Genomic DNA, 56,072 nt, shown 5'->3' on the forward strand with positions numbered 1-56,072 from the left:
CCCAGCGGGATTCGAACCCGCGTTACCGCCGTGAGAGGGCGGCGTACTAGGCCGCTATACGATGGGGCCAGTCACGCTGCTCGGTGCGATCAGACCGCGACCGGAGCAGTATCTATTCTCGCACACTCGGCCAGGTGCTCGTGACCACCGGGACCTCGGCACCGCATCCACCCACGAACAACGAAAGCCCCACCCGAGGGTGAGGCTTTCGGATCTGGTGACCCCAGCGGGATTCGAACCCGCGTTACCGCCGTGAGAGGGCGGCGTACTAGGCCGCTATACGATGGGGCCAGATCAGTACTGTCTTCGGCGCTTTGTTTCCTCCGCGCTGGCGACTCATAAAGTATGACACGAGAATTTCGCTCCGGCCAAATCGAGGCCCTTGTTCCTGCTTCCCGGGCACGTCGCCACGTTCCCGTAGTTGCCGTAGAGGTCGGCACGCGCTTGACTCTGCATATGCGCGTTACGAAGCACGAACATGCCGCCCTCCGCATCGACCAGGCCGGAGAGAGCCTCCTCATCGATCCCGGCTCTTTCACGGGTCCCCTGGAAGACCTCAGCAATGTCGTCGGCCTGGTCATCACGCATGAGCACGCCGACCACTGGACCCCGGAGCACTTCGACCGGATCCTGCGCCAGGTGCCCGGGCTGCCCATCTACGCCCCCGCTGGCGTCGCCGCCGCTGCCTCGGGATACGACATAACCGTGGTCCACCCTGGCGATACCGTGACGGTCGGCGCGTTCACACTGCGATTCTTCGGCGGCGATCACGCCGTCATCCACGAATCGCTCCCACTTGTTCAGAATGTCGGAGTTCTCGTGAACGAGCAGCTCTACTACCCGGGAGATTCCTATGCGGTCCCGGAGGGCGTCTCGGTCGACACGCTCGCAGCTCCCCTGGGCGCCCCGTGGCTGAAGATCGGCGACGCGATGGACTTCGTGCTCGCCGTGCAACCGAAGCGCGCCTTCGGAACGCACGACATGACCCTGTCGACGATCGGTCGCAATATGCACCGGCAACGCCTGCAGTGGGCCACCGAGCAGAACGGCGGCGAGTTCTTCGAGCTGGACCCGGGCGACACGCTCGATATCTGAGCGCGCCGCCCGGCGACGCGCCTACTGGGCCGCGCGCACCCGCAGATCGCGGGCGAGGTGGTCGCGCTGCTCGATCACGAGACGGCGCAGCGATCGTGGCGCATCGTCGTTCTCGGCCAGCCAGGTGTCGACGAGCGTCAGGTCGTCGGATGCCGGGAATAGCCCGACGACGAGGCGACGCGCGATCTCGATGCTCCGCTGCGCCCACGCGTCGCGGATGCGCTCGAAGTAGCCCGCGTCGAGGTCGGCGATGAGATCGCGGCGCCCTCCGGCGCGCACACCGCTCATCGTCGCGCTGAGGTGATCGTTCGTGAGGGTGAGGTCCTGCCACGCCGCGTGCCATCCGACGGTGCGGGACTCGACCGTCGGCTTCGCCCAGAGCGCCGCGAGCGAGGCAGTGCGGCCGCTGGCGGTGTCGTCGCGCTCGAGCTCGGCGCTGATGTCGTCACCGGTCGCGTGCCCGGTGGTGCGCAGCGCGGTCAGCAGCGCCCAGCGCAGGTCGGGATCCAGCGGGAGGCCCGCAGGCGCGTCGCCTGCAAGAAGACCGCGAACGTCGTCGACGCGGGAGTCATCGTGAGCGGATGCCGCGGCGAAGGCGCGTGCCCAGGCGATCTGCGTGTCGCCACCGGCGGCAGCGGCCTGCAGAGCCGCCCAGGTCGTCTCCACCCATCTCCGCCGCTGCGCCGACCGAGCTTCACTCGGGACGTAGTGGCCGATCGTATAGGCGGCATTGGCGATCACGCCGGTCAGCAGACCCACGTTGGCTTCGGCCGGCGCGTGAACCGCGACGATCGCGAGGTAGCGTTCGGACGGGAGCTCACCATCGCGGGTCGCATTCCACAGCGACGACCAGACGAGCGCACGCGGCAGCGGCTCCAATGTCGACAGCGCCTGCTCCGCGGCATCCACAGAACGGGCATCGAGGCGCGCCTTCGCGTACGTGAGGTCGTCGTCGTTGAGCAGCACGAGGTCCGCGTCGGCGAGGTCGACCGGAGTCTCGCCGTCGAGGATGTCGAGCTCGGCCTGATCCGTGCGCACCAGTCGTCCCTCGACGAGGCCGTAGAGTCCGACCCGCAACCGGTGCGGACGCGGATCGCTCTGCACCAGCATCCGCGCGCCGTCAGGCGCTGTCTCGAGAGACAGCGTCGACATGCCGCTCGTCTCGAGCCACGCGCGAGACCACGCGCGCAGGTCCCGCCCGGAGACCGCCTCGAGCTGCACGAGCAGGTCGTCGAGCGTCGTGTTGCCGTAGGCATGGGCTGCGAAGTAGCGGCGCGCACCCTCGAAGAAATGCTCCTCGCCGACGAACGCGACGAGCTGCTTGAGCACCGAGGCGCCCTTGGCATAGGTGATGCCGTCGAAGTTCAGCTTCGCCGCTTCGAGGTCGGCGATGTCGGCGACGATCGGATGCGTCGTCGGAAGCTGGTCCTGCTGATACGCCCAGGCTTTGCGATTCGCGGCGAAACGCTCCCACGCATCCGTGTACCGGGTCGCGGCGAACGACGCGTGCGAGCCCATGTAGTCGGCGAACGACTCCTTGAGCCACAGGTCGTCCCACCAGCGCATCGTCACGAGGTCGCCGAACCACATGTGGGCCATCTCATGCAGGATCGTGTTCGCCCTGCTCCCCCGCTGCGCGTCGGTCGCGGTGCCGCGCACGAGGTACGACTCGGTGAAGGTAACCAGGCCCGGGTTCTCCATCGCGCCGAGGTTGTACTCGGGCACAAAGATCTGGTCGTACTTGCCCCACGGGTAGGGGAACGCGTACGCGTCGCTGAAGAAGTCCAGCCCCTGCTTCGTGACCTCGATCACGTCATCGGCCTCGAGGAACGCCGACAGCGATGGGCGGCAGAGCAAACCGAGCGCGATCGTCTGCTCCCCGCGCGTCCATTCCGCATCGACCCGGTGATAGGGACCGGCGGCCACGGAGGTGATGTAGCTCGACAGCGGGAGCGTGGGCGCGAACTCCACGGTCTGCGCCTCTCCGAGCAGGGCGACGTCGACAGGGCTCTGATTCGACAGGACGTGCCATCCGGCCGGCGCGTGCACGACGAATGTGTACGACGCCTTCATATCCGGCTGCTCGAAGCACGCCATGACGCGCCGCGAGTCGGCGGGCTCGTACTGCGTGTAGAGATAGGTCTCACCATCGACCGGGTCGACGAATCGGTGCAGGCCCTCGCCCGAGCGGCTGTATGCGCCCACCGCGTCGATCACGACGGTGTTCGACGCGGTGAGACCGGACACGCGCACGCGGGCTCCGTCCCAGTCGACGGGGCGCGCCGCGCCGTTGACCGTGACCGATTCCACGGCCTCACCGATGAAGTCGATCCACGTGGTATCCGTCGTCGCATCGAAGGCGAGCGTCGTCGTGCTGCGGAACCCGGTCCGCTCGGGGTCACGCGCCGAACGGAGGTCCAGTTCGACCCGGATGCTGTGAACGGTGACCGACGCGGATCGCGCGGCGGTCTCTTCGCGAGAGAGATTGGCAGAGCTCATGACCCCATCGTTTCATGAGCGGATGCCGTCTCCAGGGAACCATTCACCCTCGGATCGGTTAGGCTGAACCCGTTACACGATGACGGCCGGGCTCTCCGGACGTTCATCGGCCCGAATGCCGTCGAGGCATGGTGGCCGCTTTCCATTCCTCCCTCATCTACCTCACCTTCTCCGGGCTCGATACGCCGCACATATTGCCGCTCCCCGAAGAACCCCCAAGCTGCCGTGGCGCGATGTCGTCACGGCGAACCGGATCGACGATCGATCCACGAACACCGAAGGAAACACAGCATGGCCACTGGCACTGTCAAATGGTTCAACTCCGACAAGGGCTACGGCTTCATCGCTCCCGATGACGGCTCCGCAGATGTCTTCGCGCACTTCAGCGCGATCCAGGGCAGCGGACACCGCAACCTCGAGGAAGCGCAGAAGGTCGAGTTCGACACGGAGCAGGGACCCAAGGGCCCCCAGGCGACGAACATCCGTTCGCTCTGATCTGAGCTTCGAGGCCCGGTTCCGCATCATGCGGAGCCGGGCCTTCGCTTTCCCCCTCAGCGCTGTCGAAGCAGCCGCAGCACGCACTGCTCCTCGACGCTGAGATAGGCCTTCGGCGTCATCCGGCTCATAGCGTGCCGCAGGCGCGCAATCGTGCTGCTGTCCTCGAAGGCGGCGAGAACGCGCGGATCGATATATGACTCCTGCGTGACCGCGGGAGTGTTCCCCAGTCGCTCCGCCACACCCGTCACGATATCGCGGAGATTCGTCTGGTCGTCGCCGCTTTCAGCCGCCAGCATCGCGGATGCCGTCAGCAGGGTCCCGCCCCACGTGCGGAAGTCTTTCGCCGAGAACTCTTCGCCCATGTGTCTCTTCACATATGCGTTGACGCGCCTGCTGTCGATGTCGTGGAGGTTCCCGTCGTCGTCGAAGAACCGGAAGAGCTCGTATCCCGGCATCTCCTGGAGCTGTTCGACGACGCGTACGATGCGCGGGTCCCGCACGCTCTTGATATGGCGCCTCCCGTTCTTACCGATGAAATCGAACGTCACCGTGCCCGCAGCGATCCGCGTGTGCTTGCGACGGAGCGTGGTGACGCCGTAATGCCGGTGCTTCCGGGCGTATTCGGCGCCTCCGACGCGGAAGAACTCCTGATCGATCAGCGCGACGATGCAGGCGATGACCCTGTCCTCTCCCAGCCGGCGCCGTCGAAGATCGTGGTCGACCTGTTTGCGCAGCCGCGGCAGGCGTTGCGCGAACCGCAGCACCCGGGCGTACTTCGCCTTCTCCTGCTTCCGCCAATGCGCCGGGCTGTAGATCGCCTGGGTCCGTCCCGCTGCGTCCACACCGCGCGCCAACACCGCGGAGCGGGAAGTCCGCGCTATCTCGACGTCGGTCCACGCAGGAGGGATGGCGAGGGCGTTCAACCGCGCGATTTCGCGAGCCCGCGTGATCTTCCGCCGACCATCCCAGTAGACCGGCGAGCCGTCGACCATGTGCCGTGACAGAGGCAGCCGGCGCGGCGCGCTCATCGCGTCGCTTCCAGACGCTGAGACCCCCGCCCACCGGACGGGTTCCCGTCACGACAGATCACTGCCGCAGCGGCGACTTTCTCCCGCAGTTCGATTGCGTCGGCCACCACACTCATCTCCGACAGATCTGCTCCTCGCCGCTTGTCCTCTGAAAGCGTCGAGATCGCCGAGTTCCAGCGCATGTGCTCGAAGCGGGCCTCCATGGATGCCGCATCACTGACGTCCGTGATCGAGCCGGTGCTGGTCGCGGCCCGGGTGGTCTCTCCGCTCACCTCGGTTGGAGGGAGAGGAACGCCACGTCCGGATACGACAAAACCCCCGGATGAACCGGGGGTTTTCTCTGCTGGGGTACCTGGACTCGAACCAAGAATGGCGGTACCAGAAACCGCTGTGTTGCCAATTACACCATACCCCATGGGCGGGAACTGCGCCCCGCACCGAGATATAACTTTACCTGACATCCGCCATCCCTCCAAAACGTGGCGCACCTCCCGGGCGAGTCGAGGTCTCAGACCTCGACTCGACGCCCGGACTGCCCCGCTTCGATCCAGGAATCCAGGGCATATCCCTGCTCCTGGGCGGTCGCCAGATAATCCGTCTTCCGGGCGGCATCCATGTGAGGCTCACGGCTGAGCAGCCACAGATACTTGTGATCCGGCGTGCCCACGAGCGCGTGACGATACTCGGGATCGATGCGGAGCACCCAGTAGTCGGCCTTCGTGAAGGGGATCCACCGCAGACCCTCGGGGAGGAATGTCACCTGAAGGCGGCCCGGATGCTCCTCATCGGGAACCGCGTGACCCAGCGCCTGGGTCGGCTTGCCGTCTTCATCATGACAGCGGTTGTCGACGGTGACAGTGCCGTCGTCGTTCAACGAATATTCGGCTGTCACATTGGTGGCCGCGTCGTCCTCATAGCGCAACGGCAGACGGCCGATCTCGTACCAGAGACCGAGATAGCGCTCCAGATCGAGACTCTCTACCGATCGAACGTTGTTGTCCTCAGACATTGATCCTCCTCGCCTTGTCCGCCCCACGATAAACGGGACGGACAAGAACGCGAAGGGGGTTGCTTACGCGGCGAGATGCTGCGACAGCGCACGCAGGCGGCGCAACGACTCTTCCTTGCCGAGCAGCTCCATCGACTCGAACAGCGGGGGCGAAACGCGCCGACCGGTGATCGCAACCCGCGGCGGGCCGTAGGCCACACGCGGCTTCAGCTCGAGGTTCTCGATGAGAGCCGCAGAGAGCGCGTTCTGGATGTTCTCCGTCGTGAAGGCCTCAACCGGCTCGAGGGCCGCCACACAGGCATCCAGCACCTCGGCGCCGTTCGCGGGAACGCCCTTCAGAGCATCCGCGTCGTAGGAGACCTCATCGACGAACAGGAAACCGAGCATGCCGGGCACGTCACCGAGCAACTGAACGCGCTCCTGAACCAGCGGCGCAGCACGGAAGGCGAGCACGAGCTGCTCGTGCGTGGGCTCGTCGAACAGACCGGCTGCTGCGAGGTAGGGCAGGATCCGCTCCGCGAAGTCCTTCTCCCCCAGCATCCGGATGTGGTCGCCGTTGATCGACTCGGCCTTCTTCTGATCGAAGCGGGCCGGGTTCGGGTTGACGTTCTCGATGTCGAACGCCGCGATGAACTCGTCGAGGGAGAACACGTCCTGATCGGCCGAGAGCGACCACCCCAGGAGCGCGAGGTAGTTGAGCAGACCCTCGTGGATGAAACCGCGCTCGCGGTGCAGGAACAGGTCGGCCTGCGGATCGCGCTTCGACAGCTTCTTGTTGCCGGTCTCGCCCAGCACCAGCGGCATGTGCGCGAAGCGGGGCACGAACGTCGTGACGCCGGCCTCGATCAGTGCCGCGTACAGCGCGAGCTGGCGCGCCGTCGACGGCATGAGGTCCTCGCCGCGCAGCACGTGGGTGATGCCCATCAGTGCATCGTCGACGGGGTTCACGAACGTGTACAGCGGGATGCCGTTGGGGCGCACGACCACGAAGTCCGGGAAGGAGCCCGCGGGGAAGGTGACCTCGCCGCGGACCAGGTCGACGTAGGTGAGGTCCTCGTCGGGCACGCGCAGGCGCAGCGCCGGCTGACGCCCCTCGGCCCGGAACGCGGCCTTCTGCTCATCGGTCAGATCGCGGTCGTAGTTGTCGTAGCCGAGCTGCTTGGCGCGGCCGGCGGCCTCGTTGCGCGCGTCGATCTCCTCAGCGGTCGAGTAGCTCTCGTACAGAGCTCCCGTCGTTATGAGCTTGTCGATGACGCCGCGGTAGATGTCGTGACGCTCGGACTGGCGGTACGGCGCGTGCGGGCCGCCCACCTCAACGCCCTCGTCCCAGTCGATCTTCAGCCAGGTGAGCGCGTCGACGAGCTGCCGGAAGCTCTCCTCGCTGTCGCGTGCGGCATCGGTGTCCTCGATGCGGAACACGAGCTTGCCGCCGTTGTGCCGGGCGTAGGCCCAGTTGAACAGCGCCGTGCGGACCATGCCGACGTGCGGCAGACCGGTCGGAGACGGGCAGAAGCGGACGCGGACATCGGATCCCGACGCGGTCGTGGTGAGGGGGTGCGGAGTAGCCATATCCCCTCAATCCTACGCGGAGCTCCTCCGCTGCACAGCGATTGCCGCCACGTGCTCGAGTGCGATCGTCCCGGCGTCGTCGTAACGAGCGGAGACGGTGTCAAACGCAGCGCGGAAACGGATACGCGCCGAGCCGTCGAGGAGCTGGTAGAACCCGCCCGCCGAAGCCACACCGCCCTCCACGGACGCCCATAGCATCTCGGGGGACGCGCGCCAAATCCGTTCCTCTTCCGTCACGGAGACGGTGGCCCACCCGGCGGCCCGCAGCATCGATGCGAACCCCTCGGCTGTGCGTTCGAAATCCTTTTCCGGCGGCAGTCGTCCGCCCGTTGCACGAGGCAGCGCCGACTCCTCGACCACCTCGCCCCAGAACCAGGACGGGGAGCGGGTCCAAATACTCGCAGCAACGACGCCGGCGGGCGCCGCGACCCGCAGCAACTCCGCAGCGGAACGCCGCGGGTCATCGACATGGTTCAGCACGAAGTTCGCCGTCACCGCTGCGAACGACGCATCCGCGAACGGGAGGCCCGGCAGTGCTGCGTCGACGAGGGAGAGACGCGGATGCCGATGCCCCGCGACCACGCGCATCGACGACTCCGGCTCCGCGGCCGTCGCAGACCACCCGTGCGCGGACAGCCGTGCGGCGAGTTCCCCGATCCCCGCCCCGACATCCAGCGCCGGACGGCCACGACCCGCACCGAGCTCCTCGACGATGGACTCAATCGTGCCGGCGCAAAGCTCCGCATAGGACGCCGCATAGGCGCGACCCGTCCCCTCCCAGGCGGTCATGCCCGCGGCATCCGTCCGAGCGGGGCGAGAACGAGTGCCGCGACCACGACGACGGCGGCGATCGCCGCCAGCCCGCCGTACTCGAAGCGCGCCATGATGATGCCCGCGAGCACCGCACCGCCGGCACCGCAGAAGCTCATCAGCGAGTCGCTGCGACCCTGGCGGCGCGTGCGCAACGACGGAGCCGATGCCTCCGTGAGCAGGGCCGCACCGGCCACGGTCGATGCGCTCCAGCCCAGCCCGAGCAGGATCAGGGCGATAACGACGCCCCATTCGATCTCTCCGGCGAAGAACGCGAAGGCGAGGGATGCGGCGAGCACGATCTGGCCGAGGACGATGACCCGCGTGCGACCCCACCGGTCGGCGAGGACGCCGAAGACGGGAGAAAGCGCGTACATGCCGGCCACGTGGAAGGCGATCGTGAACCCGACGAGCGCCGTGACATCCGCAGCATCCGCGTGCCCACCATGAGCGGCGTGCGCCATGTGCGAAAGGTGGATCGGTGTCATCGCCATCACCGAGACCATCACGATGTGCGCGCCCGCGATCGAGAACATCGCGTAACGCGCGACTCGAGGACGGTCGACGCGTTCCACAACCCTCATCACCCCTGCGTTCTCGGCGACGAGGCGCTGAGCGACACGAAGCGGATCGGGCCGGAGCGCAATCAGATACAGAACCAGAGCCGCGAGCTGGGCGACCAGCGAGAAGAGGTACGAACCGGTCTGCGGCGGCATCCCCACCAGCTGACCGAGGCTCTCCCCCGGCCCGAGCAGCAACGGGCCGGAGACGGCACCGGCCGTCGTCGCCCACACCACGATCGACAGGTCACGCCCGCGGTGCTGCGGCTGAGCAATATCGGTCGCCGCGAATCGGGACTGCAGGTTTCCTGCGTTACCGGCGCCGATCAGGATGATGCCGGCCAGCAGGAGGGGGAAGATCCGCAGCGCCGCGGCCAGGATCACGATGCCGATGCCGATGAGCGCGAACAGATTCCCGAGGGTCAGCGACGGCCGACGGCCGAAGCGTTGAGCGAAGCGCGCAAGCGGGATCGCGCAGATCGCGGCTCCGAGCGTCACGGATGCTGTGGCCAGACCGGAGAGTGCATCGTCACCCGAGATGTCAGCGGCCAGCAACGCACCGAGCGACACGGTCGCACCGAACGCGATGCCGCCGAGCACCTGGCCGATAGACAGCACGATGACCGTGCGGCGTTGAATCGTCCGCTGATCGGCGACAGTCGTCATTCGGCGACGATCAGCCGACAGGCAGCGCGTCGCGCACGCCGTTGCGCAGGATGCCGATTCCCGAGACTTCGACCTCGACGGTGTCGCCGGCTGCGAACGCGCCGACACCGGCCGGTGTTCCGGTGAGGATCACATCGCCCGGAAGCAGCGTGAAAACCGCCGAGGCGTATTCGATGATCGCCTCGACCGAGTGGATCATGTCGCTCAGCGGCGCGCTCTGGCGCACCTCGCCGTTCACCCGTGTCTGGATCGTGGCGTCCGCGCGATCGAACTCGGTCTCGATGACCGGTCCGAGCGGGCAGAAGGTGTCGAATCCCTTGCCGCGGGTCCACTGTCCGTCCTTCTTCTGAAGGTCGCGCGCCGTGACATCATTCGCGACGGTGAAACCGAAGACGTAGTCCATCGCCTTGTCAGCAGAAACATTCTTCGCGATGCGACCGATCACAACGGCGAGCTCGCCCTCGTGCTCGGTGCGCTCCGAGATCGTCGGACGCACGATCGTGTCGCCGGGACCGATCACCGACGTGTTCGGCTTCAGGAAAAGTAGCGGCTCCTCCGGCGCGACGCCGCCCATCTCAGCCGCATGATCGTGGTAATTCTTGCCGACGCAGACGACCTTCGAACGCGGGATGACGGGCGCGAGGATCGCCGCATCCGCCAGGGGAACACGCTCACCCGTCGTCTCATAACCCGCGAACATCGGGTCGCCGGCGAGGACGACGAGCTCCTGCTCGTCGACGATGCCGTAGCGGATGGCGTCATTGTGGCTGAAACGAGCGATCTTCACGCTCTCAGCCTAGTCGCGGCATCCCGTCTTTCGCCCGCCGAGCCCCCGCCCTGCAGCAGGACGGGGGCTCGGCGAAGTGAGAGGAATCAGATCAGGCGTCGAGCCGGACCAACCAGCCGTGCTTGTCGTCACGGCGACCGTACTGGATGTCGGTGAGCTCCTCGCGCAGCGACAGCGCCAGCCCGCCCGCGGGCTGCGTCTCGTCACCGTCGCGGGTCACGAGCGCACCGATCGGCGTCACCACGGCGGCGGTGCCGCACGCGAAGACCTCGACGATCTCACCCGAGGCGACGCCATCGCGCCACTCCTGCAGCGAGACCGCACGGCGCTCGATCGTGTGGCCACGGTCCTCGGCGAGCTGCAGCAGCGAATCGCGCGTGATGCCCTCGAGGATGCTGTCGGACTGCGGGGTGACAACGCGGCCATCCTTGAAGACGAAGACGACGTTCATGCCGCCGAGCTCTTCGACGTTGCCGTCCTGGTCGAGGAAGACGACCTGGTCGCAACCCTGCTCATAGGCCTCCGCCTGCGGCAGAAGGCTGGAGGCATAGTTGCCGCCGGTCTTGGCCTGCCCGGTTCCGCCTCGTCCGGCGCGGGCATAGGTCTCGCTCAACCAGATCCGCACGGGCTTGACGCCGCCCGTGAAGTACGAGCCCGCTGGGCTCGCGATCAGGTAGTAGGCGACCTTCGCGGCGGGGCGCACACCGAGGAACGCCTCCTTCGCGAACTCGAACGGTCGCAGGTACAGGCTCTGGTCCTCCCCCGACGGCACCCAGGCCCCGTCGACGGCGATCAGCTCGCGCAGCGACTGCATGAAGTACTCGACGGGCAGCTCGGGCAGAGCCATGCGCTGCGCACTGCGCTGCAGGCGCCGGGCGTTGTCCTCTGCCCGGAAGGTGTGGATCGAGCCGTCGGCGTGACGGTACGCCTTGATGCCCTCGAAGATCTCCTGGCCGTAGTGCAGTACTGCGGCGGCCGGGTCGAGAGGGATCGGGCCGTAGGGCTGCACACGCGGGCGGTGCCAGCCGCCGCGCTCCGACCAGCACACATCGACCATGTGGTCGGTGAACACCGAGCCGAAGCCGGGGTCCCGAAGGATCTGCTCGCGCTCTGCCGCGGACTTCGCGGCGAGATTGCGGGTCACGGAGAACTCGAGCGGTGCGAGTTCGGAGGGGGTGGTAGTCATGTCACATCCTGCGTTCGATGCGGGCGGCGCTCGCGTGGATTCCAGGTTACGCCTGGAGTCGCGCGATGATCGCGTCGCCCGTCTGGCTGGTGGTTCGCGAACCGTTCCGCTCGGCGATGTCGGCCTCGACCGCGCGGGTGACGCGGCCGGCCTCGTCCCGGAGGCCGAGGTGATCGAGCAGCAGGGCGATCGAGAGGATCGCCGCCGTCGGATCGGCCTTCTGCTGGCCGGCGATATCGGGGGCCGAGCCGTGGACCGGCTCGAACATCGAGGGGAACGTGCCGTCGGGGTTGATGTTGCCCGAAGCGGCCAGGCCGATGCCACCGGTGACGGCGCCTGCCAGATCCGTGAGGATGTCGCCGAAGAGGTTGTCGGTGACGATCACGTCGAAACGGGAGGGGTTCGTGACCAGGAAGATGGTTGCCGCGTCGACGTGCAGATAGTCTACGGCCACATCGGGGTGCTCTGCCGCGACCTGGTCGACGATGCGCTTCCAGATGCCGCCAGCGTGCACGAGCACGTTGGTCTTGTGAACGAGCGTGACCTTCTTGTCGCGGCGCTCGGCGAGGTCGAACGCATAGCGGACGACGCGCTCCACGCCGAAGGCGGTGTTCACGCTCGTCTCATTCGCGATCTCATGCGGGGTGCCGACGCGGATCGCGCCGCCGTTGCCGACATACGGGCCCTCGGTGCCCTCACGCACGACGACGAAGTCGATCTCGCCCGGGTCGGCGAGCGGGCCGGATGCTCCGGGGTACAGCTTCGACGGACGCAGATTCACGTAATGATCGAGGGTGAAGCGCAGCTTCAGCAGCAGCCCGCGCTCGATGTTGGCGTCCTTGAGCCGGGCGTCGCCCGGTACTCCGCCGACGGCACCGAGGATGATCGCATCGTTCGTCTTGATCGCGGCGAGGTCGTCATCGGTGAGCGTGTCGCCGGTCTCGAGGTACCGTGCGGCGCCGAGCGAGAAGTGCGTCTTGTCGAACGTGACGTCGCTGGAGGCGGTCACCGCGTCGAGGACCCTCTCGGCTTCGGCGACGACCTCGGGGCCGATTCCGTCTCCGGGGATGACGGCCAGCTTCACGACACGCGACATGGACTCTCCTTGCATCGGGATATCCGCGACGCCACTGCGAGGCGGGTATCCCCAGCGTACCGCTCAGCGTGTGCGCGGATTGCGCAGTGTGACGGCGCCGATGACCGCTGCCAGGACGACGAGCCCTGCACCGATGAGAGAGGTCACGGCGACTCCGGATTCGAAGGCCTCGGTCGCCGCCGCCCACAGGGCGGAGGCCCCGGGCTCGGTGAGATCCTGCACCGCCGAGTACGCTCCGGCGAGGGTCTCACGCGCTGCATCCGCCGTCTGCGATGCGATGCCGTCCGGGACGACGAGAACGGCACGGTAGATCGCCGTGATGACGCCGCCGAGCACGGCTGTGCCCAGCACCGCGCCCAGCTCGTACGCCGTCTCGGAGACCGCGCTTGCGGCGCCCGCCTTCGCGGACGGGGCGCTGGAGAGGATGAGCTCGTTCGAGATCGTCTCCGCCGCGCCGATGCCGAGCCCGACGAGCACGGAGGCAGCGATGAGCGGCGCGAGGTGCTGTTCTGGAGCGGCGACCGACACGAGCAGGTAGCCCACGACGGTGAAGACGAGAGCAGCGGGGATGATCACATGCGGCGGCACGCGACGCGCGATCGGCACCACGACGAGGCCTGAGATGATGATCGCCACCATCGCCGGCAGCAGCGCGAAGCCGGCGGCCATCGGCGCCATCCCCAGTACGAGCTGCAGATGCTGCGGCACGAAGTACATGAATCCGACGAGGGCGACGACACTGAACAGGTTCACCAGGATCGCCCCGGAGAACGACCCGCGACGGAACAGCGCCATGTCGAGCATGGGCGATGCCGAGCGCGTCTGGCGCCTGACGAAGAGGCATCCCATCAGGACGCCGACGACGATGAGCACGGCCGATACGGCACCGATTCCCTCGGTGGCGACCTCCTTGATCGCGTAGACGACGGGCACCATGGTCGCCATCGAGAGCACAATGCTCAGCGGGTCGATGCGGCCCGGATTCGGGTCGCGGCTCTCAGTGACGAGGAACGGCGCGCACACGAGCAGCGGAACAAGCACGGGCACGGCGAGCAGGAACACCGATCCCCACGCGAAGTGCTCCAGCAGGAAGCCGCCGACGATCGGACCCAGGGCGGATCCGGCGGAGAACGCCGTCGCCCAGATCGCGATCGCCAGACGGCGCTGGTCGCGGTTGAGGAAGGTCGAGCGCAGCAGCGCCAGCGTCGAGGGCATCAGCATCGCCCCGAAGAAGCCCAGCAGGGCGCGCGCCGCGATGAGCAGCGCCGCCGTCGGCGCGAATGCGGCGAGGGCGGAGACCGCCGCGAATCCGATGGAGCCGATCAGCAGCATCCTCTTGCGACCGAAGCGGTCCCCCATGGTCCCCATGGAGACGAGGAGCCCGGCGAGCACGAGCGGATAGACGTCGATCATCCACAGCTGCTGCGCGCCGGTCGGCGCGAGCGCCACCGCGATCTCGGGCAACGCGAAGCTCAGCACGGTGTTGTCGACCGAGACGAGGAGCACCGGCAGCATCAGCACGACCAGCGCGAGCCAACCCCGCAGTCCCGCACGCGGGGCGTGCACTCCCCCGGTGTCCGTGCGCACCTGATCCGTCACGATGCTTGTCCTTTCACGGGACGATTACTCAACCGTCCAGCCGGTATAGTAACAGACATGCCCAGACCTCCTCTCGCCCGCGAGAAAGTCCTCGACGCCTTCCAGACGATCCTCATCGAGGAGGGCGAGCGCGCCGCGACACTGGATGCCACAGCGAAGGCCGCGGGCGTGTCGAAGGGCGGCCTGCTGTATCACTTCGCCTCGAAGGACGAGCTCGTGGCCGGTCTTCTCGAGCGGCTCGACGCTCTCGCCGCTGACGACCTCGATCTCATGACCGCCGCGCAGAACGGCCCGGTGGACTATTACATCCGCAACTCGCTGCTCGAGGACTCGGCGTTCGACCGCGCGCTCATCGCCGCGGCACGAATCGCGCAGGGCGGTGATCTCGATGCATCTGCCGCGCTCCGGAGCATCCGCGAGTCTTGGGCGGACTGCCTGCGCCCCCACGTGCACGACGACGCCGCACTCGACCTCGTGATGCTCATCGGCGACGGCCTCTATTACAACAACGTGCTCGACGCCGTCCAGGGCGGACTGGCCGGGCCCACGCCGAGAGGCGCGCAGCTCGAGCAGCTCATCGCCCTCGCGCTGCGCGCCTCCCGGTGAATCGGATCGATCAGACCTCTGCGACGTCGATCGCGCGGACCACGGTCGCCTCGATCGCCTCGCCGACCTCGGCGAGCAGCTCGTCGGGAACACGCGAGTCGACCGTGAGAACCGTGAGCGCCTGGCCGCCGGCCTCGCGGCGCGCGACCTGCATGCCGGCGATGTTGATGCCGGCCTCGCCGAACTTCTGTCCGAACACCGCGACGATGCCGGGACGGTCGGTGTAGAGCAGCACGATGTGGTGCTGCTCGATCGGCACCTCGATGTCGTGGCCGTTGATGCCGACGATCTTCTGCACCATACGGGTGCCCGCCAGCGTTCCGGCGACCGTGAGGACGGTGCCGTCGGCCAGCGCACCGCGCAGCGTGGTGAGGTTGCGGTATTCGGGGCTCTCCTTCTCGACGATCAGACGCGCCTCGATGCCGCGCTGCTCGGCGAACAGCGGTGCGTTGACGTAGGAGACGTTCTCGCTGACGACGTTCGACAGGATGCCCTTGAGCGCTGCCAGACGGTAGACGCTGACGTCGTAGTCGGCGAGCTCGCCGCGCACCTCGATGTCGAGGCTGGTGAGGGCCGAGGAGCTCAGGCCGCTGAAGATCTGACCGAGCTTCTCGACCAGGGCGATGCCCGGGCGGACGAACGGATCGATGATGCCGCCGGCGACGTTGACAGCGTCCGGGACCAGGTCGCCCTCGAGTGCGAGCTTGACGGACTTCGCGACCGAGATGCCCGCCTTCTCCTGCGCCTCATCGGTGGAGGCGCCCAGGTGCGGGGTGACGACGACGTTGGGGAGGTCGAGGAGCGCGTGCGCGGAGCCGCCTTCGACCGGGGGCTCGGAGGTGAAGACGTCAAGGCCGGCACCGGCGATCTCACCGGCGACGAGCGCTTCGCGGAGCGCGACCTCGTCGATCAGGCCGCCGCGGGCGACGTTGATGACGTAGGCGCTCTTCTTCATCGCGGCGAACTGCGCCGTGCTGATCATGCCCGTCGTCTCGGGCGTCTTGGGCATGTGGATCGTGAGGAAGTCGGCCTCGGCGACGAGCTCGTCGAGCGTGCGCAGCTCGACGCCCAGCTGCTGCGCGCGGGCACTCGTCACGTAGGGATCGTAGGCGACGACCTTCATTCCGAAGCCCTGCATGCGGGCAGCGACGAGAGCGCCGATGCGACCCAGGCCCACGATGCCGAGCGTCTTCTCGAAGAGCTCGGTGCCGGTGTAGGAGCTGCGCTTCCACGCACCGCCGGCGAGCGAGGCGTTCGCGGCGGGTACGTGGCGGGCAAGGCTCAGGATGTGCGTGCAGGTGAGCTCCGCCGCCGAGATGATGTTCGAGGTGGGAGCGTTGACGACCATGACGCCGGCCTTGGTCGCTGCGGGGATCTCGACGTTGTCGAGACCGACGCCCGCGCGGGCGATGACCTTGAGATTCGGCGCGTGCGAGAGCGCCTCGGCATCGATCTTCGTCGCCGATCGGATCAGCACGGCAGAGGCGTCGGCCAGGGCTGAGAACAGCGCAGGTCGGTCGGTGCCGTCGACCTGACGGACATCGAAGTCGGGGCCGAGGGCCTCGATCGTGGCGGGCGAGAGAACTTCGGCGATGAGCACGACGGGCTTCGACACAGCGGATCCTTCGAGGTTAGCGACTTGCGCGGGTGGGATCGATGCGCCGCACACCGTCGGGGGCGCGATCGAGAACCACCTTACCGGAGCGTGAACCGTGCTCCGCTCCGTATGACGCGCAGTGACGGGATCACTGCGTCGAGAAGATGGGCACGAGCGCGTACAGCAGCACGTTCATCCAGAACACCATGGCCAGCCCCACGCCGGCCAGCAGGACGAGCGCGAGCTCGAGGAGCGGACGCCGTAGACCGATGATGAGTGCCACGAGGAAGGCGATGAGCGGGAACACGACCGAGACGATGAGCATGATCCATACCGGCGCCCCGGGGTCCCAGGAGACGAGCGCGATGAGGTAGACGATCGCATTCGCCATCGCGGCGACGGTGAGGATCCCCGCCACGGCAATGATGAGGGCGCGCGCCCAGCGCGCCGGGCGCTTCTCGAGCGCAAGACTGTCGGTCACGATGCCACTCCCGTCATGACGAAGGGCCACGGCACGAGGAGCAGGACTCCTGCGAGCAGGGCGCTCACGCGCACCCAGGTGCGCGAGGAGCGGGTGAGGGCCCAGGACGCCGCGAACCACAGCGCCGGCGCCGCGGCGGCGGCCCACAGCGTGATACCGAATTCACCGGCCACACCCGCGAGGAAGACATTGGGGCCGAGCTTCGCGGCCGAGCTGATCCAGCCGATCGTGTACAGCAGGTACACGCCGCCGATCACGCCGAGGAAGACGAGCAGCGGCGTGCTGATACTCGCGGGCTCCTGCTCGTCGACTTCCGCCCGAACGCGGTCGTCATCCTCGTCGAGACGACCGACCGTCTCGCTGTCCTTGCCCACGGCGGCCCAACCATCCGGCAGCACGGGCTTCTCGCGCCTCGCGGACGGGCGCGCGGGCTGATCCTCGTCGCCCTCCCAGGAGAGCGCGTCGTCGGCATCCGTAGTCATATCCCCAGCGTAGCGATTCTGCGAGGGACCCCGATATGCTCAGGGAGTTCACAGACTGAGGGGGAATTCTCCGTGACCGAAAGCAAGAACCCGGACGCCCGGACGTCGACCGAACGCGAGTGGACGCCGTCCGCCGAGGGCAAGAAGAAGGCGACCACGTTCCGGATCATCGCAGCGGCGCTGTGGGCGGTCGCGATCGCGCTCGAGGCCGTGTCGATCTTCTGGCTGCTGCGGCAGCGCGAGTGGGTCGGCGAGGACGGCACGCTCAAGCGCGATCCCGAGACCGGCCTGCTGGTGACCGAGAACGCGACGGCGATATTCCCCCAGTGGGCGTTCATCACGCTGCTCGTGGCACTCGTGATCATCGCGGCTCTGGCGATCACCGGGTCCGTCCTGTGGAAGAAGGCCAATCGCCTCGACCCGGCGAAGAAGTCCGAGACCGTGAGGTTCTTCGTGCAGAACCAGCTCGGCGCCATCATCTCGATCGTCGCGTTCCTGCCGCTGATCATCCTCATCTTCCTCAACAAGGACATGGACAAGGGCCAGAAGACCACCGCCGGCATCGTCGGCATCGTGCTCGCCGCCCTCGCCGCTTACATCGGCATCGACTTCGCACCGGCCTCCGTCGAGCAGTACACCGCCGATCAGTCCGCCGTCATCCAGCTGCTCGGACAGGACGAGGTCGTCTGGGTCGCCGGCGGCTCGGTCTACCACGTGTGCGAAGACGTCTCCGATATCCAGACCGGCAGCGAGAAGGTCACCGGTACGACGGCCGAGGCCGTCGCCGCCGGCAAGGAGCGCCTGACGCTCAAGTTCGCCTCCGAGCTGAAGGCCTGCGGCCTGCCCGTGCCGGAGAACGCGTCCGAGATCGCCGGCGCGTTGCGCCTCATCCAGAACGGCGAGACCGACACCCTGCTCCCCGAGCCGGTCTGGGGCGAGGGCGTCACACCGCCGATCGAGATCGCCGAGGCCGCTCCGGTGGAGTGAGCGGAACGAGAGCATGAAGAAGGCGGGTGCCCCGAGGGGGCACCCGCCTTCTTCGTATCGAACGCCGGATCAGCGAGCGGCGGAGCCGTCGACGTAGTCCTCGTCCTGCTGCTTCCATGCGAAGAGCGAACGCAGCTCCTTGCCGGTGACCTCGATCGGGTGCTGCTCCTCCTTGGCGCGCAGCGCCTGGAACTCAGCGGCACCGTTGTCCTGGTCGTCGATGAAGCGCTTCGCAAAGGCACCCGACTGGATGTCTGCGAGAACGCCCTTCATGTTCTCCTTGACCGCTGCGTCGACGACGCGCGGGCCCGAGACGTAGTCGCCGTACTCGGCGGTGTCGGAGATCGACCAGCGCTGCTTGGCGATGCCGCCCTCCCACATGAGGTCGACGATGAGCTTCAGCTCGTGCAGAACCTCGAAGTAGGCGATCTGCGGCTGGTAGCCCGCCTCGACGAGGGTTTCGAAGCCGGCCTGCACGAGGTGGCTCATGCCACCGCAGAGGACGGCCTGCTCGCCGAACAGGTCGGTCTCGGTCTCTTCCGTGAAGGTCGTCTTGATGACGCCGGCACGCGTGCCGCCGATGGCCTTCGCGTAGGAGAGTGCGAGCGCCCAGGCCTGGCCCGAAGCATCCTTCTCGACGGCGATGATGTCCGGGATGCCGCGACCGGCGACGTACTCGCGGCGAACGGTGTGGCCCGGCGCCTTCGGCGCGACGAGGATGACATCGACGCCCTCAGGAGCGTCGATGTAGCCGAAGCGGATGTTGAAGCCGTGCGCGAAGGCGAGCGTCTTGCCCTCGGTGAGGTTCGGAGCGATCGACTCGGAGTAGATCGTGCGCTGGTGCTGGTCCGGCGCGAGGATCATGATGACATCGGCCCATGCCGTGGCATCCGCGACGTTCTTGACCGGGAAACCGGCCTCCTCCGCCTTGGCGATCGACTTCGAGCCGTCCTTCAGCGCGATGGCGACCTCGACGCCCGAGTCACGCAGGTTCATGGCGTGGGCGTGGCCCTGCGAGCCGTAGCCCACGATGGCGACCTTCTTGCCCTGGATCAGGGACAGGTCGGCGTCGTCGTCGTAGAAGATCTCAGTACTCACTTGTATTGCTCCTTGGTTGTGGTTCAGAAGAAGGGTGTGGGGGTCAGCCGCGCAGAACGCGCTCGGTGATGCTCTTGCCGCCCCGGCCGATCGCGAGCAGCCCCGACTGGGACAGCTCCTTGATCCCGAACGGCTCGAGCGCCCGAAGCAGCGCATCGACCTTGCCCTTGTCACCGGTGGACTCGATGACCAGAGCATCCGACGCATAGTCGACGACCGATGCGCGGAACAGGTTGACGACCTCGATCACATTCGACCGCGTCGCGTTGTCCGTGCGGACCTTCACCAGCACGTGGTGCCGCTGCACGGACGCCGCCGGGTCGAGCTCGACGATCTTGATGACGTTCACCAGTTTGTTCAGCTGCTTGGTGACCTGCTCGAGCGGCAGCTCGTCGACATCGACGACGACCGTGATCCGGGAGATCCCGGGAACCTCGGTCACGCCGACGGCGAGTGACTCGATGTTGAAGCCGCGGCGGGCGAACAGCCCGGCGACGCGGGTCAGCAGACCCGGCGTGTCCTCGACCAGAAGACTCAGCACGTGAGACGACATGTGGTCAGTCCTCCTCATCGAAAGCGGGCGCGTGATCGCGCGCGTACTGGACGTAGTTGTTGCTGACGCCCTGGGGAACCATCGGCCAGACCATGGAATCGGCCGAGACGACGAAGTCGATCACGACCGGACGGTCGTTCGTCTCGAGGGCGAGCTTGATCGCAGCGTCGACCTCTTCTTCCTTCTCAACGCGGATCGCGAGGCACCCGTACGCCTCGGCCAGCTTCACGAAGTCCGGGATGCGGATCGTGCCGTGGCCCGTATTCAGGTCGGTGTTCGAGTGGCGCCCGTCGTAGAACAGCGTCTGCCACTGGCGCACCATGCCCAGCGAGGAGTTGTTGATCACCGCGACCTTGATCGGGATGTTGTTGATCGCGCAGGTGGCCAGCTCCTGATTGGTCATCTGGAAGCATCCATCGCCGTCGATCGACCAGACGACGCGGTCCGGCTCGGCGACCTTGGCACCCATGGCTGCGGGCACCGAGTACCCCATGGTTCCGGCGCCGCCGGAGTTCAGCCAGGCGTTGGGGCGCTCGTACTTGATGAACTGAGCAGCCCACATCTGGTGCTGTCCGACTCCTGCGGCGTAGATGCCCTCGGGGCCCGTCAGCTCGCCGATCCGCTGGATCACGTACTGCGGAGCGAGCAGACCATCGGTCGGCTCCGTGTAGCCCAGCGGGAACTCGTCGCGGAGACCGTCGAGGTAGGACCACCATTCGGCGATGTCGGGCTGGCCGTCGGCGACCGTGCCGCGGAAGGCCGCTTCGAGATCGATGAGCACATCGCGCACATCGCCGACGATCGGCACATCCGCGGTGCGGATCTTGGAGATCTCGGCCGGGTCGATGTCGACGTGCACGATCTTGGCGTGCGGGGCGAACAGTGCCGCCTTGCCGGTCACGCGGTCGTCGAAGCGTGCGCCGAGGGAGACGATCAGGTCGGCTTCCTGCAGGGCGAGGACGGCCGGGACCGTGCCGTGCATGCCGGGCATGCCGAGGTGCTGCTGGTGGGAGTCGGGGAATGCGCCTCGAGCCATCAGCGTCGTCACGACCGGCGCTCCGGTGGTCTCAGCGAGTTCCTTCAGCTCTGCCGAGGCACGGCCGCGGACGACACCACCGCCGACGTAGAGCACGGGCTTCTTGGCCTCGGCGATCAGCGTCGCGGCCGCCTGGATCTGCTTGCCGTGCGCCTTCGTCACCGGACGGTAGCCGGGCAGGTCGATCTTCGGCGGCCAGTTGAAGGGGCCGCTCTCCTGCTGCGCATCCTTGGTGATGTCGACCAGCACGGGGCCGGGGCGTCCGGTCGAGGCGATCTCGAAGGCCGCCGCGATCGCGCCGGGGATGTCAGCGGCCTTCTTCACGAGGAAGGAGTGCTTGGTGATGGGCATCGTGATGCCCACGATGTCGGCTTCCTGGAAGGCGTCCGTTCCCATCAGGGTCGAGAACACCTGCCCGGTGATCGCCACAAGAGGAACGGAGTCCATGTAGGCGTCGGCGATCGCGGTCACGAGGTTCGTCGCGCCGGGGCCGGACGTGGCGATGCAGACGCCGACCTTGCCGGATGCCGAGGCGTATCCTTCGGCGGCGTGACCGGCGCCCTGCTCGTGGCGCACGAGGATGTGGCGGAGCTCGGAGGCGTCCATCAGCGGGTCGTAGACCGGAAGGATCGCTCCGCCGGGCAGACCGAAAACGTCGGTGACGCCCAGAAGCTCGAGAGAGCGGACGACGGCTTCAGCACCCGTCAGCTCGGGCGCGGTGTTCTGCGCAGATGGTGGCCGGGGCACGGCCGAAACGGAGTCAGCAGTCATGTCTTTCCTTGTGATCTGAGGATGCGTCGGCGGGCCGCATGGGGCACGGGGCCTGCCGATGGTTCAACCGGTCGTCGCTCCCTGAGCGGCGGAGCCGACGAGTCGTGAGTACTTGGCAAGAACGCCACGGGTATAGCGCGGGGGAAGCGGCTCCCAGCCAGAGCGGCGGGAGGCGAGCTCCTCATCGTCGACGAGTAGATCGAGTGAGCGAGCTGCGATATCGACCCGTATCAGATCACCATCGCGCACGAAGGCGATGGGACCGGAGTCCACCGCTTCGGGTGCTATGTGGCCGATGCACAGGCCGGTTGTGCCGCCTGAGAATCGTCCGTCTGTCAAGAGTAATACATCTTTCCCGAGCCCCGCGCCCTTGATGGCCGCGGTGATCGCGAGCATCTCGCGCATGCCCGGCCCGCCCTGGGGCCCCTCGTAGCGGATGACGATCACGCTTCCGGCCTCGATCTCGCCGGCGGCCACGGCATCCATCGCCGCGCGCTCGCGCTCGAAGACCCGAGCCGGCCCCTCGAAAACGGCCGCGTCGAAGCCCGCCGTCTTCACAACCGCACCCTCGGGCGCAAGAGAGCCGTGCAGGATCGTCAAACCGCCCGAGGCGTGGATCGGGTCATCGAAACGGTGGATGACCTCGCCGTCGATGGGCCCGGGGTCGAGGTCGGCGAGATTCTCGGCGAGCGTGCGTCCGGTGACGGTGAGCGCATCGCCGTGCAGCAGACCCTCATCGAGCATGGCCTTCATGATGACGGGGATGCCGCCGTGGCGGTCGACGTCGTTCATGACGTACTTGCCGAACGGCTTCATGTCGGCGACGTGCGGAACACGATCGCCGATGCGGTTGAAGTCGTGCAGGCTCAGCTCCACCTCGGCCTCATGCGCGATCGCGAGCAGGTGCAGGACGACGTTCGTCGATCCGCCGAGGGCCATCGCCAGCGCGATCGCGTTCTCGAAGGCTTCACGGGTGAGGATGTCTCGTGTCGTGATGCCCTGGCGGAGCAGCTCGACGACGGCCTCGCCGGAACGGTGGGCGTAGTAGTCCCGACGGCGGTCCGCGGAGGGCGGCGCGGCGGAGCCCGGAAGACTCAGCCCCAGCGCTTCGGCGACCGATGCCATCGTGTTCGCGGTATACATACCGCCGCACGCGCCCTCGCCGGGTGCGATGGCGCACTCGATCCGCTTGAGGTCCTCCTCGCTCATGAGACCCGCGCGGCAGGCGCCGACGGCCTCGAAGGAATCGATGATCGTGACGTCCTTCTCGGTGCCGTCCGACAGCTTCACCCACCCGGGAGCGATGGATCCGGCGTAGAGGAAGACGCTCGACAGGTCGAGGCGCGCACTGGCCATCAGCATCCCGGGGATCGATTTATCGCATCCCGCGAGCAGCACGGAGCCGTCGAGGCGCTCCGCCATCATCACGGTCTCGACGGAATCGGCGATGACCTCACGAGACACGAGGGAGAAGTGCATGCCCTCGTGGCCCATCGAGATGCCATCGGAAACGGAGATCGTCCCGAACTGCAGGGGGTACCCGCCGCCGGCGTGCACGCCCTCTTTCGCCCCCTGCGCGAGACGGTCCAGGCTCAGGTTGCAGGGGGTGATCTCGTTCCAGCTGGAGGCGATCCCGATCTGCGGCTTGTCCCAGTCCGCATCCCCCATGCCGACGGCGCGCAGCATGCCGCGCGAGGTCGTCGCCTCGATGCCGTCCGTGACGACACGGCTGCGGGGTTTGATGTCGATCGACGCGGGATCGTTCGGGGACATGACGGCAGTCTATTCCTGTCGGGCGGCGCGCTCCGTCGCCAGCGCCTTCAGAAGTGCGGCCATGTCTTGTGGGGTGCCCACACGCAGTGTCCCCGCGGACTCCCCCGGGCCCACGCGCACACCGAGATCGCCCGCCTCGAGCACGCGCATGGCGTCCTCGTCGGTCACGTCATCGCCGGCGAACAAGATGCCGGTCGCATCGAAGTGCTCGCGCAGAACGGTCATCGCCGTGTCCTTGCCCTCGACGCGCGAGGAGAACTCCAGAACCCGGTGCCCCGAACGGCGGCGCCAGTGCGGGTAGAAGTCTGCGACGAGAGCATCGATCTCGGCGAAGGCCGCCTTTTCGACCTCGGGCGTGGCGCGACGGGTGTGGATGCCCATGCCGAAGGTCTTCGGCTCGAGGCCGACCCCCTCGAAGCGATCGACGATGGGCTGGGCCGCCGCCCACAGCGCCTCGCGGGCGCCCTCCTCGGTCGTGCTGCCGGGTGCATCGGATGCCCCGACCCCTGGGAACCAGTACTGCGCGCCGTGGGATCCGGCGAGCGCGACGGAGGACTCGTCGTCGTGCTCGGTGATGATGCGCAGATCGTGCATGCTCCGCCCGGACACGTAGGAAACGAAGGTGTCGGGCAGCGCCGCGAGCCGCTCGAGCTGCGTCTTGACCTCGGGGAGGGCGCGGGCGGCCATGGGGTCCGGGACCAGCGGTGACGCCGTGCCGTCGAAGTCGAGGGCGATCACGAGCCGGGGCGTCGTGGCGATGGCGGTCAGTGCGTCATCGGGCGAGCCGGGGGTCCAGGTGCGGGTCACTGCGTGTCTCCTCATCGGGGCGTCGTAGCCACCAGCTTCTCACGCGCGCGCGGCTCGGGCGTCCGCGAGGGCCTGCAGGAAGGATGAGGACCACGCGTTGACGTCGTTCTCGAGCACGCGTTTGCGCAGGGCGCGCATCCTCTTGCCCTGTTCGCCGGCGGGCATCTCGACGGCTGTCATGATCGCGTCCTTGAGGCCTTCGATGTCATGGGGGTTGACGAGGATGGCCTGACGCAGCTCATCGGCGGCTCCGGTGAACTCGCTGAGCACGAGCGCCCCGCGGTTGTCGGCCCGAGTGGCGATGTATTCCTTGGCGACGAGGTTCATCCCGTCGCGGAGCGCTGTGACGAGCATGACGTCGGCTGCGAGGTAGAGGGCGACCATCTCGTCGCGAGGGAACCCCTGGTGGAGGTACCGGATGGCGGAGTGGCCCATGGTGTCTGTATCGCCGTTGATGCGGGCGACGGAGAGTTCGATCTCATCGCGCAGGGTGACGTAGGCATCGACGCGTTCGCGGCTGGGGCTGGCTACCTGGATGAGAGTCACGTCTTCGACGTGCAGGCGTCCTTGGCGCAGGAGTTCGCTGTAGGCCTTGATCCGGTGGCGGATTCCCTTGGTGTAGTCGAGCCGGTCGACGCCGAGCAGGATGTGCTTCGGGTTGCCGAGGCTCTCCCTGATCTCGGCGGCTCGTGCCTGGATGCGCGGCGATGCGGCGAGCTCCCGGTACGGGGCGGTGTCGATCGAGATGGGGAACGCCTTGACGAGTGCCGGATGGGTGCTGCTCTCCCCCGGCACCTCGACGACCGAGGACTTGACGTCGTACTTGAGTCGACGCCGTACGGCTGCGAGGAAGTAGTTCGCATCCTGTGCGCGTTGGAAGCCGATCACGTCGGCGCCCAGGAGTCCGCGCAGCACCTGGTCGCGCCAGGGCATCTGCGCATACAGTCCGTGCGCGGGGAACGGGATGTGGTGGAAATAGCCGATCGTGACGTCGGGGCGCAGGGCGCGCACCATCTCGGGGACCAGCTGCAGCTGGTAGTCGTGCACCCAGACGGTGCCGTTCTCGGCGACGGCTGCGGCAGCGGCCTCGGCGAAGCGACGGTTCACCGTGACGTAGGCCTCCCACCATTCGCGGTGATACTGGGGCGGCGCGATCACATCGTGATAGAGCGGCCAGATCGTGTCGTTCGCGAAGCCCTCGTAGTACTCGGCGATCTCCTGCTCGGACAGCGCGATCGGGATCAGCCGGATGTCGTTCGCGGTGAAGGGATCGAGTTCGAGATCGGGTTGGCCCGCCCATCCGACCCAGGCGCCGCCCGCTGCCTGCATCATCGGTTCGAGGGCCGCGACCAGCCCTCCCGGAGAGGTTCGCCAGCTCTCCTGCCCGTCGGCGTCCAGGACCCGGTCGACCGGGAGGCGGTTGGCGACGACGACGAAATCTGCGGCGGTCATGGAGACTCCTCACACTCGATGTGTGCCCCAGGCTAGCGAGTCATGCGCCTCCGGCGGCCGAGAATGCCGTTGGCGAGGCCGGCCAGGAACACGACGAGTGCTGCGGCGATCGGCAGAATCAGCGCAGCATCCGTGCCGATCCGCTCGCCGATCTCACCGGTCACGGCCGATCCGATGGATTGTCCGACGATGACGGCGGAGCCGAGCATCGTCATGACGGTGGCGGAGCGTCCGCGCGGGCTGCGAGCCGCGCCGAGGCTGTACTGCGTCACGAGCGTGGGACCGATGCCGACGCCCATGATGGCCAGGGCCACCATCATCATTCCGGGTGAGTCGACGCTCAGCAGCAGGCAGGATCCGCCGAGCAGGATCGCCGAGAACACGATCCATCGTGCGGAGATCGCAAAGCGCGCCGGCAGCCAGGCCACTCCGAGTGCCAGAACCGCCGACCCCACGCCCATCACTCCGTAGAGCAGCCCCGCTTCCTCAGGAGCGCCCCGGTCGGCCATGAAGGCGGTGAGGGATGTCAGCATCGTGCCGAAGAACAGCCCGACGCCGAGGATCCCGATGACGACGATCAGGACGCTCGGCCGGAACAGCTCCGCGACCGACGAGGGCGCGCGCCCGTCGGCGTCCCGTTCCTGGGAGACGGCACGTGCGCTCGGGTGCAGAGCGAAAGCACCGACGAAGACGATGGTGAGCGCTGCGGCGACGATGAGCGGCGCGCCGGGGGCGATGCCCGCGGCGAGCACGCCGACGAGGAACGGCCCGAAGACGAAGACCATCTCGTCGGCCGCGGACTCGTAGGCCATCGTTCCCGAGATGGTGCGCGAGCGCCCGAGCTCCGGCATCCGGTCGTTGATGATCGTGACCAGGCGCGATCTCGACAGCGGTGCCACCTGCGGCGCGGTCGCGCCGATTCCGAAGCCGGCGAGGAGAACGAGGGCGTCGGCGCTGGCCGAGTGCACTGCGAGGGTGAAGATGACGAGCATCGTGCCGTTGGCGAGGGCCAGCAGCGACAGCACGATGCGCTGGCTGAATCGGTCGGCCGCAGCGCCCAGCAGGGGTCCGAAGCAGGCGGTGCCGAGTCCGACGGCGGCCGAGGTCAGCCCGCCCAGCGATAGGGAGCCGCGCTCGGCGACGACCAGGGTGAGGACCCCGACGACCATCATGGCGAACGGCAGCCGGGCGATGAAGGCGATGAAGAAGTACGGAAGGCCTGCTTCTCGCAGGAGGGATGTGCGTGTCTGTGTCATGGCTCTCACGCGCCCGCGGCGCGGATACGGTGCCGCCGTTGTCCGTCGGGGTGCCGACGTCCGGTAGATGCACGACTTCGGGCGCCGAAGCGCCGCACCCATTCTACCCGGGCACGCCGTGCCGCGGGTAGGTTGGGGGGCATGCGTTACCTCTTCAGCACCGGCCTCATCGGAGCGATCACCGCGGGGGTCTCACTCCTGCGCGGAACCAGGGATGCCCCGATCACATGGCGCGCTGTCCTCGCCTGGCTCAGCTGGGGGATCACGCTCGCCCTGGCGGTCGGCGCGGCCGTCGACATGAGCCGCGAGAGCCGCGGCATGCTCGTCGCCTCGGACTCTCCGCTGCAGTCGAAGCAGGCGAAGAAGGCGCAGAAGACGCAGGCGAAGGCGCAGAAGCAGCAGGCCGATGCGCACGCGCAGGCCCGCGGCCGCTGAGCCCTCGCCCGTCAGAGGGTGAGGATCAGGGCCTCCCCCTGTCCGCCTCCGCCGCACAGCCCGATGGCCGCGGTGCCGCTTCCGCGGCGCGAGAGCTCGTGCGCCATGTGCACGACCAGTCGATTGCCGGATGCGCCGATCGGATGTCCGATCGCGATCCCGCCGCCGTGGATGTTGACGATGTCTTCGGAGAGGCCGAGGTCGCGCTGGGAGCGGGCGACGACGGCTCCGAAGGCTTCGTTGATCTCGACGAGATCCACATCGGATGCCGCGATGCCCTGTTTCTCGAGGGCGCGGGCGATCGCCTGCGCGGGCTGTGTCTGCAGAGAGTTGTCGGGGCCGGCGGTCTGACCGCTCGCCCCGATCACCGCGAGCACCGGCCAGCCGTGCTCTTCGGCGTTCTCGCGGGTGGTGACGACGACCGCTGACGCACCATCGGAGATCTGCGAGGCGTTGCCGGCGGTGATCGAGCCGTCCTTCGCGAAGGCGGGGCGCAACTTCGCCAGGCTCTCCAGCGTCGTATCCGGGCGCACTCCCTCATCGCGCGTGACCCGAACCGCGTCGCCGCGGCGCTGCGGAACCTCGACCGCGACGATCTCGGCGTCGAAGACGCCCGCTTCCGCCGCGGCGGCGGCGCGCTGGTGCGAGAGGGCGGCGACGGCATCCTGGTCGGCGCGTGTCAACGCGAAGCGCTCGTTGTGGCGCTCGGTCGAGGCGCCCATGCTCTCCTGGTCGTAGGCGTCGGTCAGGCCGTCGTGCGCGAGATGGTCGAGCACTTCGACGCTGCCGTAGGTCCAGCCGTCGCGCGAGCCCATGAGCAGGTGCGGCGCCCGCGTCATCGACTCCATTCCGGCGGCGACGACGGTCGTGGCATCCCCCGTCCGGATCATTCGTGCGGCATCGATGATCGCCGTCAGTCCCGACAGGCAGACCTTGTTGACCGAGTGGGCGGGAACATCCCACCCGATGCCGGCGCCGATCGCCGCCTGACGGGCGGCGTTCTGCCCGGATCCCGCGGCGAGCACCTGGCCGACGATGACCGCGTCGATGGCTGCGGGATCGATGGATGCCTTCTCCAGTGCGCCGCGGATCGCGAACGAGCCCAGCTGGGGTGCGGTGAACCCGGCCAGCTGCCCCTTCAGACGCCCCTGCGGGGTGCGTGCGGCGGCGACGATGACGATGTCGGTCATGACTGCTCCTTCAGCTCCGGGGAGATCGACAGCGGCGGTTCTGTCGCGGCGATGACGTCGTGGACGCTGACGCCCGGCGCGGTCTCCATGAGCACCAGTCCGTCATCCGTCACATCGATCACGGCCAGGTCGGTGATGATTCGGTGAACGACGCCGCGCCCGGTCAGCGGCAGCGAGCACTCGTTGACGATCTTCGCCGAGCCGTCCTTGGCGACGTGCTCCATGAGGATGATGAGCCGCTCGGCGCCGTGGACGAGGTCCATCGCACCTCCCGGGCCCTTGACCATCTTCCCGGGGATCATCCAGTTGGCCAGGTCTCCGGAGGCCGAGACCTGCATGGCGCCGAGAACGGCCGCGTCGATCTTGCCGCCGCGGATCATGCCGAAGCTCGTGGCCGAGTCGAAGAATGCCGTGCCGGGGAGCGTCGTGACGGTCTCCTTGCCGGCGTTGATGAGATCGGCGTCGATGTTCTCCTCAGTCGGGTACGGTCCGACGCCGAGGATCCCGTTCTCCGATTGGAGCACCAGGGTGATCCCGGCGGGCACGTAGTTGGGCACCATCGTCGGCAAACCGATGCCGAGATTGACGTAGGAGCCATCGGTCAGCTCGGCGGCGGCCCGCGCCGCCATCTGCTCGCGTGTCAGAGCCATCTCAGTTCCCCTCGTTCGTGGCGGGCGCGACAGTGCGACGTTCGATGCGCTTCTCGATGTCGGTGCCGACCTCGATCATGCGATGCACGAAGACGCCGGGAAGGTGGATGCTGTCGGGGTCGATCTCGCCGGGTTCGACGAGGCGCTCCACCTGCGCGATGCACACGCGCCCGGCCATGGCCGCCAGCGGGTTGAAGTTTCGGGCGGCCTTGGTGAAGACGAGATTGCCGTGCCGGTCGCCGAGGGCTGCATGCACGAGCGCATAGTCAGTCGATATCGCCTCTTCGAGCACGAACTCCTTCTCGACGCCATCGACCGCGAAGCTGCGGGTGTCCTTAGGCACCGAGGCGGCCGCGACCGATCCATCGGCGTTGTATCGACGGGGCAGTCCGCCCTCGGCGACCTGCGTGCCCACGCCGGTCTGCGTGTAGAAGGCCGCGATCCCGGAGCCTCCGGCGCGCAGCTTCTCGGCCAGAGTCCCCTGCGGGGTCAGCTCGAGCTCGAGCTCCCCCGAGAGGAACTGCCTCTCGAACTCCTTGTTCTCGCCCACATAGGACGAGGTCATCTTGCGGATGCGCTTCGCATTCAGGAGCACCCCGAGCCCCCAGTCGTCGACGCCGCAGTTGTTGCTGACGACGCTGAGGCCGGTCGTTCCCTGCGCGAGCAGGGCGTCGATGAGGGCGATCGGGTTGCCGGAGAGGCCGAAGCCGCCGACGGCCAGCGAGGCTCCATCCGAGATATCGGCGACGGCTTCGGCCGCCGTGGCCCATTCTTTGTCGATCACGCGGCACTCCTTTGTGTGGGGGTCTGGTTCCAGCATCCGCCCCAGAAGTCTCAACAATGAAGGCACATCTTGCGATATGGCCGATACCGGGGATAGCGTCCACATTATGGAACACGCTTCCCGCTCGGTCCCCGGCGCCCAGGCCATCGCACGGGCCGCTTCCCTCCTGCGACTGGTCACAGCCGCCGGCGAGAACGGTGCGTCCCTCGCCTCCCTCGCGCACGACGCCGACCTTTCCCGCTCCACGGCCCACCGCCTCCTCGGCGCGTTGCGCATGGAAGGACTCGTCGATCGCGACGAGGAGACGACGCGTTGGATGCCGGGGCCCGAACTCTTCCTCATGGGCACGGTCGCCGCGGCACGCTACGACGTGACGGCGCTGGCCCGCGACATCGTCCGGTCCCTGGCCGTCAAGACCGAGGAGAGCGCCTTCCTCTCCGTGCGGCGCGGAGACGAAACCGTGTGCCTACTCCGAGAGGAGGGATCCTTCCCGATCCGATCGTTCGTGCTCAGCGAAGGCGTGCGCTTCCCCCTCGGCGTTGCGAGCGCCGGACTCGCGATCCTCTCGTTCCTGCCCGAGCATGAAGCGAACGCCTATTTCGAGCGGCATCCCCACCTCGGCGAGCGCTGGGGCCGCACGCACACCCGGACTCCCCTGCGCCGACGCCTGGCGGAGACTCAGGAACGCGGATACGCCGTCAACCCGGGCCTCATCGTCGAGGGCAGTTGGGGAATGGGTGCCGCGGTTTTCGATCGCGCCGGGCGCCCGGAATGGGCGCTGAGCCTGACCGGTGTGGAATTCCGCTTCGGGCCGGATCGCTCGCCGCAGCTCGGACGCACGCTCCTCGCCCACGCGCATGAGCTCTCCACGCGCATCGCGAATACGCGCCGCTGAGCCGGAGCCGCTGCGGCTCAACGGCATCCGAGAAGCAGAAAAGCCCCGTTCACACTGGCGAGAGTGTAAACGGGGCTTGTTCCGTGCACCCCCAGGGACTTGAACCCTGAACCCATTGATTAAGAGTCAATTGCTCTGCCGATTGAGCTAGAGGTGCTTAGCTGGGTCATCCCCGGCCGAGATAAAACATTACCGGAGGCCGGGGAACATGCCAAATCGGGCCCGATCATCGAGCGGCCCGGGCGTGGCGCGAGGAGTCGCGGCGATGGGGCTGGGTTGCCGAGGCGACCGGCCAGTATCCTGAGAGGGTGACCCTCTCCCCCGCAGAAAACGACCTGTCGTCGGATCTCGCCCTCGCTCTGCGACTGGCCGATGCGGCGGATGCGCAGTCCCTGCCCCGCTTCGACGCCGCGGATCTGAGGATCTCGACGAAGGCCGACCGGACGCATGTCACGGATGCCGACCTCGCGACCGAGCGCGCCATCCGCGAGCAGCTGTCGATCGAGCGCCCCGAAGACGGCATCTTCGGTGAGGAATTCGGCGCCACCGGCAGCACGAACCGTCAGTGGATCATCGACCCGATCGATGGCACCGCGAACTTCATGCGCGGCGTCCCCCTCTGGGGCACCATGATCTGCCTCGCGATCGACGGCGTCCCCGCCGTCGGCGTGGTCAGCATGCCGGCGCTCGGCCGCCGTTGGTGGGCCTCCACCGGCAACGGCGCCTGGACCGCGACGGAGAACGGCCCCCGACGCTTGCAGACCTCGGCCGTCGCATCCGTCGACGATGCCGCCGTCAGCTTCCAGAGCATCACCCAATGGGCGGATGCCGGCCACCTGCCCGCGCTCCTCGCCCTCGCCGAGCGCGTCTGGCGCGACCGCGCCTACGGCGACGTGTACTCGTACATGCTCCTCGCCGAAGGCCGCCTCGAAATGGTCGCCGAGTTCGACGTCAAGGAGTACGACATCGCCGCGGCCGTCCCGATCGTCCGCGAAGCCGGCGGACGCTTCACCTCCTTCGACGGCGAGGACACGATCTCCGATCGGTCATCGCTGGCGACAAACGGCCTTCTCCACGAGGCCTTCCTCACCATCACCCACCCCACGCACGACTGATCAGAAGGCCGGAGATGACCCCCCGCATCCCCCTCATCGCACTCACCGCCACCGCACTCGCGGTCGTCCTGAGCGCGTGCTCACCGACCCCGAAGCCGGAGGAGACCGCCGCGGCATCCCCCGAGGTGTCTGCCCCCGCCCCCGCGCCCGCCGAAGACGCCGCGCCGGTCGTGAACGAGCCGGAGGAGACGACGCCCAGCGAAGCCACCTGCGAATCGATCCTCTCGGAGAACACCGTCGCCTCCCTCACCGACTTCGGCTGGACCTACGAGCAGCAGGAGTTCCGCTTCGGCGGCGATATCGTCGAGGGCGGAATCCAGTGCGTCTGGGGCGACTACACCATCGCCTCCGACCACGTCCAGATCTTCGGCTGGGCACCGCTTGATGCAGCAGCATCCAATGCAGCACAGCAGAAGCTGCTCGGAGAGGGTTGGCAGCGCGCCGACAGCGATGGGCACACCTACATCACGACGAACCCCGCTTTCGCGGTCGCGACCGATGACGACGGCTTCGGGATGACCTACGAGTTCGGCGACGGCTGGACCACCGTGTCCGACACGAAGCAGGGCCTGCTGCTCATCACCGCCCCCTGACGCGGGTCGAGATTCGTGAAGGCGGTTGAGAACCCGGCGATCTCGTCGGGTTCTCAACCGTCGATGACGACTCAGAACGGGTAGCGCTCGATGTCTGCCTGCATCGTCACCCACTGCAGATCGCAGAAGGTGTCGAGATTCACCGATGAACCGAAGTGACCGCCGCTGCCCGATGCCTTCGTCCCGCCGAACGGCGCGACCGCCTCGTCATCGACCGTCTGATCGTTGATGTGCACAGCTCCGGATTGGATGCGATCGGCCAACTCGAATGCACGGTATGGGTTGCCCGTGAGGACCGAGACCGACAAGCCGTACTCAGAGGAGTTGATGATGTCGATCGCTTCGTCGACGGTGTCGTACACCGTGATCGGGGCGACCGGGCCGAAGATCTCCTGAGCGAACGCCGGCGCATCATGCGGCACGTTCGACAAGACCGTCGGGCGATAGAACAGGCCGTCATAAGTGCCGCCCGCTTCAAGCTTCGCGCCCGCCGCGACCGACTCCTGCACGATGCCGTCGACCTTCGCGAGCTGTGCGGCATCGATGATCGGACCGAGCGCGTTCTCCGGGTTCGTCGGGTCGCCGACCGTGATCCGCTCCGCGCTCGCCGCGAGCTTGGCCGTGTACTCCTCGACCAAGCTGCGGTGCACAAGGTGGCGTCCGGTCGTCATGCAGATCTGCCCCTGATGCAGGAAGGAGCCCCAGGCACCGGCAGACGCCGCGGCATCCACGTCGGCGTCGGGCAGGACGAGCAGCGCGTTGTTGCCGCCGAGCTCGAGGTGCACCTTCTTCAGGAGGGGTGCAGCGGCTTCGCCGATCTTCCGGCCTGCCGCCGTCGAGCCCGTGAACGAGATGCAGGGAACAGCGGGATGAGCGACGAGCGCCGCCCCGACGTCCGCCCCACCGGGCAGAACGTGCAGCAGTCCATCCGGGAGGCCGGACTCAGCGAGGATCTCGGCGAGGATGAGACCGCCCGCGATCGGCGTGCGCGGGTCGGGCTTGAGGATGACGGCGTTGCCGAGCGCCAGCGCGGGCACCACGGAGCGCGCCGACAGGATCGCGGGGAAGTTGAACGGGCTGATGACGCCGACCACGCCGACGGGGATGTAACGCCCGATCGATGTGCGCGGCTTCATGCTGCGCAGCAGCTGACCGTACGGCTGCGACGCAAGCGCCGCACCCTCGGCGAACTCGGAGGCGACCAGCCCGGCTTCGAATGCGGCTTTTCCCGCACCGGATCCAGATTCCGGCACCAACCATTCGGTCAGTCGCTCCGGGTTCTCCTGCAGGATCGCGGAGGCTCTCGCCATGACCGCCGCGCGTTGCGTGTACGGCAACGCCGCCCATTCCCGCTGCGCTGCCTGCGCTGCGGCGACCGCCGCCTCCAGATCCGCCGGGTTCGCGAGGCCCACCTTCGCGATCACTTCGCCTGTCGCGGGCGCCTCGACCTCGAGAACGCCTCCCACGCTGGCGACGAAACCGCCGCCGGTGTAGATCTTCTCGGCCCAGATCGTTGTCATGCTCGGTCCTCACTCCTCAGTTCTCGATCGGTCCGACGACAACCGTCTGACACGCGAACGGCACGCGCTGCGGCATCGTCGATCTCGCGGAACAACCATAGCGAGACCAACTGGTCGCCCCTCGGCGCAGAAATGAAAAAGCCTCTCGATCCCTGTGCGTACAGGGATCGAGAGGCTTCTCACAATGACAACGGCTGGTGGAGCTGGGGGGAATCGAACCCCCGTCCAACGCTGAGCCTCCGCGGCTTCTCCGGGCGCAGTCTGTGCAGACGTTCTACTCGGCTCCGACCTTTGTCACAGACACCTAAGTCGACAAGCCCAGCCTGGGAAGAGTCCCGCGTGACGTCCAGACGCCGTCACGCAGCAAGATCCCTAGATGACGCCAGGGTCCGTATCGGGATCACATACGGTCTGACGGACTATCGGGCTCGCTTATGCAGCGAGGGCGAAGTCGTTGCGCTTGGATTCGGCAACTATGTTTTTGCAGGGGGCGTTCACGAGATAACCCTGCATCCTCGGCCCGCTTCACGTGGATTCACAGGCGCTGTCGAAACCGATCAGCCCCGGGGTCCTTCATCTGAAGGTGCCGTTGTCACTCTGTGGAATTACCATCTCGGAAACCGAAGTGCCCGAGCATCACACACTACAACGGATCCGCGACCGACGCCATTCCCCGCGCGCGCCGGGCACTGCCGTAGAGTCTCTGCCATGAGCGATGTCACCATCACCGTGCGGGGCGACAACGAGATCCGCGTCTCCCCCGAACGCGCCACCATCCATCTCACCGTCTCCTCCGATGGCCACGATCGTGCCGCGGTCGTCACCGAGGCTCTCCGCCGCGCCGAACCCCTGCGAGCGGGCCTCGAGCAGCGAGTCGAGGCGGAAACCCTCGTCGAATGGAGCAGCAATCGCCTGAGCGTGCGCGGCGACCGCCCCTGGAACAACGAGGGCAAGCGCCTCGCCACCGTCTACCGCGCCTCGGTCGACTTCACAGCGACCTTCGCCGAAGCATCCGAGCTCTCCCTATGGGTATCGGAGATGTCCGGTGAGGACGGCCTCGAGATCGGGCATGTCAGCTGGGCCCTGACCCCGCACACGCGCGCTCGCATCGAGCAAGAGGTCGCCGCGGCAGCCGTCGGCGTCGCTGTGGCCCGCGCCGAGGCATACGCGACGGCGCTCGGGCTGACCTCGGTCGTGCCGCAGGAGATCGCCGACGTCGGCATGATCTCGGCGCCGCGCGCGGTACAGCCCGGCCTGCAGGTCCGCGCGGCCGCCTTCGCCGTCGGGGAAAGCGCGCCGGCGATGTCGTACGAACCCGACGACATCGTCGTCTCGGCGACGGTCGAAGCCCGCTTCACCGCCTCCTGAGCAACACGCTCAGCGGGTGAAAGGCGCGAGTTCCGCCGCCAGGCGCTCCGACACATGCGCGTGCACCTCGGTGCCGTGCTCGCCGTGCTCGGATGACAACAGCATCCCGGTCTCGTGGATCGCCGCGACCAGATCGCCGCGATCATAGGGAATGAGAGCTCGCACCTCGACCGCCGGCTTCGGCAACGCCTCCTCGATCGCGATACGCAACTGCTCGATGCCCTCGCCCGTGCGGGAGGACACGAAGTGCGCGCGCGGCTCGAGCCCCTGCAGAACCAGGCGGTCGTCGTCGGTCAGGAGATCGGCCTTGTTGAAGACCACGATCTCCGGCAGGTCGCGACCGCCGACGTCGCCGATGACATCGCGCACCGTCTGAAGCTGTCCGGACGGATCGGGGTGCGCGCCGTCGACCACGTGCAGGACGATATCGGACTCCCCGACCTCCTCGAGCGTCGAGCGGAACGCTTCGACCAGTTGATGCGGAAGATTGCGCACGAAGCCCACGGTGTCGGTGAGCGTGTAGACGCGCCCATCCGCGCTCTCCGTGCGACGCACGGTGGCATCGAGGGTCGCGAACAGGGCGTTCTCGACCAGCACGCCCGCGTGCGTGATCGCGTTCATCAGACTGGATTTTCCGGCGTTCGTGTACCCAGCGATCGCAACCGACGGAATGGTGTTGCGCTTGCGCTCCGCCCGTTTCGCATCTCGTGCCGGGGCGAAATCCCGGATCTGACGCCGCAGCAGCGCCATCTTGGTTCGGATGCGGCGTCGATCGAGCTCGATCTTCGTCTCACCCGGACCACGCGAGCCCATTCCGGCCCCGCCGGCACCGACCTGGCCACCGGCCTGGCGGCTCATCGATTCGCCCCAGCCGCGCAGACGCGGCAGCAGGTACTCGAGCTGGGCGAGCTCGACCTGGGCCTTGCCCTCGCGGCTCTTGGCGTGCTGGCTGAAGATGTCGAGGATCACCGTGGTGCGGTCGATGACCTTCACCTTCACGACGTCCTCGAGCGCACGGCGCTGGCTCGGAGCGAGCTCCGTATCGGCGATGACGGTATCGGCGCCCGTCGCGGCGACGATGTCCTTCAGCTCCGCCGCTTTGCCCCGGCCGACATAGGTCGCCGGATCCGGGTGCGGACGCCTCTGCAGCACACCATCGAGCACGACGGCCCCCGCAGTCTCCGCAAGGGCGGCGAGCTCGCGCAGCGAGTTCTCGGCATCCGCCTGCGCGCCCTGCGGGTACACACCGACGAGAACCACGTTCTCCAGGCGCAGCTGCCGGTACTCGACCTCGGTGACGTCCTCGAGCTCGGTCGACAGGCCCGCGACACGGCGCAGCGCATGACGATCGGCGAGATCCCACTGGTCGCCGTCACTGTCCGCATGCCCCGCAGTCGACGCATCCTGCAGCGCTTGCGCGTCACCGAACACCCTCACCTGCGTGCGCTTGTCCGCGCTCGCGAGCACCCGGTCCAGCGTGTCGTCGGAGTTGGTATCTTCTGTGGCTTTCGTCATCCTCTGCCTTCTGTGTGCGGCGCCTCAATGTTAGCCCGCCTCTCCGGTACGCTCACGGTATGGGGTCTGATCATTACTTCACTGCGGCCCCGGCAAGTGCGGAGAACCTGCGCACCATCACGGTGACGCTCGCAGGACGCGAACTCGAGGTGACCACCGCCGGTGGCGTCTTCAGTCCCGACCGCCTCGACGCCGGAACAGCAGTCCTTTTCGCCAATATGCCTCCGCTCCCGCCGAGCGGTGATTTCCTCGACCTCGGAAGCGGCTGGGGCCCCATCAGCATCACGATGGCGCTGGCGTCACCCCATGCCACGATCTGGGCCGTCGATGTCAACGAGCGCGCCCTGGATCTCGTGCGCCGAAACGCTGAGGCACTCGGCCTCACCAACATCAGGGCCGTCACGCCCGATGCCGTTCCCGAAGACATCGTCTTCCGGACCATCCGCTCGAACCCGCCGATCCGGGTCGGCAAGGGTGTGCTCCACGACATGCTCCAGAAGTGGATCCCTCGTCTGGACGAGCGCAGCGACGCTTACCTCGTCGTGCAGCGCAACCTCGGCTCCGACTCGCTGCAGCGCTGGATGGACGCCACCTTCGACGAGGGATACAGCATCTCGCGTGCTGCGACGGCGAAGGGTTTCCGCGTGCTGAAGGTCCGCCGGCACGGCAATCCTCCGACCGAACCCATCGACCTCGTCTGACAACGATGCCCCGGGAGATCCTCCCGGGGCATCGTCGCATCAGACGCCGGTGCGCTGACGCAGGCTGTACGACGCGCCGCGGTGCGTGTCCGGCAGTCGATCGCCGTCACCGTGCAGCTTGTGGCGCAGGGTTCCGGGGGTGTACTCGGTCTGATAGACGCCCCGACGCTGGAGCTCGGGGACGATGAACTCGACGACGTCCTCGAACGTGCCCGGTGTGATCGCATAGGCGAGGTTGAAGCCGTCGACGTCGGTCTCCTCGACCCAGTCCTGCAGGAAGTCCGCGACCTCGGCGGGAGAGCCGACGACACGGGGCCCGAGGCCCCCGATGTTGCCGAGCCGCGCGATATCGCGCACCTTCCATTCCTTGCCGTCGTCGTTGGCCTGCTGGAAATTCGCCACGGTCGACTGGATCGCGTTGCTCTTGACGTTGCCGATCGGCTCGTCGAGGTCGAACTGGGACAGGTCGACGCCCATCCAGCCCGACATGAACACGAGAGCGCCCTCGTCACTGGCGTACTGCAGGTAGTCCTCGTACTTCGCCTGAGCCTTCTCACTCGTCTCGTCGGTGATGATCGTGAGCAGCGTGTAGATCTTGGCGGAGTAGCGGTCGCGGCCGGCGGCTTCGAGACCGTCGCGGACCCGCTTGACCGTCTCGGCGAGGCGCGCCTTCGTGGGGGCGGCCACGAAGATCGCCTCGGCGTTGCCCGCTGCGAACGCGATGCCGCGCGGTGACGCGCCCGCCTGGTAGATGACCGGGGTGCGCTGCGGAGACGGCTCGGAGATGTGGATGCCGGGGACGGTGAAGTGCTTTCCGTGGTGCTCGATGTCGTGCACCTTCGCGGGGTCGGTGAAGACGCCGTTCTCGCGGTCGTTGATGACCGCATCGTCCTCCCAGGAACCCTCCCAGAGCTTGTAGACGACCTCGAGGTATTCGTCGGCGATGTCGTAGCGCTGGTCGTGCTCGAGCTGGTCCTCGTGCCCCATGTTTCGAGCGGCGGAGGGCAGGTAGCCGGTGACGACGTTCCAGCCGACGCGGCCATCAGTGAGGTGGTCGAGCGTCGTCATGCGACGAGCGAAGGGATACGGATGCTCGTACGCGGTGCCCGCCGTGACGCCGAAGCCGAGATGCTCGGTGACCGCGGCCATGGCGCTGACGGTGAGGATCGGGTCGTTGACGGGAACCTGGGCGCCGTGGCGGATGGCCGCCTCGTTCGAGCCGCCGTAGACGTCGTAGGTGCCGAGCACATCGGCGATGAAGATGCCGTCGAATCGGCCCTTCTCGAGCAGCTGAGCGAGATCCGTCCAGTACGAGAGCTTCTTGTACGTGGCGGAGCGGTCCTGCGGGTGACGCCACATGCCCGAAGCCTGGTGCGCGACGCAGTTCATGTCGAAGGCGTTGAAACGGATCTGCTTGCTCATAGGCACCATCGTCGGGCATGAGCCCGGTCGCCGTCACGTCTGCATGTCATGAAGCGACTCATTTCACGGCCGGTGCCGGCCTCGACATCAGGCGAGTTCGATCGTGCCGCTGTAGACGAGCTGGGCCGGACCCGAGAGGGCGACGTGCTCGCCGTCCTCGGCGGGGAACATGCGCACGCCGAGCGTGCCGCCCGGGACCTCGACCTGCCAGTTGTGCGGTGCACGCTCGCCGGCCCAGTGCCGCACCGCGAGGGCGGTGGCCGCAACACCGGTGCCGCAGCTCAGGGTCTCCCCCACGCCGCGCTCGAAGACACGCATCGAGACGTGTCCCACGCCGTCGCGGACCAGTGGTTCGCCGGGGACCACGAATTCGACGTTCGCTCCCGATACAGGCGCCGGGTCGAGTTCGGGGATGAAGGAGAGGTCGAGGCCTGCGAGTTCTTCCTCGGATGCCAGGGCGACGACGACGTGCGGATTGCCGACGTCGATCCCGAGACCGGGTCGGGCCACATCGAGGCCGCGGGCCTTGGCGAGGGGCTCGCCGTCGGCGAGCTTCCACCGGCCGAGGTCGACCTGGTAGCCGTTGGCGCTGGCGGTCACATCACGGACGCCGGCACGCGTGCCGATGGGCAGCGTGGAACCGGGCTCAATCGTGGCAAGACCACTGCGCACCAAATAGTGCACGAAGACACGCACCCCGTTGCCGCACATCTCGGCGATCGAGCCGTCCGCATTGCGGTAGTCCATGAACCACTCGGCGTCCGGTTCCTCGGCGAGAGCCGCGGCCCCCGCGTCGATGGCCGTCGAGCGCACCACGCGCAGCACGCCGTCGGCGCCGATGCCGAAGTGCCGGTCGCAGAGGGCCGCGACCTGCTCGGCCGTGAGATCGAGCTCACCGTCCGGGTCGGGGATGATGACGAAGTCGTTGCCGGTGCCGTGCCCCTTGGTGAATGCGACCATGCGTTCAGTCTAAAGACGTTCCGCAACGCCGACTGTTCACATGTCGGCGATGAGGCGTTTCCCGGCGTTGCGCACGTCGAAGCTCTCGTAGCCCACGGCGTCGTAGAAGCTGAGCACGGCCTCATTCTCGGTGCGGACCATGAGCTGCACCTTGGGGCACCCCATGGCGGCGAGCAGACGTTCCGCCTCGGCGAGAAGACCGCGGGCGATGCCCTCGCCCTGACGCGCAGGCGTCGTGGCCAGGTAGTAGATCCATCCGCGATGCCCGTCGTATCCCGCCATCACGGAACCGAGGACCGTCTTCTCGTCGTGGGCCACGAGGAACAGTTCGGGCTGCACGCGGAGCTTGCGCTCGATGTCCTGCCGAGGATCGTTCCAGGGCCTGGTCAGCCCGGTCTCCTGCCACAGCTCGATGACGGCATCCGTGTCTTCTCGCGCGAACGCGCGCACCTTCCAGCTCACTGTACGAGCCTATGAGGTGCCGAACGGGCCCTCGCGTCGGGGGGCAAGGGTCCCGGAGCCGACATTCGCCCTTCCGCCTATTTCGTGTTCGGCGCCGCGCGCCGGACCCGGTAGCGACCGCAGAGGAAGTCGCGGTTGCGCGCAACGTCGACCAGGTCGAGATCGACTTCCCTCGGAAGCACCGGCGCACCGGCGCCGAGCATCACCGGTGCGTACTGCAGCCACACCTCGTCGAGCAGTCCCTCGTCGGCGAACTGTCCTGCGATATCGCCGCCTCCGACGATCCAGAGGTCCTTGTCCCCTGCTGCCGCCGTCATCGCGGCGTGCACCTCGTGCACCGGGGCCGAGGTCAGGTGCACATCGGCCCCGTCGGGCAGCGCGAGATCGCGGTGCGTGAACACCCAGGCGGGCTGCGTGTAGCCCCAGCGCCCGGCCTCGTGGCGCATCACCCACTCGAACGTCGATGCCCCCATCGAGAGCGCGCCGATCCGATCAACGAACGCGGGATAGGCCATCGGTCCGTCGAGGTCGATGTCCTGGCGCAGGAGCCAGTCGAGCGGGTGCTCGGGCGTCGCGATGAATCCGTCGAGGCTGGTCGCCGTGTAGTAGTGAGTCTTCATCCGGCCAGGATGCCACCGGCATCCGACATCGGCGGGATCCACTCGATGGTCGGGTACCGCTTGAACCACGACACCTGGCGACGGGCGTAGCGGCGGGTGAGCGCCTGCGTCTCCGCGATCGCCTCTGCCTCGGTCTTCTCCCCCGCCAGCTGCGCGAGCGCCTGCGCGTAACCAATCGCCCTGGGCGCCGTCGTGCCGGCCTCGAGACCCGCCTCGCGCAGCGCCTCGACCTCGGCGAGCATGCCCTGCTCCCACATGCGGTCGACACGGCGATCGAGGCGCTCGACGAGTGCGGGACGGTCGACGTGGATGCCGAGGATGCGGGTGTCCGGATGCCAGAGCACCGGCGCATCCGGAAGGGCTGCGCCGTGGTTCTCGGCGCCCTGCGCGAGGACTTCGAGCGCCCGGATGACGCGCCGGCCGTTCTTCGGGTCGACGCGCGCCGCCGTGGCGGGGTCGTCCGCCTGCAGACGGGCGAACAGTGCACCGGCGCCAAGTGCGTCGAGCTCGCGCTCGAGGCGCTCGCGGACGGCGGCATCCCGCGGCGGGAAGCGGAAGTCGTAGATCACGCTCGAGACGTACAGCCCCGACCCGCCGACGAGGATCGCATCACCGCCGCGTGTGAAGATCTCCTCGATCGCGGCCCGCGCGAGCGGCTGATACCAGGCGACCGCGGCCTCCTCGGTGACCTCTCGGACGTCGAACAGGTGATGCGGGATGCCGCGCCGCTCATCGATCGCGAGCTTCGCCGTGCCGATGTCCATGCCGCGATAGAGCTGCATGGCATCCGCGTTGACGATCTCGGCCGGGTTGCCCTGAGCACGCAGTACCTCCGCGAGATCGAGCGCGAGATCGCTCTTACCGGTGCCCGTCGCACCGACGACCGCCCAGAGCCTCACGCCGGGCTCAGCCGCCGACACGGAGCGTCGGCAGCCCCAGCGACACTGCGCGCGGAGCGCCGCTCGCACCGGCCGGCGCAGGGACGCCGCACGATTCGGCCTGCGAACGATCCCAGGCGTCGCCGCCGCGGGTGCGCCGGATGCGCAGCGGCGCACCGGTCGGATCATCGGCGAGCAGATGGAACGGAGCACCGTGCGTGATCGTCACGGTGACCGCATCGCCGGGCCGCGGCAGGTCGGAGCCGGGCGTCACCTCGAAGTGCACGAGACGGTTGTCCTGAGCGCGGCCGGTCAAGCGGTGCGTCTCGGCATCCTTCTTGCCCTCGCCGACCGAGACGAGCACCTCGACCTCTCGGCCGACCTGCTTCTGGTTCTCCTCGAGTGAGATGCGCTCCTGCAGGGCGATGAGCCGGTTGTAGCGCTCCTGCACGATCTCCTTGGGGACCTGGTCCTCCATGGTCGCCGCGGGCGTGCCCTCGCGGATCGAGTACTGGAACGTGAACGCGTTGGCGAAACGCGCCTGCTCGACGACGCGCATCGTGTCGTCGAAGTCCTCGTCGGTCTCGCCGGGGAACCCGACGATGATGTCGGTCGAGATCGCCGCATACGGCATGCGCTCGCGAACGCGATCGAGGATCCCGAGGAACTTGGAGCTGCGATAAGAGCGGCGCATCGCCTTGAGGATGCTGTCGCTGCCCGACTGGAGGGGCATGTGCAGCTGCGGCATGACGTTCGGCGTCTCTGCCATCGCATCGATCACATCATCCGTGAACGCCGCCGGGTGCGGACTCGTGAAACGGATGCGCTCGAGACCGGGAATCTCCCCCGCTGCGCGCAGCAGCTTGCTGAAGGCCTGGCGGTCGCCGAACTCGACGCCATAGGAGTTCACGTTCTGGCCGAGCAGCGTGACCTCGATCGCGCCGTCCTCGACGAGCAGACGGATCTCATTCAGGATGTCACCGGGGCGTCGATCCTTCTCCTTGCCGCGCAGGTGCGGCACGATGCAGAACGTGCACGTGTTGTTGCAGCCGACCGAGATCGACACCCAGCCGCTGTGGGCGGAATCGCGTTTCGTCGGCAGCGTCGACGGGAAGACCTCGAGGGACTCGAGGATCTCGAGCTCGGCCTCGCCATTGTGCTTGGCACGCTCGAGCATGCCCGGCAACGACCCCATGTTGTGCGTGCCGAAGACCACATCGACCCATGGGGCCTTCTGCTGCACGGCGTCCTTGTCCATCTGCGCCAGGCAGCCGCCGACGGCGATCTGCATGCCCTCCTTGCGGCGCTTGACCGCGGCCAGATGCCCGAGCGTGCCATAGAGCTTGCCGGCGGCGTTATCGCGCACCGCGCAGGTGTTGATGATCACGACATCCGCCTCGCTGCCCGCCTCGGCACGGGCATATCCGGCGCTCTCGAGCGAACCGGAGAGCCGCTCGGAGTCGTGAACGTTCATCTGGCACCCGAACGTGCGCACTTCATAGGTTCGCTGATGACCGTCGGCGTCAACGGCAGCAGAGGAGGCCGCGATGATCGTCGGTTCAGAGGAAAGGGCAGACATGATTCCTCCATTCTACGAGCCGGTCGGTCCCGGCGGACCATGCGGGAATCCCCCTTTCGACGGATGCCCTCCGGCCCCATCGTTCTCTAGCCTGGAGACCAGCACCCATCACAGGAACGAGGATCCGAATCACATGCGCAAGAAGACCATCATCGCGATCATCGCGGTCGCGGGGCTGCTCCTCACTGCCTGCGCGGCGAAGTCAGAGGCGCCGGAGGATTCCGATTCAACCTCGATTCCGTCGACCCCGGTCGGTGATGCCGCCCAGTGGGTGCTGGACGAGATGAACGCGGATGACGACACCACCGCGACGGCATGGGAAAGCCGGCTCAGCGCGCAGTTCCAAGCCGAAGTCGGTGCCGAGGACGTTGCTTCCCTCATCAACACGCAGATCCGGCCGGCCCGTCCGCTCGAGGTGACGGCCTATCGCGGCACGGAAACCGAAGCGGTGGTCACGGTCGCCGGCGCGCTGGGCGAACCGTTCGATCTGAGCATCTCGATCGACGATGATCAGCTCATCGGCGGGCTCTTCCTGGGGCCGGTGACGCCCCAGCGCACACCCGCCGTCTCCAACGATGATGTCGCCGAACGCCTCGGCGCTCTCCCCCTCACCGCTCGCGTGCTGGTGCAGATCGATGACGAGACGATCATGTCCATCGATGAGAAAGCGCCGGCCCCGTTGGGCTCGGTCTTCAAGCTGTACGTCCTCGAGGCGCTGGCAGAGGCCGTTTCAGCGGGTGACATCAGTTGGAATGACAACATCACCGTCACGGATGCGGTGCGCAGCCTCCCCTCAGGAGACCTTCAGAACCTGCCTGACGGCACCGATGTGACCGTTCAAGATGCCGCCACGAAGATGATCGCGATCAGCGACAACACAGCCACCGACATGCTCGTCGAGCTTCTCGGACGCGAAGCCGTCGAGCACGCGGTTGAGGCTGGGAACCACCACGAGCCCGAACTGATGCACCCATTCCTCACGACCCGGGAGATGTTCGACCTGGTGTGGGGCGGACATGTCGACCTGCAGGATGCCTGGGCGGACGGGGATGAGAGCGTCCGGCGCGAAGTCCTGGAGGTCCTCCGCACGCGGGAATTCCAGATCGATGTCGACGACATCGATGAGCGTGTGGCCTGGCAATACGGTCTCGAATGGTTCGCGTCCGCCCAGGACATCGCCGAGCTCCACGCGATCCTCGCCCAACATGGCGATGCCGATCCCGTCATCCGCACCGCACTCTCCGAGAATCCCGGCGTCGTGGTCGACCCCGCAGCGTGGCCGTCGGTCTCGTACAAGGGTGGATCGAATCTCGGTGTCATCACGGGTTCGTGGCGGGCCGTCCGCGCCGATGGCAGCATCATGACCGTCGTCGTCCTGGGGTCGGACGCGGAGCCGATCGATGCCGAGACGGAGGCGGAGCTGTTCGCTATCGCCTCCGATCTCTTCGCGATCAACGCGGGATGACCGCGAGGGGTCAGTCGGATTCGACGAACCGGACGCCGGTCGCCGGGCCCCCGAAGGCCGCTTCCTTGAGCGCGGTGCGCGCGGCGTTCATCGCGGCGGGCCCGCTATAGCCCCGACGCGCCAATTGTCCGAGCAGACGCCGCAGCCCCGTCTCGTAGTCGAGCCGGGCTAGCGACCGAGCCTTCGTCCGTGCGAACTCCAGAGCGCGCTCCGCGTCGTCATCAGGCAACTCGTCGAGCGCGATGTCGATGATGTCTCGCGAGACGCCGCGCTGAGAAAGCAGACGGGCGAGAGCCACACGGCCCTGCCCCTTGCGCTCCACGCCGGACATCACGACCTGACGCGCGAGCTCGGCATCGTCGAGGTAGCGACGCTCGCTGAAATCATCGACCACGTCATCGATCTGAGCCGCGTCGAGATCGCAGCCGCGAAGGATCTGTCGCGCTTCGACGACGGACAATGAACGCGCGCGAAGCTTGCGCAGTAGCGCCTGCTCGCCCGCACGACGGACATCCTCGGAGTCCACCGCCCCCTGCCCGTCCGACGCGGTTCCGCCGGGGCGTCCCCCCTCGAAGTGCGTCTCATCGGCCTCATCAGTGTCTTCGATGACGCGGAACGTCGGACGACGCTGCGCATCGGACGGACTGCTGACGGCCATCGCCGAGCTGGAAGGATGCGACGGCTCACCGATGCCCCGAGATCCGCCGGCCGACGCTGGGCCGTCTCCCCCGCTGAGCTCCGAAGCTCGCTTCATCCGCCCGCCGAACAGCGGAATGATCGGGGCGAGATCGCCCTCGCCCCGATCAGACATAGCTCACCCGCGATCCGAACACCGGGGTGGGTGCGACGTCGATCACGCCGGACGACGCTTTGCGAGGTCGTCTGCAGCCGCGACCTCTTCAGCCACGGCGCCGCCGATACCGAGCTTCTGCTTGATCTGCGTCTCGATCGTCGCGGCGATGTCGGGGTTCTTCAGCAGGAAGTTACGGGCGTTCTCCTTGCCCTGACCGAGCTGGTCGCCGTCGTAGGTGTACCAGGAGCCCGACTTCTTCACGATGCCGTGCTCGACGCCGAAATCGATCAGACTGCCCTCCCGCGAGATGCCGACACCGTAGAGGATGTCGAACTCGGCCTGCTTGAACGGCGGAGCCATCTTGTTCTTGACGACCTTGACACGCGTACGGTTACCAACGGCGTCCGTGCCGTCCTTGAGGGTCTCGATGCGACGGATGTCCATGCGCACCGATGCGTAGAACTTCAGCGCCTTTCCACCGGCGGTCGTCTCGGGAGAGCCGAAGAAGACACCGATCTTCTCGCGCAGCTGGTTGATGAAGATCATCGTCGTATTGGTCTGGTTCAAACCACCCGTGAGCTTTCGCAGCGCCTGCGACATGAGTCGCGCCTGCAGACCCACGTGGGAGTCACCCATCTCGCCCTCGATCTCAGCACGGGGCACGAGGGCCGCGACCGAGTCGATGACGATCAGATCGATCGCGCCGGATCGCACGAGCATGTCGGCGATCTCGAGCGCCTGCTCACCCGTGTCGGGCTGGGAGACCAGCAGCGCATCGATGTCGACGCCGAGCTTCTTCGCGTACTCGGGGTCGAGCGCGTGCTCCGCGTCGATGAAGGCCGCGATGCCGCCCGCGCGCTGTGCGTTGGCGATCGCGTGCAGCGTCAGAGTCGTCTTACCGGAGGACTCCGGACCGTAGATCTCGACGATGCGGCCACGCGGAAGGCCTCCGACGCCGAGCGCGACGTCGAGGGCGATGGAGCCGGTGGGGATCACGGCCACGGGCGCGCGCTCATCACTGCCCAGGCGCATGACCGAGCCCTTGCCGAACTGACGGTCGATCTGGGCGAGTGCGGATTCCAGGGACTTCTCGCGGTCTGCTGCTGATGGCATGATGTGCTCCTCGTGTTTCGCATGGTGCCGCCTGTAGGCTGTCGCGGCCGCCCCGGATGGGGCGGACTCTCCGACAAGGCGTATGGCTTTTCGGCCTGTTCAACACGGTAGACGGAGCCTCCGACATTCGATCGGCAGGGCCAGGAACGGTGGAGAACAGCGCATCGAAACCACTTGTGCAGAACTCTACGTGTATTTCGAACACATATTCGATGACACGCCGAAAAATGACGAACGGCGCCGGGAAAGACTCAGTTTCTCTGGGGCTCGAGGCGACCAACACCGTAACGACGTTCGAGTGGCACGTCTGTTTCGGCGCACAGCGCCGCCCAGATATCGCGCGGAGCGATGCCCGCTTCGAGCGCCTGCGCGGCGGTTCTGCCACCCACCGCGTCGAGCACAAGATCTGTCGTGAGCATGGGCGCTCGTGCGCCGAACTCCCGGTCAACCGCGCGAAGGAACTCGCTGCGTCGCATCAGAAGTGCGCGCTCAGTGCAGGGAGAGTTCGGGCTCGATGGATGCGACCAGGTCGTCGGGAACGACATCGGGGAACACCTGGATGCCTTCGAGGACCGAGATTCGGTCACCGACTTCGCGCATGATCAACGAGATGGGGACATCGAGGGCTTCGGCGACCGAGGCGAGGATCTCGCTCGACGCCTCCTTCTGGCCTCGCTCGACCTCACTGAGGTATCCGAGCGCGACGGAGGCCTTGCTCGCGACCTGGCGGAGCGTGCGCCCCTTCTGCAGGCGGAAGTCCCTCAGCACCTCGCCGATCTCCTGTCGAACAAGAATCATCGGAACCTCCCCTCCATACCCCTGATCGGGCCCTCTTCCAAACGGATCGCCAGTCTAACCCGACCTGGCGAACAAAACGTTACCGTTTCCCGCTGTGCTTTGGATGTGAACGCATCTATGACAACCACGTCACTAACAACCGCGGTTACCGTGACGATATTCCTCGAGAGAACGCAGAAGCAACGCGATCGCTGACTGAACCGTCTGCTCGCGGATCTCCGCGCGCCCACCGGAGAACACGAAGCGCTCCGAACTCGTTCCGAACGGGCCGGCGACTCCGATGTGCACTGTGCCGACCGGTTGCCCGTCCGGCGAGGCGGGCCCGGCGATCCCTGTCGTCGACACCCCGACATCAGCCACCCGGCCTTCGACCGCGACGCAGCTGCGCACCCCTTCGGCCATCTGCTCGGCCACCCGCGCGTGCACAGGCCCATGCTCGTCGAGGAGAGACTCCTCGACGCCGAGCAGCGTCGCTTTCACCGGGGTCGCGTAGGCGACGACGGCGCCGAGCAGCGTCCCCGACGATCCGGGAACGGAAACCACCTCAGAAGCGAGCGCACCCCCGGTGAGCGACTCGGCAATTCCCAGCGTCCACCCCTGTTCGAGGAGAGCGGAGACGAGGCGCTTAGCGTCATTCATCGCGCCGAGGCCTTGCCTCCGCGAATCTGCGCCAGCACATAGTCGATTCCGCTGAGGATCGTGATGGCCAGTGTCGCCCACATCAGCACCGCCCCGACCAGCGTCCACACGTCGAAGCCGACGAGGTCGTGAAGCGGCAGCAGGCACCAGCCGAGCGCAACGCCCTGCAGCGCGGTCTTGACCTTGCCCATCCATGCCGCGGCGACGATGTGGCTGCTCGCGACGATGAAGCGATGGATCGTGATCCCCCACTCGCGGACGAGGATCACGATCACGACCCACCACGGCCACTCGGCGAGGATCGCGAGCCCGACGAAACCCGCGCCCGTGAGGAGCTTGTCGGCGATCGGATCCCAGAGCTTTCCGAAGTCGCTGACGATGTCGTACTTGCGAGCGAGATAGCCGTCGACCCAGTCCGTGCTGATCGCGAGGACGAACAGCGCCCCGGCGACCCAGCGCAGCGTGATGTCGTCGAAGCCGTATGTGCCGCCGAGCAGGAGAAGGACGAAGAATACGACCGCGAGAGGAATACGCGCGATGGTGATCGCATTGGGCAGTTGCCGGGGAATGGCCATCAATCGCGTCCTGTCAGGCTCCAGGCGTCTTCATCGCCTTCATCGTCTTCGACCACCGGCAGTCCAGCGAACTGTGCTTCGATCGGGTCATATCCGGGAGCATCGGCGGGATCCGATACCGGTGCGGCGGCGGGCGCCGTCGTCGCCGCAGGGGCGGCGGGCGCATCCTCGCCGCGCAGCTTCGCCATCACTGCGGGGAGCTGCTCCGCGGTGACGAGCACATCGCGGGCCTTCGAGCCTTCAGAAGGGCCGACGATCTCACGCGACTCGAGCAGGTCCATGAGACGGCCCGCCTTCGCGAACCCGACACGGAGCTTGCGCTGCAGCATCGATGTCGATCCGAACTGCGACGACACGACGAGCTCGGCCGCAGCGAGGAGCACCTCGAGGTCGTCGCCGATATCTTCGTCGACCTCCTTCTTCTTCGGCTCCATCGCCTCCTGCACATCGGAGCGGTACTCCGGACGCGCCTGCGCGGTGACATGCTTGACGACCGCATCGATCTCGCTCTCCTCGACCCAGGCGCCCTGCAGGCGGAACGGCTTCGACGAGCCCATCGGGGAGAACAGTGCGTCGCCCTGACCGATGAGCTTGTCTGCGCCCGGAGCATCGAGGATCACGCGGCTGTCGGTCACGCTCGTGACCGCAAACGCGAGCCGGGACGGCACGTTGGCCTTGATGAGGCCGGTGACGACATCGACGGACGGACGCTGGGTGGCGAGGACCAGATGAATGCCGGAGGCCCGGGCGAGCTGCGTGATGCGTACGATCGAATCTTCGACGTCGCGCGGGGCGACCATCATGAGGTCGGCGAGCTCATCGACGACGACGAGCAGGTACGGGTAGGGCTTGAGCACGCGCTCGCTGCCGGGAGGCAGAACGATCTCCCCCGCGCGGACGGCCTTGTTGAAGTCGTCGATGTGACGGTAACCGAACGACGCGAGGTCGTCGTAGCGCATGTCCATCTCCTTCACGACCCACTGCAGCGCCTCGGCGGCTTTCTTCGGGTTCGTGATGATGGGGGTGATCAGGTGCGGCACACCGGCGTAGCTGGTCAGCTCCACGCGCTTCGGGTCGATCAGCACCATGCGGACATCGGTCGGGCGCGCGCGCATCAGCAGACTCGTGATCATCGAGTTGACGAAGCTGGACTTACCGGAACCGGTGGAACCGGCGACCAGAAGATGCGGCATCTTGGCGAGGTTGGCGACGACGATGTTTCCGCCGACGTCCTTGCCGACGCCGATCGTCATCGGGTGCGTGCTCTTCTGCGCCGCGGGCGAGCGGAGCACATCTCCGAGGGCGACCATCTCCTTGTCGGCGTTCGGGATCTCGATGCCGATCGCGCTCTTGCCGGGGATCGGCGAGAGGATTCGCACATCGTTGGATGCGACGGCGTAGGCGAAGTTGTTCGACAGCTGTGTGATCTTCTCGACCTTGACCCCGAGACCGACCTCCACCTCGTACTGGGTGACCGTCGGACCGCGCGAGAACCCCGTGACCTTGGCATCGACCTTGAACTGCTCGAGCACACTGGTCAGCTGCTGGATCACACGGTCTGTGGCCTCCGAGCGCACCACCGGTGGCGGCCCTTCGCTCAGCACGGCCGTGGATGGCAGAGCATACGGGGTGCTCGGGGCATGAAGGCCGCGATCCCCCGGTCCGTCCGTGCCGAAGCCGGACAGTCCGGGCAGCTCGGGCTGCTCGCCCGTGTCACCGTAGTCGTCGAGCAGGGTCGTCGCACCGGGCGCGCCGAGGCCCGCCATGACGCTCTCGACGTCCGTCAGGACCTCGGTGACCGCGTCGCCCGCATCGGGCGCCGCGACGACGACCGACTGGTCGTAGGGGGTCTTCTCGTTCGCGACATCGATCGGCATCTGCTTCGTCGTCGTCTGCGCCGTCGGCGTCAGCAGCTCGGTGACGTCCTGGGAGCCGAGACCCTCATCGGGGTCCTCTTCACGCCCGGTCTTGTTGCGCCGCCACCAGGGCAGGGCATCGTCTTCGGCGATGTCGACGAGGTCGGCGTCGGATGCTGCGGCCGACGCCTCGACCTTCGTCTCCGCGCGTTCGGCCCCGAACATCCAGGCGTACAGATCGCCCAGGCGCGAACCGATGCGATTCGGCGGGGTCTTCGTGATGATGAGCAGACTCAGCACGAGAAGCAGGCTCAGCAGGATATAAGCCGGAATGTCGGTCAGGTAGGACAGCGGCTGGCCGAGCATCCATCCGAAGAGGCCGCCAGCCGCGCTGAGCGCCGGCATGCCGTCCTTCGGCTGGGGCACCCCACCGGCGATGTGGCAGATGCCGGCGATCGAGAGCACGAAGAGTCCGAAGCCGATTCCGATTCGCCCGTTGTCGTGCACCGACGATGGATGGCGGAACAACCAGCCGGCGAGGATGAGCAGCAGCACGGGCATGAGGAACGCCGTGCGCCCCACGAGCAACCCCACGGAGTAGGCGCTGATGTTCTGGGCGATCTCATTGCCGATGAAGAACCACTCATCGACGGCGCCCAGACACGCGAGGACGACGAGCAGCAGCGGAAAACCATCGCGCCGCTGGTCCTTCTCGAGGGTCTCCGGACCGAAGGCACGGAAGAGACCGCCGACGGCGTGAGCGAGACCGCCCCAGGCGCGCACCGGGAACGGCGGCCTGTCGACGTCGTCGATGTACTTCTTCGGAGCTGCCTGCGCCTTGGAGCGCGCAGGAGCCTTCTCGGACGCGCGTGAGGTCTTGGTAGTGCTCCTGGCCATGTTCCAAGACTACGGTCGAGCACCGACATCGCCGCGCAATGACGCGGCTTTCCGCCTCATCGGCTCCCTGACCGGGGTTCCGATGAGGCGATCGGCATCACGCTTCGATGACGAGCGGGACGATCATCGGACGACGGCGCAGCTTCTGGTTGACCCAGCGGCCGATCGTGCGGCGCACGACCTGCGACAGCGCATGCGTATCGCGCACGCCGTTCCCGGAGGCCTCCTTGAGGGCGGCCACGATCTTCGGCGTCACGCTGTCGAAGACGGAATCGTCCTCCGCGATGCCGCGTGCGTGGATCTCCGGCCCCGAGATGATGTTGCCGGTCGCAGCATCCACCACGACGATGATCGAGACGAAGCCCTCCTCGCCGAGGATGCGGCGATCCTTCAGATCTGCGTCGGTGATCTCGCCGACCGTCGAACCATCGACGTAGACGAAGCCGATGTCGTACTGTCCGGCGATCCGGGCCTCGCCGTCCTTGAGGTCGATCACCGTGCCGTTGGAGGCCAGGATCGTGTTCTCCTCGGGGATGCCCGTCTCCTGCGCGAGCTTCGCGTTCGCCATCAGGTGACGGTACTCGCCGTGAACCGGGAGGACGTTCTTCGGCTTGAGGATGTTGTAGCAGTAGATCAGCTCACCGGCGGCGGCGTGGCCCGACACGTGAACCCGCGCGTTCGCCTTGTGCACGACGTTGGCGCCGAGCTTGGTCAGGCCGTCGATGACGCGGTACACCGCGTTCTCATTGCCCGGGATGAGACTGGACGCGAGGATGACGGTGTCCCCCTCCCCCGGCTCGATCGCGTGATCGAGGTTCGCCATGCGGCTGAGGACGGCCATCGGCTCGCCCTGCGAACCGGTCGACATGTAGACGATCTTGTCGTCCGGGATGTCCTTGGCCTTCTTGTAGTCGATCAGCACGTTGTCGGGCACCTTGAGGTAGCCGAGATCGGCGGCGATGCCCATGTTGCGCACCATGCTGCGGCCGAGGAGCGCGACGCGGCGGCCATTGGCATGAGCCGCGTCGAGCACCTGCTGCACGCGGTGCACGTGGCTGGAGAAGCTCGCGACGATCACGCGACGGGTGGCCTTGGCGATCACCTGGTCGAGGACCGGGCCGATCGACTTCTCCGTGGGAGTGAACCCCGGGACGTCGGCGTTGGTCGAATCGACGAGGAACAGGTCGATGCCCTCTTCGCCGAGCCGGGCGAATGCCCGAAGGTCGGTGATGCGGCCGTCGAGCGGCAGCTGGTCCATCTTGAAGTCGCCGGTGGCGAGCACCATGCCCGCGGGCGTGCGGATCGCGACGGCCAGCGCATCGGGGATGGAGTGGTTGACCGCGACGAATTCGAGGTCGAACGGACCGACCTTCTCCTTCTGATCCTCCTTCACCGTCAGGGTGAAGGGCTTGATGCGGTGCTCCTTGAGTTTGGCCTCGACGAGCGCGAGCGTGAGCCCGGATCCGATCAGCGGGATATCGCTCTTCAGGCGCAGCAGGTACGGCACCGCGCCGATGTGGTCTTCATGGCCGTGCGTGAGCACGACGCCCACGATGTCGTCGAGGCGGTCCTTGATGGGCTCGAAGTCCGGCAGGATCAGATCGACGCCGGGCTGGTGGTCCTCGGGGAACAGCACGCCGCAATCGACGATGAGGATCTTCCCCTCGTATTCGAAGACCGTCATGTTGCGCCCGACCTCGCCGAGCCCTCCCAGGGGGAAGACGCGGAGCGTGCCCGCGGCGAGCGGCGCGGGGGCGGCGATGGGGGTGGTCATTGGTGTCTCCTCCGTCGGACACCGAAGGTGCCCGTTCATGGTGTGGACGCGTTCATCGCGTCCGGCGTCTCAGCGCGTCGTGCCGTGGACCTTCGGCAGCGCACCGCCGGCGGCCGCGTTGCGGTCGGGGCGGAAGTTCGAGAAATCGGCACCCGGGAGGTCGGAGACGAGAGCGAGGTCGTCCTCGATGATCGCGGCCTCCCACTCTTCGGGTCCGACCAGGGGCAGACGCACGCGGGGACTCGAGATTCGGCCCAGTCCGTGCAGGATGTACTTCGCCGATACAGTGCCGGGCACATGCGTCATCACGGCGCGGACGAGCGGCTCGAGGCGCTTATGCTCGGCGGTCGCGGTCGCGAGGTCGCCACGGTTCACGGCGTCGACGATCGTGCGGTACGGGGCGGAGGTGATGTTCGCGGTCACGCCGATCAGGCCAGTCGCGCCGATCGCCATGTGCGGCAGCGCGTTGGCGTCGTCACCCGAGAAATACATCAGATCGGTCTGGTTCAGCACCCGGCTGACTTCGCTGAAGTCTCCCTTGGCGTCCTTGACCGCGAGGATGTTGGGGTGCTTCGCGAGGCGCAGGATCGTCTCGTACTTGATCGGCACGCCCGCACGGCCCGGAATGTCGTAGAGGATGACCGGAAGGTCGGTGGAGTCCGCGACGAGTCGGAAGTGCGTGAGGATTCCGGCCTGGGTCGGCTTGTTGTAGTAGGGCGTGACGATCATGATGCCGTCGGCGCCGGCCTTCTCGCTGGCCTTGTACAGCTCGATCGCGTGCGCCGTCTCGTTCGAGCCACCGCCCGTGATGATCTTGGCGCGCCCCGCCGAGACGGACTTGCCGACCTCGACGAGCTTGAGCTTCTCGGCATCCGTGAGGGTCGAGGTCTCACCGGTCGTTCCCGTCACAACGATTCCATCTGCACCACCGGTGATGACGTCGTCCATGTGCTTCTCGACGGCGGGCCAATCGACTTCACCATCGGCCGTCATCGGAGTGACGAGCGCGACGAGGACCTGTCCGAAGGGGTTTCCCGAATGCGTCATGGTTCCCAGCGTATCGGTTCGCCGACGGCACCTCCTCCCCGGATAGGCTCACCGGCATGAGTTGGCTCACCCGTGGCACCCGCACCGTTTACGAGAACGCCTGGATATCGGTGCGGGAAGACACCGTGACGGGCCCTGCGGGCGACGGCATCTACGGTGTCGTCAGCGCCCGGCATCCGGCCGTCTTCATCATCGCGCTCGACGCGCTCGACCGCATCTGCCTGGTCACTCTGGAGCGCTACACGACGGGTCGATCGGTCGAGATCCCCGCCGGCGGGAGCGATGGCGAGGACCCTCTCGCCGCGGCGCAGCGAGAGCTGCTCGAGGAGACCGGGCTCCGTGCGGACGAATGGACCGAGCTCGGCCGGATGAACGCACTGAACGGCGTCTGCGTTGCTCCAGAGCATGTCTTCCTCGCACGCGTCCTGCACCCCGGAGACGACCACGCGCAAGCCGAGGAGGGAATCGAGGATGTGTCCTGGGTGGCCTTCGCAGATGTGCTGCGGATGATCGCCGATGGGCGGATCACGGACGGCGAGACGATCGCGGCTCTCGCCTACGCGGGCATCCATCTCGGGCGTTTCGCCTGAGCGACGCCGACCCCACAGCCTCGACCCGTGTCAGACGCGTCCTCGACGCGCCGCACCCGCGGTGATCGACGACGGGAGCACCTTCGTCAGGACCACGGCGGCCTTGTAGCGCAGCGACGGCACGGAGACGGCGCGCCCCCGCGCAGCATCCCTCAGCCCGACCCGCACGACATGCTCCGCATTCAGCCAGGCGAAGGCAGGGATGCCCTCCGCTCCCGGTGCAAGCCCCATCCGCTCGTGGAAGCTCGTGTGGGTGAACCCCGGGCACAGCGCCATCACGCTGACGCCATCTCGGGAGTATTCCGCATTCGCCCATCGACTGAAGCCGATCAGCCACTGCTTGCAGGCCGAATACGTCGAGCGCGAGATGAAACCGGCGACGGATGCCACGTTGATGATGCGTCCGCCCCGGCCCCGCATGGCCCGCAGGGCCGCGTGCATGAGGCGCATGGGTGCTTCGACGTGGATGCGCAGGTGGCGCACCTCCTCGTCGATGTCGTTGTCCGCGAAGTGCAGGGGCAGGCCGAAACCGGCATT

The 56,072-nt window shown here is 67.1% G+C and carries 54 protein-coding genes, 3 tRNA genes and 1 other RNA gene (1 of these 58 running past the window's edge); 12 read left to right on the forward strand and 46 right to left on the reverse strand.

Annotated elements, in window-relative coordinates:
• Positions 1-215: 215 nt before the first annotated feature.
• A tRNA-Glu gene (locus tag Q0Z66_RS03905) sits at positions 216-291 on the reverse strand.
• A gap of 165 nt (positions 292-456) precedes the next feature.
• On the opposite strand from Q0Z66_RS03905, the gene Q0Z66_RS03910 reads away from it, so the two are divergent.
• Positions 457-1,095 carry an MBL fold metallo-hydrolase gene (locus Q0Z66_RS03910; protein ID WP_298038006.1) on the forward strand — a complete coding sequence of 213 codons (639 nt, stop codon included), beginning with the start codon at positions 457-459 and terminating at the stop codon, positions 1,093-1,095.
• Positions 1,096-1,116: 21 nt separating this feature from the next.
• Here Q0Z66_RS03910 and pepN read toward each other — a convergent pair whose 3' ends face one another.
• Entirely contained in the window at positions 1,117-3,594 is a 2,478-nt protein-coding gene (gene pepN / locus Q0Z66_RS03915; RefSeq protein ID WP_298038007.1) for an aminopeptidase N, read from the reverse strand.
• A gap of 291 nt (positions 3,595-3,885) precedes the next feature.
• Here pepN and Q0Z66_RS03920 point away from each other — a divergent pair, with 291 nt between their 5' ends.
• Positions 3,886-4,089 (forward strand): cold-shock protein, encoded by a 204-nt coding sequence (locus Q0Z66_RS03920; protein WP_298038010.1) that lies wholly within the window; start codon positions 3,886-3,888, stop codon positions 4,087-4,089.
• 56 nt (positions 4,090-4,145) lie between these two features.
• On the opposite strand, the gene Q0Z66_RS03925 is transcribed toward Q0Z66_RS03920, so the two are convergent.
• The 11 genes from Q0Z66_RS03925 to Q0Z66_RS03975 form a co-directional block, all read right to left on the reverse strand.
• Complete coding sequence (locus Q0Z66_RS03925; protein WP_298038013.1) at positions 4,146-5,120, reverse strand: DNA topoisomerase IB; 975 nt, start codon at positions 5,118-5,120, stop codon at positions 4,146-4,148.
• A complete protein-coding gene (locus Q0Z66_RS03930; RefSeq protein ID WP_298038016.1) occupies positions 5,117-5,392 on the reverse strand; it encodes a hypothetical protein in 276 nt (91 codons plus the stop codon). The genes Q0Z66_RS03925 and Q0Z66_RS03930 overlap by 4 nt, the downstream gene beginning before the upstream one ends.
• 71 nt (positions 5,393-5,463) lie before the next feature.
• Positions 5,464-5,535 (reverse strand) — tRNA-Gln (locus tag Q0Z66_RS03935).
• Positions 5,536-5,628: 93 nt separating this feature from the next.
• Entirely contained in the window at positions 5,629-6,129 is a 501-nt protein-coding gene (locus Q0Z66_RS03940; RefSeq protein ID WP_298038017.1) for a lipocalin family protein, read from the reverse strand.
• Positions 6,130-6,192: 63 nt separating this feature from the next.
• The gene (gene gltX, locus Q0Z66_RS03945) at positions 6,193-7,698 is read right to left on the reverse strand and encodes a glutamate--tRNA ligase (protein ID WP_298038019.1); all 1,506 of its coding nucleotides are present in this window, start codon (positions 7,696-7,698) and stop codon (positions 6,193-6,195) included.
• Positions 7,699-7,710: 12 nt separating this feature from the next.
• A complete protein-coding gene (locus tag Q0Z66_RS03950; protein ID WP_298038021.1) occupies positions 7,711-8,487 on the reverse strand; it encodes a class I SAM-dependent methyltransferase in 777 nt (258 codons plus the stop codon).
• On the reverse strand, positions 8,484-9,734 hold the full coding sequence (locus Q0Z66_RS03955) for an MFS transporter (protein WP_298038023.1): 1,251 nt from the start codon (positions 9,732-9,734) through the stop codon (positions 8,484-8,486). Before Q0Z66_RS03955 ends, Q0Z66_RS03950 begins: the two co-directional genes overlap by 4 nt.
• Before the next feature lie 10 nt (positions 9,735-9,744).
• Positions 9,745-10,521: a fumarylacetoacetate hydrolase family protein gene (locus Q0Z66_RS03960; protein WP_298038025.1), complete on the reverse strand. Its 777-nt coding sequence runs from the start codon at positions 10,519-10,521 to the stop codon at positions 9,745-9,747.
• Positions 10,522-10,612: 91 nt separating this feature from the next.
• A complete protein-coding gene (locus Q0Z66_RS03965) occupies positions 10,613-11,707 on the reverse strand; it encodes a branched-chain amino acid aminotransferase (RefSeq protein ID WP_298038027.1) in 1,095 nt (364 codons plus the stop codon).
• Positions 11,708-11,753: 46 nt separating this feature from the next.
• Positions 11,754-12,803 carry a 3-isopropylmalate dehydrogenase gene (locus Q0Z66_RS03970; RefSeq protein ID WP_298038028.1) on the reverse strand — a complete coding sequence of 350 codons (1,050 nt, stop codon included), beginning with the start codon at positions 12,801-12,803 and terminating at the stop codon, positions 11,754-11,756.
• Between the two features lie 63 nt (positions 12,804-12,866).
• Positions 12,867-14,402, reverse strand: a complete 1,536-nt coding sequence (locus Q0Z66_RS03975; protein ID WP_298038030.1) for an MFS transporter — start codon at positions 14,400-14,402, stop codon at positions 12,867-12,869.
• Positions 14,403-14,459: 57 nt separating this feature from the next.
• On the opposite strand from Q0Z66_RS03975, the gene Q0Z66_RS03980 reads away from it, so the two are divergent.
• Positions 14,460-15,008 carry a TetR/AcrR family transcriptional regulator gene (locus Q0Z66_RS03980; protein WP_298038032.1) on the forward strand — a complete coding sequence of 183 codons (549 nt, stop codon included), beginning with the start codon at positions 14,460-14,462 and terminating at the stop codon, positions 15,006-15,008.
• 10 nt (positions 15,009-15,018) lie between these two features.
• On the opposite strand, the gene serA is transcribed toward Q0Z66_RS03980, so the two are convergent.
• The 3 genes from serA to Q0Z66_RS03995 all read right to left on the reverse strand — a co-directional run bounded on the left by serA (position 15,019) and on the right by Q0Z66_RS03995 (position 17,568).
• Positions 15,019-16,623: a phosphoglycerate dehydrogenase gene (serA, locus tag Q0Z66_RS03985; RefSeq protein ID WP_298038034.1), complete on the reverse strand. Its 1,605-nt coding sequence runs from the start codon at positions 16,621-16,623 to the stop codon at positions 15,019-15,021.
• A gap of 130 nt (positions 16,624-16,753) precedes the next feature.
• A complete protein-coding gene (locus tag Q0Z66_RS03990) occupies positions 16,754-17,086 on the reverse strand; it encodes a hypothetical protein (RefSeq protein ID WP_298038036.1) in 333 nt (110 codons plus the stop codon).
• Entirely contained in the window at positions 17,083-17,568 is a 486-nt protein-coding gene (locus Q0Z66_RS03995; RefSeq protein WP_298038039.1) for a hypothetical protein, read from the reverse strand. The genes Q0Z66_RS03990 and Q0Z66_RS03995 overlap by 4 nt, the downstream gene beginning before the upstream one ends.
• Positions 17,569-17,640: 72 nt before the next feature.
• On the opposite strand from Q0Z66_RS03995, the gene Q0Z66_RS04000 reads away from it, so the two are divergent.
• Positions 17,641-18,555 carry a hypothetical protein gene (locus Q0Z66_RS04000; protein WP_298038041.1) on the forward strand — a complete coding sequence of 305 codons (915 nt, stop codon included), beginning with the start codon at positions 17,641-17,643 and terminating at the stop codon, positions 18,553-18,555.
• 69 nt (positions 18,556-18,624) lie between these two features.
• On the opposite strand, the gene ilvC is transcribed toward Q0Z66_RS04000, so the two are convergent.
• The 7 genes from ilvC to Q0Z66_RS04035 all read right to left on the reverse strand — a co-directional run bounded on the left by ilvC (position 18,625) and on the right by Q0Z66_RS04035 (position 27,301).
• Complete coding sequence (gene ilvC / locus Q0Z66_RS04005; protein ID WP_298038044.1) at positions 18,625-19,653, reverse strand: ketol-acid reductoisomerase; 1,029 nt, start codon at positions 19,651-19,653, stop codon at positions 18,625-18,627.
• A 43-nt stretch (positions 19,654-19,696) separates the two neighbouring features.
• The gene (gene ilvN / locus Q0Z66_RS04010) at positions 19,697-20,206 is read right to left on the reverse strand and encodes an acetolactate synthase small subunit (protein ID WP_298038046.1); all 510 of its coding nucleotides are present in this window, start codon (positions 20,204-20,206) and stop codon (positions 19,697-19,699) included.
• A gap of 4 nt (positions 20,207-20,210) precedes the next feature.
• Positions 20,211-22,013: an acetolactate synthase large subunit gene (locus Q0Z66_RS04015; protein ID WP_298038049.1), complete on the reverse strand. Its 1,803-nt coding sequence runs from the start codon at positions 22,011-22,013 to the stop codon at positions 20,211-20,213.
• Positions 22,014-22,076: 63 nt separating this feature from the next.
• A complete protein-coding gene (gene ilvD, locus Q0Z66_RS04020) occupies positions 22,077-23,786 on the reverse strand; it encodes a dihydroxy-acid dehydratase (protein ID WP_298038051.1) in 1,710 nt (569 codons plus the stop codon).
• Between the two features lie 9 nt (positions 23,787-23,795).
• A complete protein-coding gene (gene otsB / locus Q0Z66_RS04025; RefSeq protein WP_298038054.1) occupies positions 23,796-24,593 on the reverse strand; it encodes a trehalose-phosphatase in 798 nt (265 codons plus the stop codon).
• 39 nt (positions 24,594-24,632) lie between these two features.
• Positions 24,633-26,045: a trehalose-6-phosphate synthase gene (locus tag Q0Z66_RS04030; RefSeq protein WP_298038058.1), complete on the reverse strand. Its 1,413-nt coding sequence runs from the start codon at positions 26,043-26,045 to the stop codon at positions 24,633-24,635.
• 32 nt (positions 26,046-26,077) lie between these two features.
• On the reverse strand, positions 26,078-27,301 hold the full coding sequence (locus Q0Z66_RS04035; protein ID WP_298038060.1) for an MFS transporter: 1,224 nt from the start codon (positions 27,299-27,301) through the stop codon (positions 26,078-26,080).
• A 141-nt stretch (positions 27,302-27,442) separates the two neighbouring features.
• On the opposite strand from Q0Z66_RS04035, the gene Q0Z66_RS04040 reads away from it, so the two are divergent.
• Entirely contained in the window at positions 27,443-27,736 is a 294-nt protein-coding gene (locus Q0Z66_RS04040) for a hypothetical protein (RefSeq protein WP_298038062.1), read from the forward strand.
• 11 nt (positions 27,737-27,747) lie between these two features.
• Here the strand turns inward: Q0Z66_RS04040 and Q0Z66_RS04045 are convergent, their stop codons facing one another.
• Genes Q0Z66_RS04045 through Q0Z66_RS04055 form a run of 3 tightly spaced genes read right to left on the reverse strand, consistent with a single transcriptional unit; the run spans position 27,748 to position 30,360 of the window.
• Positions 27,748-28,926, reverse strand: coding sequence for an acetyl-CoA C-acetyltransferase (locus Q0Z66_RS04045; RefSeq protein WP_298038066.1), 1,179 nt, complete (start codon positions 28,924-28,926; stop codon positions 27,748-27,750).
• The gene (locus Q0Z66_RS04050; RefSeq protein ID WP_298038068.1) at positions 28,923-29,576 is read right to left on the reverse strand and encodes a CoA transferase subunit B; all 654 of its coding nucleotides are present in this window, start codon (positions 29,574-29,576) and stop codon (positions 28,923-28,925) included. Before Q0Z66_RS04050 ends, Q0Z66_RS04045 begins: the two co-directional genes overlap by 4 nt.
• A gap of 1 nt (position 29,577) precedes the next feature.
• On the reverse strand, positions 29,578-30,360 hold the full coding sequence (locus Q0Z66_RS04055) for a CoA transferase subunit A (protein ID WP_298038071.1): 783 nt from the start codon (positions 30,358-30,360) through the stop codon (positions 29,578-29,580).
• A gap of 106 nt (positions 30,361-30,466) precedes the next feature.
• Between Q0Z66_RS04055 and Q0Z66_RS04060 the strand changes: the two genes are divergently transcribed.
• Entirely contained in the window at positions 30,467-31,255 is a 789-nt protein-coding gene (locus tag Q0Z66_RS04060) for an IclR family transcriptional regulator (RefSeq protein ID WP_298038074.1), read from the forward strand.
• A gap of 84 nt (positions 31,256-31,339) precedes the next feature.
• Here Q0Z66_RS04060 and Q0Z66_RS04065 read toward each other — a convergent pair.
• Positions 31,340-31,412: transfer RNA gene (locus tag Q0Z66_RS04065), tRNA-Lys, on the reverse strand.
• A gap of 151 nt (positions 31,413-31,563) precedes the next feature.
• Here Q0Z66_RS04065 and Q0Z66_RS04070 point away from each other — a divergent pair.
• Both Q0Z66_RS04070 and Q0Z66_RS04075 read left to right on the forward strand, forming a co-directional pair.
• A complete protein-coding gene (locus Q0Z66_RS04070; RefSeq protein WP_298038077.1) occupies positions 31,564-32,370 on the forward strand; it encodes an inositol monophosphatase family protein in 807 nt (268 codons plus the stop codon).
• A 14-nt stretch (positions 32,371-32,384) separates the two neighbouring features.
• Complete coding sequence (locus Q0Z66_RS04075; RefSeq protein ID WP_298038079.1) at positions 32,385-32,963, forward strand: hypothetical protein; 579 nt, start codon at positions 32,385-32,387, stop codon at positions 32,961-32,963.
• A gap of 71 nt (positions 32,964-33,034) precedes the next feature.
• On the opposite strand, the gene Q0Z66_RS04080 is transcribed toward Q0Z66_RS04075, so the two are convergent.
• Entirely contained in the window at positions 33,035-34,483 is a 1,449-nt protein-coding gene (locus tag Q0Z66_RS04080; RefSeq protein ID WP_298038082.1) for an aldehyde dehydrogenase family protein, read from the reverse strand.
• 195 nt (positions 34,484-34,678) lie between these two features.
• Positions 34,679-35,048: a transfer-messenger RNA gene (ssrA, locus tag Q0Z66_RS04085) on the reverse strand.
• Between the two features lie 143 nt (positions 35,049-35,191).
• Here ssrA and Q0Z66_RS04090 point away from each other — a divergent pair.
• Complete coding sequence (locus Q0Z66_RS04090) at positions 35,192-35,851, forward strand: SIMPL domain-containing protein (protein WP_298038083.1); 660 nt, start codon at positions 35,192-35,194, stop codon at positions 35,849-35,851.
• A gap of 9 nt (positions 35,852-35,860) precedes the next feature.
• Here Q0Z66_RS04090 and hflX read toward each other — a convergent pair whose 3' ends face one another.
• The gene (hflX, locus tag Q0Z66_RS04095) at positions 35,861-37,366 is read right to left on the reverse strand and encodes a GTPase HflX (RefSeq protein ID WP_298038085.1); all 1,506 of its coding nucleotides are present in this window, start codon (positions 37,364-37,366) and stop codon (positions 35,861-35,863) included.
• Positions 37,367-37,425: 59 nt separating this feature from the next.
• Here hflX and Q0Z66_RS04100 point away from each other — a divergent pair, with 59 nt between their 5' ends.
• Positions 37,426-38,067, forward strand: coding sequence for a methyltransferase (locus Q0Z66_RS04100; protein ID WP_298038087.1), 642 nt, complete (start codon positions 37,426-37,428; stop codon positions 38,065-38,067).
• A 39-nt stretch (positions 38,068-38,106) separates the two neighbouring features.
• Here the strand turns inward: Q0Z66_RS04100 and Q0Z66_RS04105 are convergent, their stop codons facing one another.
• The 6 genes from Q0Z66_RS04105 to miaB all read right to left on the reverse strand — a co-directional run bounded on the left by Q0Z66_RS04105 (position 38,107) and on the right by miaB (position 43,988).
• Positions 38,107-39,489, reverse strand: coding sequence for an LLM class flavin-dependent oxidoreductase (locus Q0Z66_RS04105; RefSeq protein WP_298038089.1), 1,383 nt, complete (start codon positions 39,487-39,489; stop codon positions 38,107-38,109).
• Positions 39,490-39,576: 87 nt separating this feature from the next.
• Positions 39,577-40,449, reverse strand: a complete 873-nt coding sequence (gene dapF / locus Q0Z66_RS04110; RefSeq protein ID WP_298038092.1) for a diaminopimelate epimerase — start codon at positions 40,447-40,449, stop codon at positions 39,577-39,579.
• Positions 40,450-40,485: 36 nt separating this feature from the next.
• Entirely contained in the window at positions 40,486-40,911 is a 426-nt protein-coding gene (locus Q0Z66_RS04115) for a GNAT family acetyltransferase (RefSeq protein WP_298038093.1), read from the reverse strand.
• A gap of 77 nt (positions 40,912-40,988) precedes the next feature.
• Positions 40,989-41,531 carry a dihydrofolate reductase family protein gene (locus tag Q0Z66_RS04120; protein WP_298038094.1) on the reverse strand — a complete coding sequence of 181 codons (543 nt, stop codon included), beginning with the start codon at positions 41,529-41,531 and terminating at the stop codon, positions 40,989-40,991.
• Positions 41,528-42,430, reverse strand: a complete 903-nt coding sequence (gene miaA / locus Q0Z66_RS04125; protein ID WP_298038096.1) for a tRNA (adenosine(37)-N6)-dimethylallyltransferase MiaA — start codon at positions 42,428-42,430, stop codon at positions 41,528-41,530. The genes Q0Z66_RS04120 and miaA overlap by 4 nt, the downstream gene beginning before the upstream one ends.
• A gap of 7 nt (positions 42,431-42,437) precedes the next feature.
• Positions 42,438-43,988, reverse strand: a complete 1,551-nt coding sequence (miaB, locus tag Q0Z66_RS04130; RefSeq protein ID WP_298038098.1) for a tRNA (N6-isopentenyl adenosine(37)-C2)-methylthiotransferase MiaB — start codon at positions 43,986-43,988, stop codon at positions 42,438-42,440.
• A gap of 133 nt (positions 43,989-44,121) precedes the next feature.
• On the opposite strand from miaB, the gene Q0Z66_RS04135 reads away from it, so the two are divergent.
• A complete protein-coding gene (locus Q0Z66_RS04135; RefSeq protein WP_298038099.1) occupies positions 44,122-45,453 on the forward strand; it encodes a Cpe/LpqF family protein in 1,332 nt (443 codons plus the stop codon).
• Positions 45,454-45,463: 10 nt separating this feature from the next.
• Here the strand turns inward: Q0Z66_RS04135 and Q0Z66_RS04140 are convergent, their stop codons facing one another.
• The 9 genes from Q0Z66_RS04140 to dapA form a co-directional block, all read right to left on the reverse strand.
• Positions 45,464-46,264, reverse strand: a complete 801-nt coding sequence (locus tag Q0Z66_RS04140) for a regulatory protein RecX (protein ID WP_298038101.1) — start codon at positions 46,262-46,264, stop codon at positions 45,464-45,466.
• Positions 46,265-46,306: 42 nt separating this feature from the next.
• Positions 46,307-47,359, reverse strand: a complete 1,053-nt coding sequence (gene recA, locus Q0Z66_RS04145) for a recombinase RecA (RefSeq protein WP_298038103.1) — start codon at positions 47,357-47,359, stop codon at positions 46,307-46,309.
• A 251-nt stretch (positions 47,360-47,610) separates the two neighbouring features.
• Entirely contained in the window at positions 47,611-47,835 is a 225-nt protein-coding gene (locus Q0Z66_RS04150; RefSeq protein WP_298038106.1) for a DUF3046 domain-containing protein, read from the reverse strand.
• 13 nt (positions 47,836-47,848) lie between these two features.
• Positions 47,849-48,157 (reverse strand): helix-turn-helix transcriptional regulator, encoded by a 309-nt coding sequence (locus Q0Z66_RS04155; protein WP_298038109.1) that lies wholly within the window; start codon positions 48,155-48,157, stop codon positions 47,849-47,851.
• A 132-nt stretch (positions 48,158-48,289) separates the two neighbouring features.
• Positions 48,290-48,796, reverse strand: coding sequence for a CinA family protein (locus Q0Z66_RS04160; RefSeq protein ID WP_298038111.1), 507 nt, complete (start codon positions 48,794-48,796; stop codon positions 48,290-48,292).
• Entirely contained in the window at positions 48,793-49,371 is a 579-nt protein-coding gene (gene pgsA, locus Q0Z66_RS04165; protein WP_298038113.1) for a CDP-diacylglycerol--glycerol-3-phosphate 3-phosphatidyltransferase, read from the reverse strand. The genes Q0Z66_RS04160 and pgsA overlap by 4 nt, the downstream gene beginning before the upstream one ends.
• On the reverse strand, positions 49,371-52,124 hold the full coding sequence (locus tag Q0Z66_RS04170; protein WP_298038115.1) for a DNA translocase FtsK: 2,754 nt from the start codon (positions 52,122-52,124) through the stop codon (positions 49,371-49,373). Before Q0Z66_RS04170 ends, pgsA begins: the two co-directional genes overlap by 1 nt.
• Before the next feature lie 97 nt (positions 52,125-52,221).
• Positions 52,222-53,898 carry a ribonuclease J gene (locus Q0Z66_RS04175; protein WP_298038117.1) on the reverse strand — a complete coding sequence of 559 codons (1,677 nt, stop codon included), beginning with the start codon at positions 53,896-53,898 and terminating at the stop codon, positions 52,222-52,224.
• A 69-nt stretch (positions 53,899-53,967) separates the two neighbouring features.
• On the reverse strand, positions 53,968-54,945 hold the full coding sequence (gene dapA / locus Q0Z66_RS04180; protein ID WP_298038119.1) for a 4-hydroxy-tetrahydrodipicolinate synthase: 978 nt from the start codon (positions 54,943-54,945) through the stop codon (positions 53,968-53,970).
• Positions 54,946-55,001: 56 nt separating this feature from the next.
• On the opposite strand from dapA, the gene Q0Z66_RS04185 reads away from it, so the two are divergent.
• Positions 55,002-55,535: an NUDIX hydrolase gene (locus Q0Z66_RS04185; RefSeq protein WP_298038121.1), complete on the forward strand. Its 534-nt coding sequence runs from the start codon at positions 55,002-55,004 to the stop codon at positions 55,533-55,535.
• A 30-nt stretch (positions 55,536-55,565) separates the two neighbouring features.
• Here Q0Z66_RS04185 and Q0Z66_RS04190 read toward each other — a convergent pair whose 3' ends face one another.
• Positions 55,566-56,072 carry the 3' portion of an SDR family NAD(P)-dependent oxidoreductase gene (locus tag Q0Z66_RS04190; protein ID WP_298038123.1) on the reverse strand. Its footprint extends 255 nt past the window's final position, so the window shows 507 of its 762 coding nt (coding positions 256-762); the start codon falls outside the window, past its right edge; its stop codon occupies positions 55,566-55,568.

This window comes from uncultured Microbacterium sp., assembly GCF_947632095.1.
Classification (GTDB): domain Bacteria; phylum Actinomycetota; class Actinomycetes; order Actinomycetales; family Microbacteriaceae; genus Microbacterium.

What these genes read in the sequence shown, in the direction of transcription:
- Q0Z66_RS04170 (WP_298038115.1), bottom strand. Translation starts at nt 52,124, where the DNA reads ATGGCCAGGAGCACTACCAAGACCTCACGCGCGTCCGAGAAGGCTCCT.
- Q0Z66_RS03955 (WP_298038023.1), bottom strand. Translation starts at nt 9,734, where the DNA reads ATGACGACTGTCGCCGATCAGCGGACGATTCAACGCCGCACGGTCATC.
- Q0Z66_RS04030 (WP_298038058.1), bottom strand. Translation starts at nt 26,045, where the DNA reads ATGACCGCCGCAGATTTCGTCGTCGTCGCCAACCGCCTCCCGGTCGAC.
- Q0Z66_RS04050 (WP_298038068.1), bottom strand. Translation starts at nt 29,576, where the DNA reads ATGGCTCTGACACGCGAGCAGATGGCGGCGCGGGCCGCCGCCGAGCTG.
- Q0Z66_RS03970 (WP_298038028.1), bottom strand. Translation starts at nt 12,803, where the DNA reads ATGTCGCGTGTCGTGAAGCTGGCCGTCATCCCCGGAGACGGAATCGGC.
- Q0Z66_RS04040 (WP_298038062.1), top strand. Translation starts at nt 27,443, where the DNA reads ATGCGTTACCTCTTCAGCACCGGCCTCATCGGAGCGATCACCGCGGGG.
- dapA (WP_298038119.1), bottom strand. Translation starts at nt 54,945, where the DNA reads ATGACGCATTCGGGAAACCCCTTCGGACAGGTCCTCGTCGCGCTCGTC.
- miaB (WP_298038098.1), bottom strand. Translation starts at nt 43,988, where the DNA reads ATGTCTGCCCTTTCCTCTGAACCGACGATCATCGCGGCCTCCTCTGCT.
- Q0Z66_RS04080 (WP_298038082.1), bottom strand. Translation starts at nt 34,483, where the DNA reads ATGACAACGATCTGGGCCGAGAAGATCTACACCGGCGGCGGTTTCGTC.
- Q0Z66_RS04045 (WP_298038066.1), bottom strand. Translation starts at nt 28,926, where the DNA reads ATGACCGACATCGTCATCGTCGCCGCCGCACGCACCCCGCAGGGGCGT.
- Q0Z66_RS04100 (WP_298038087.1), top strand. Translation starts at nt 37,426, where the DNA reads ATGGGGTCTGATCATTACTTCACTGCGGCCCCGGCAAGTGCGGAGAAC.
- Q0Z66_RS04185 (WP_298038121.1), top strand. Translation starts at nt 55,002, where the DNA reads ATGAGTTGGCTCACCCGTGGCACCCGCACCGTTTACGAGAACGCCTGG.
- Q0Z66_RS04175 (WP_298038117.1), bottom strand. Translation starts at nt 53,898, where the DNA reads ATGACCACCCCCATCGCCGCCCCCGCGCCGCTCGCCGCGGGCACGCTC.
- ilvN (WP_298038046.1), bottom strand. Translation starts at nt 20,206, where the DNA reads ATGTCGTCTCACGTGCTGAGTCTTCTGGTCGAGGACACGCCGGGTCTG.
- Q0Z66_RS03940 (WP_298038017.1), bottom strand. Translation starts at nt 6,129, where the DNA reads ATGTCTGAGGACAACAACGTTCGATCGGTAGAGAGTCTCGATCTGGAG.
- Q0Z66_RS03995 (WP_298038039.1), bottom strand. Translation starts at nt 17,568, where the DNA reads ATGACTACGGATGCCGACGACGCGCTCTCCTGGGAGGGCGACGAGGAT.
- Q0Z66_RS04015 (WP_298038049.1), bottom strand. Translation starts at nt 22,013, where the DNA reads ATGACTGCTGACTCCGTTTCGGCCGTGCCCCGGCCACCATCTGCGCAG.
- Q0Z66_RS03920 (WP_298038010.1), top strand. Translation starts at nt 3,886, where the DNA reads ATGGCCACTGGCACTGTCAAATGGTTCAACTCCGACAAGGGCTACGGC.
- Q0Z66_RS03925 (WP_298038013.1), bottom strand. Translation starts at nt 5,120, where the DNA reads ATGAGCGCGCCGCGCCGGCTGCCTCTGTCACGGCACATGGTCGACGGC.
- Q0Z66_RS04135 (WP_298038099.1), top strand. Translation starts at nt 44,122, where the DNA reads ATGCGCAAGAAGACCATCATCGCGATCATCGCGGTCGCGGGGCTGCTC.
- Q0Z66_RS04105 (WP_298038089.1), bottom strand. Translation starts at nt 39,489, where the DNA reads ATGAGCAAGCAGATCCGTTTCAACGCCTTCGACATGAACTGCGTCGCG.
- recA (WP_298038103.1), bottom strand. Translation starts at nt 47,359, where the DNA reads ATGCCATCAGCAGCAGACCGCGAGAAGTCCCTGGAATCCGCACTCGCC.
- Q0Z66_RS04075 (WP_298038079.1), top strand. Translation starts at nt 32,385, where the DNA reads ATGACCCCCCGCATCCCCCTCATCGCACTCACCGCCACCGCACTCGCG.
- Q0Z66_RS04155 (WP_298038109.1), bottom strand. Translation starts at nt 48,157, where the DNA reads ATGATTCTTGTTCGACAGGAGATCGGCGAGGTGCTGAGGGACTTCCGC.
- Q0Z66_RS04140 (WP_298038101.1), bottom strand. Translation starts at nt 46,264, where the DNA reads ATGTCTGATCGGGGCGAGGGCGATCTCGCCCCGATCATTCCGCTGTTC.
- Q0Z66_RS04060 (WP_298038074.1), top strand. Translation starts at nt 30,467, where the DNA reads ATGGAACACGCTTCCCGCTCGGTCCCCGGCGCCCAGGCCATCGCACGG.
- gltX (WP_298038019.1), bottom strand. Translation starts at nt 7,698, where the DNA reads ATGGCTACTCCGCACCCCCTCACCACGACCGCGTCGGGATCCGATGTC.
- pepN (WP_298038007.1), bottom strand. Translation starts at nt 3,594, where the DNA reads ATGAGCTCTGCCAATCTCTCTCGCGAAGAGACCGCCGCGCGATCCGCG.
- Q0Z66_RS03965 (WP_298038027.1), bottom strand. Translation starts at nt 11,707, where the DNA reads ATGACTACCACCCCCTCCGAACTCGCACCGCTCGAGTTCTCCGTGACC.
- pgsA (WP_298038113.1), bottom strand. Translation starts at nt 49,371, where the DNA reads ATGGCCATTCCCCGGCAACTGCCCAATGCGATCACCATCGCGCGTATT.
- Q0Z66_RS03980 (WP_298038032.1), top strand. Translation starts at nt 14,460, where the DNA reads ATGCCCAGACCTCCTCTCGCCCGCGAGAAAGTCCTCGACGCCTTCCAG.
- Q0Z66_RS04090 (WP_298038083.1), top strand. Translation starts at nt 35,192, where the DNA reads ATGAGCGATGTCACCATCACCGTGCGGGGCGACAACGAGATCCGCGTC.
- Q0Z66_RS04150 (WP_298038106.1), bottom strand. Translation starts at nt 47,835, where the DNA reads ATGCGACGCAGCGAGTTCCTTCGCGCGGTTGACCGGGAGTTCGGCGCA.
- Q0Z66_RS03910 (WP_298038006.1), top strand. Translation starts at nt 457, where the DNA reads ATGCGCGTTACGAAGCACGAACATGCCGCCCTCCGCATCGACCAGGCC.
- Q0Z66_RS03950 (WP_298038021.1), bottom strand. Translation starts at nt 8,487, where the DNA reads ATGACCGCCTGGGAGGGGACGGGTCGCGCCTATGCGGCGTCCTATGCG.
- dapF (WP_298038092.1), bottom strand. Translation starts at nt 40,449, where the DNA reads ATGGTCGCATTCACCAAGGGGCACGGCACCGGCAACGACTTCGTCATC.
- Q0Z66_RS04120 (WP_298038094.1), bottom strand. Translation starts at nt 41,531, where the DNA reads ATGAAGACTCACTACTACACGGCGACCAGCCTCGACGGATTCATCGCG.
- Q0Z66_RS04035 (WP_298038060.1), bottom strand. Translation starts at nt 27,301, where the DNA reads ATGACACAGACACGCACATCCCTCCTGCGAGAAGCAGGCCTTCCGTAC.
- hflX (WP_298038085.1), bottom strand. Translation starts at nt 37,366, where the DNA reads ATGACGAAAGCCACAGAAGATACCAACTCCGACGACACGCTGGACCGG.
- ilvD (WP_298038051.1), bottom strand. Translation starts at nt 23,786, where the DNA reads ATGTCCCCGAACGATCCCGCGTCGATCGACATCAAACCCCGCAGCCGT.
- Q0Z66_RS04160 (WP_298038111.1), bottom strand. Translation starts at nt 48,796, where the DNA reads ATGAATGACGCTAAGCGCCTCGTCTCCGCTCTCCTCGAACAGGGGTGG.